This window comes from Hafnia paralvei ATCC 29927 (assembly GCF_001655005.1).
GTDB classification, from domain to species: domain Bacteria; phylum Pseudomonadota; class Gammaproteobacteria; order Enterobacterales; family Enterobacteriaceae; genus Hafnia; species Hafnia paralvei.
This window is the reverse complement of record NZ_LXET01000001.1, coordinates 1-57,671: the sequence shown is the minus strand read 5'-3', so window position 1 is coordinate 57,671 and position 57,671 is coordinate 1. Positions and strand designations below refer to the sequence as shown.

Sequence of the window (57,671 nt, the reverse complement as noted above, 5' to 3'; positions counted from 1 at the left end):
AAAAATGTCACCAAACCGCTAAACCACAACGTGGTGCGAAACGCGCTTAAGTAGTAGGGATCATGCCATAGAGTGATAAAATTCTGCCAACCAACAAACTCGCTGGAAAGACCAAAAGGATCGAGGCTCTGCACCGAATACCACAGTGCTTCGCCTGCGGGCCACAAGAAGAAAATGGCGGTGATCAAAAGCTGCGGAGCAACCAGCGCATAGGGCAACCAGCTGCGTTTAAATGCGGGAGTTCGGGAACTCATAACACCTCAAATTTGCTACAGAGTACAGATACCTCACCAACCGCCCTTTGGGTTGAACGGCTGGAGAGGTAGAACCGATATTACTTAGCTGATTTTTCAAAACGCTCTAGCAGTTGATTGCCACGCGATACCGCTTCATCCAGCGCTTGCTGTGGCGTTTTCTTACCTGTCCATACGCCTTCCAACTCTTCATCCACCACGGTACGAATTTGCGGCATATTGCCTAGGCGAACACCTTTAGTGAAGGCTAATGGCGGCTTATTTAGCATTTGGCGAGTCGCAACGTCAGCGCCCGGATTTTTGTCGTAAAAACCCTGCTGTTTAGTCAACTCATAGGCTGCGGTCGTAATGGGCAGGTAGCCCGTTTTCTGGTGCCACTCGGCGGCAATTTCTGGTTTAGCCAAGAACTGGAAGAACTCAGCTACGCCCTTGTAGGTTTCAGGTTTTTTACCGTTCATCACCCACAGACTAGCCCCACCGATAATTGCATTTTGCGGGGCATTTTTAGCATCAGCGTCATACGGCATGAAAGCCACGCCATAGTTGAATTTTGCATACTGTTTGATATTGGCCAGCGAGCCAGAAGAGCCCGTCATCATGCCGCAGTCACCGTTATAGAATTTAGCGGTTGGCTCATCTTTACGGCCAAAGTAGCTAAAATCGCCTTTTTTGAGCATGTCTGACAGCAGCTGAATATGCTTAACCTGTAATGGCTGGTTAAACTCTAAACGCGCTGACGGGCCACCAAATCCGTTGTTTTCGGTAGCAAAAGGAACACCATTCCACGCACTAAAGTTTTCTAACTGCACCCAGCCTTGCCAACCTGACGCATAGCCACAACTCATACCGCTTGCGCGTAGCTTAGCCGCATCGGTAGCCAGCTCCTGCCAAGTTTTTGGTGGCTCATCAGGATTTAAACCCGCTTTCTTAAAGGCATCTTTGTTGTAATACAGAACGGGTGTAGAACTGTTGAACGGCTGGGAAAGGAGTTGGCCCGTGGCGTTGTCGGCGTAGTAGCCCGCCACAGTGGGAACAAACTGGGATTCATCAAAAGGGATACCGGCCTCTTTAAATACCTGATACACAGGCTTCACGGCCTGTTTAGCTTGCATCATGGTTGCAGTGCCGACCTCATACACCTGCAAAATAGCGGGCGCCTTACCCGCACGGAAAGCAGCAATCCCGGCGGCGAGACTTTGTTCATAATCACCTTTATAGACGGGTACAATCTTGTACTCATCTTGTGATTGGTTAAAACGCTGCGCAAGACTATCAACTTCCGTGCCTAGCTCGGCTTCCATCGAGTGCCAAAATGGAATTTCAGTCACCGCTAATGCAGGTGCACTGAAGCAAAATATCACTGCTAAACTGCACATGCTGCGCTTTATTGTCATATTCATCATGCCAAATCCCCGTCAAATGAGTGTTATCACCGTAAACGTTGAGTGATAAAGAACGTCTTATTTTCGGGATGTACCATGACATGCGCGTATGACAGAAAAATAACCAGTAGATGAAGGAATTATGACGAAAGAATGACGCAGGGCACGCGACGCGTTAGTTAGATAAAGAAACTATAGCGGCCTAAATATCAGCGAGTTAGGAAGGGATACAAAACATTATCTCCCTTTGAATTATCACAAATAGTGGCATCCATGCCGCTATCATCATGACAGGCTTAACCGCCTAAATAAGCACTACGCACTGCGCTATTAGCCAGAAGAGCTGTCCCGCTATCTTCCAGCACAACATGACCGTTCTCCAACACATAGCCTCGATCCGCCAACTTAAGCGCCTGATTGGCATTTTGCTCTACGAGAAAGATCGTCATGCCTTCTTCGCGCAGCTGTTGGATGGTATCGAAAATTTGCAGAATGATGATAGGTGCCAGCCCCAGAGACGGCTCATCCAGCAGTAATAACTTAGGCTGACTCATCAGAGCGCGACCTATCGCTAGCATCTGCTGTTCTCCACCGGACATGGTTCCTGCGCGCTGAACACGGCGCTCATGTAGACGGGGAAATAAATCGTAAACTCGAGCGATACGTTCTTGATACTGATGACGATCGGCGAAAAATCCCCCCATCGCCAAATTTTCTTCCACGGTCATACGCGAAAATACGCGGCGGCCTTCCGGCACAATAGCAATCGCCTCACGCATGATGCGTGCGGTTTGCCAATCGGTAATATCCTGCCCAAGAAAGTTGATACGGCCTGCGGTAGCTCGAGGTTCGCCGCATAGCGTTCCCAGCAGCGTGGTTTTTCCTGCGCCGTTAGCACCAATCAGCGTCACAATTTCACCCTGCTGAATATGGATGCTAACGTTATGCAGCGCCTGAATTTTTCCGTAGTGGGCTGAGACGTTTTCTAATGTCAGCATGAACATGGCCCTCGTTCAACATGACAACGGGAGTAGTTAAATAGCATAGATTTACGCCTCTCCTAGATAAGCACGGATAACATCAGGATTATTGCGTACCTCTTCCGGCGAGCCTTGCGCCAACGGCGTCCCCTGATTAACCACGTAAATCCGATCGGAAATATCCATCACCAGCTTCATATCGTGTTCAATCAACAGCACCGAAACCTGATGATGACGGCGTAAGTCAGCGATGAGTTCGTTGAGTTCATCGGTTTCTTTTGGATTAAGACCGGCCGCTGGCTCGTCTAGCATCAGCAGCTCAGGCCGTGTCACCATGCACCGTGCAATCTCCAATCGCCGCTGCTGACCATAGGCCAAATTACCCGCCTGACGATTGGCAAACTCCAACAATCCAACACGCTCTAACCATACCGCGGCACGTTCCAATGCATCGGCTTCCGCGCGGCGGAATTTAGGCGTTTTCAGTAGACCGGCAAACACACCGCTTTTGAGATGCTGATGCTGCGCCACCAACAGGTTTTCCACTACCGTCATCTCTTTGAAGAGGCGTACATGTTGGAAAGTGCGCACCACCCCCATACGAGCGATTTGCTGCCCTGCAAGCCCAGCTAATTCGCGATCGCGCAGTTTTATCGAGCCACTTGTCGGGCGATAGAAACCGGTCAGACAGTTAAATACCGTCGTTTTTCCCGCCCCGTTAGGGCCGATAAGAGAGACGATTTCCCCCTGATTGAGTATCAGAGCTACATTATTCACGGCGAGGAGGCCGCCAAACCGCATACAGAGATTGTTCACCAGCAACAGAGGTTGTGTGCTCATACCTGCCCTCCTTTGCGTGTGGCAAATTTCAGCTGAGGGCGTTTCATCGGCAGTAATCCTTGCGGACGCCAAATCATCATCAGCACCATTAATGCGCCCAGTAATAACATGCTGTATTCATTCAGATCGCGCATCAGTTCGCGAGAAACTACCAAAATAACCGCAGCAAGAATCACCGCAAACTGTGAACCCATACCACCAAGCACGACAATCGCCAGTACAAAAGCCGATTCGACAAAGGTGAAAGATTCTGGGCTAACAAACCCTTGTCGTGCAGCAAACAACGTTCCAGCAAAACCGGCAAACGCCGCGCTGATGGTGAACGCCGTCAGCTTGATACGCGTTGGGCTTAAGCCTAATGAACGGCAGGCAATTTCGTCTTCTCGTAGCGCTTCCCACGCCCGCCCAAGCGGCATGCGCAGTAACCGGTTAATCACAAACAGCGTGATAACCACCAGCAACAGCGCCACCAAATACAAGAAGATGATGCGATCGCTTGGGTCGTATTTGAGGCCAAAGAATTCGTGGAATGAGCCCCATCCTCCGTCACGTACACTACGGTTGAATTCCAAGCCAAAGAAAGTAGGTTTTGGAATTTGGCTAATACCGTTGGGTCCGCCGGTAATTTCCGTATTATTCAGCAGCAGGATACGTACAATTTCACCAAAACCGAGCGTCACAATGGCCAAATAGTCACCACGCAGACGCAATACCGGAAAACCTAACAGTAACCCAAAGGCGGCGGCAACAATGCCCGCAATTGGCAAGCTCTCCCAAAAACCAATTCCGTAATAATGGTTAAGCAACGCGTAGGTATAAGCACCGATGGCGTAGAAACCACCGTATCCCAGAACTAACAAGCCAGACAGGCCGACAACGACGTTTAGCCCCAGTCCAAGCATCACGTAGATAAGCGTCAGCGTGGCAATATCTACGGTTCCACGCGATACCACAAACGGCCACACCACTGCCGCAATAAGAATAAGCATCAGCACCAGTTTTTGTTTTGGCGTTGAGCCATCTAAGCTTGGCAGCACCAGAGTGGGGCCTGACACTTTTTTCAGCCCCTGCTGAATCAGCGGACGCATCAATTGGAAGAAAAAGACCACCACACAGCCCACAGCAATCCATTCCCAACGTATAGAATCTGCCATATTGACGACCAGATGGGTGCCATCTAGCCCGAGTTGGACGCCCATGATAAACGATGCCAACACGAACATGGTGATGGTCGAAATAATCGCATTAACCAGATTGAGCTGTTTCATACTTTCTCAACCTCCGGCCGCCCCAAGATACCGGTAGGCATCACCAGTAGCACCACAATCAGTAACGCAAATGACACGACATCTTTATATTCAGTGCTGAGGTAAGCGGAAGTCAGCGCTTCTGCTACGCCGAGGATCAATCCGCCGATCATCGCCCCAGGAATACTGCCGATCCCGCCTAATACCGCCGCAGTAAAGGCTTTCATCCCCGCCATAAAACCGATGTATGGATTGATAACGCCGTAGAACTGACCGAGCAGTACACCCGCCACAGCCGCCATTGCTGCACCAATAACAAAAGTAAGGGAGATCACGCGATCGGTGCTAATGCCGAGCAGACTCGCCATTTTCAGATCTTCTGCACAGGCACGGCAGGCGCGCCCCATCCGCGAATAGCGGATAAACAGCGTTAGCGCCAACATCGCAAGAAACGTTACGACCCAGATGATGATCTGCATAGTGGAAATACTGGCGGAGAAACCATTACTTTCACCTAATGTCCATTGCCCAGTCACTAGACGCGGCAATGCCAGATCGCGCGAGCCCTGCGTTAGGCTGACGTAGTTTTGCAAAAAAATGGACATTCCGATGGCAGAAATTAGCGCAATCAGACGCTTTGAAGAACGTACGGGCTTATAAGCAACGCGCTCAATACTCCAGCCGTAGGCGCTCGTGATCACAATAGCGACGATAAAAGCCGCGCCAATCAATAGCCAGCTAGCATCAATGCCCAGCATCATCAGCGCCGCAATAACAATAAAGGAGACATAGCTGCCGATCATATATACCTCGCCGTGGGCGAAGTTGATCATGCCGATAATGCCGTAAACCATGGTGTAACCAATGGCGATCAGCGCGTAGGTGCTCCCCAGCGTAACGCCGTTGAACATCTGCTGAATGAAATAGAGAAACTGTTCTGACATACCCTATCCTCATACCACATAAGGGCTTAGTGATGATGTTACAACGCTGTTCTAATCCCGCACGCCAAAACCTTGGAGTAAGGTTTCGTCCACCTATTTATCGCGCATTCATCGATAACTTAGGCGTATGGGCAAAGACCGCGCGCGAGTGGTCTCCGCACTCGCATGCTTTATTCGAGATGCCATTTTCGCTCTGGGTCAACATGCGCCATGTTTGGCACTTCCGACCCTCACGCCGACACAGCGTCGGCGTGGCGTATTCAACTAAGGCATCAACGAAAATAAGAACCGTCAGAACTATTTAACCGACGTAGATGAGCCGTCGGCATGCCATTCGAAAATACCGAATTCGAAGCCTTTCAGGTCGCCTTTATCATCCCAGCTCAATGGCCCCATAACGGTATCAACCGGCTGAGACTTCAGGTTTTTAATGATATCAGCGGGTTCTTCGCTTTTGCTGCGCTCCATTCCGGTAGTCAGAGATTGCAATGCTGCGTAGGTGGTCCAAACAAATGGCCCTGTCGGATCCAGTTTTTTGGCTTTCAGCGAGTCTACGATAGCTTTGTTAGCGGGAACCTGATCGTAACGCTGTGGCAGCGTCACCAGCATGCCTTCAGATGCATCGCCCGCGATGTTAGATAGTGATGAGTTACCCACACCTTCTGGCCCCATAAATTTAGCTTTCAGACCCGCTTGTTTGGCCTGACGCAAAATCTGTCCCATTTCTGGGTAGTAGCCGCCGAAGTAGACAAAATCCACGTTATCTTTTTTCAGCTTCGCAACCAGCGTAGAGAAGTCTTTGTCGCCAGCGGTAATACCCTCAAACAGCACTGGTTTTACATTGGATTTCTCCAACGCATCTTTAACCGAACGTGCCAGACCTTCGCCATACTGCTGTTTATCGTGCACCACGGCGATACGCTGTGGCTTAATGGTATTCAGGATATATTTCGCCGCGGTTGGCCCCTGATCAGAATCCAGCCCCGTCGTACGCATGATCAGTTTATAGCCACGCGTGGTCAGATCGGCATTGGTCGCCGCAGGCGTAATCATCAAAACGCCTTCATCTTCATAGATATCGGAAGCAGGCTGAGTCGAAGAGGAGCACAGGTGTCCGATAACATAACGGATACCGTCGTTAATCACTTTGTTGGCAATCGCGACTGCTTGTTTTGGATCACAGGCATCGTCATATTCCACACCAACTAGCTTATCGCCGTTCACGCCACCTTTGGCGTTGATATCCGCAATGGCCTGCTTAGCCCCGGTAAACTCCATATCGCCATACTGTGCAACCGGGCCAGACATCGCGCCAACAATCGCCACTTTAATGTCCTTCGCCATAACACTGCTGCTCATGGCTAACGCAATACAGCCAGTCAGAAAAACCTTACCCTTATTGATACTCATCTGCTCATCCCCGCCTGTCGTTGTGTTTATTGTGTTTGCTTTAGCGCGCAATCAAGCAACATATTATTAACAAATAACATTTTTACGCATAAGAAATAATGAATTATGTGATTGCACAGCAATATTTTCTAATAAGACTTTATTTTTCATATCATTAAACAGGAGATTTATTCTGCAAATCAAATCAGATAGCTAGAAACAAGCGGTGTAAACAGCACAAAAATCGGAGTAAAGCGGCAGAGTTTGTCACTAGGCAAGCACGTTCATCTGTTAAACAATTCATTTACTAATTTTTTACTCTGAAAATTGCAGATCGACAAAAATAATCAGCTCAAATTTTGTACACTAAAAGTTACACCGCCAATGAATACAGATCACTTACAATGCTTATCAATTATTCTCGGCAGAAGATAAAACATGAAACTGACTATTGAGCGCTTGATGGCCTTAAATCCAGACGATATTCGTGACTTGGGAAAAGTGTGGCCTGAACAGCAGCCGGAGATATGGCAGGCTTGGTTAGATGACGGTCATGCCCTATTTGCTGCACGTTTTAACGATCGGCTTCTAGGTGCAGTCAAGGTATGTGCCGATCGGCAAAAAGGATTCGCCACGCTACATGACCTGTGCGTGCGAGAAGTCACGCGCCGTCGAGGGGTTGGACTGTACTTAGTGGAAGATACGATGCGCCAACTACCAGAAATTAATGTCTGGCAGCTGGCGGCGAGTGAAGTCCCTGGTGTTGGACTTGAAGAAATGAATGCGTTTATGGCCGCCTGTGGTTTTAATTTTTGTGAACTCAATAGCGGCGAACAAGGCTGGCAGAATTAAAAATCAGCCGCGCCCCATCTTCCAAACCGCCGCGACATTGCGTGCTGTAACATGCACGTTTTCTCGGGCGCCTTCTAGTGCTTCAGGCAACGTTTGGATGCGGTTTAGTACTGAAAATACCGCGTCCAAGCCATGCTGATGTACAACGCTATAATCTGGCGTCATGCCTCCAGCGATAGCGATAACCGGAATATCGTAACGCTTAGCGACTCGCGCCACTCCAACAGGCGTTTTTCCATGGATAGTTTGGCTATCGATGCGCCCCTCACCGGTGATCACCAAGTCGGCCCCTTGTACCGCATCGGCCAGCTTTAATGCTTCGGTGACGATTTCAATGCCCGGCTGTAAGCGTGCGTTAAGCAAGCCAAACAGCGCCGCCCCCATACCACCTGCGGCACCCGCTCCAGCCACATTTAGCACCGATTTTCCGGTTGCCAGCTCGATCTTCTCACCATAATGCTGCAAAGCGGCATCTAGCAGTTTAACCCGCTCTGGCGTTGCGCCTTTTTGTGGGCCAAATACCGCCGACGCACCTTTCGCTCCGCACAGAGGGTTATCAACATCACAGGCCACCAAAATATCGGTCTGTGCTAAACGAGCATCCAATTGGCTAAGGTCAACGCTGGCTAACTGAGCAAGCGCCGCGCCACCAACATGAAGCTCTTTGCCATCGATATCATGAAAATGTGCGCCCAACGCTTGCATCATGCCCGCACCGCCATCATTGGTGGCGCTACCGCCAATACCGAGAATAATTTTGCGCGCCCCGTGATTAAGCGCCGCTAGAATCAGTTCTCCGGTACCAAAACTGGTGGTGACCAGCGGATTACGTTGCTCGGGCGCGACCAAATGCAACCCCGACGCGGCGGCCATTTCAATCACTGCGGTTTCACCATCGCCCATCCAGCCAAAGAAGCCATTAACCGGCAGCCCTAAAGGACCGGTTACATTCACATGCACTCGCTCTCCACCGGTCGCTGCAACCATTGATTCCACAGTGCCTTCCCCCCCATCAGCCATCGGCAGCTTGATGTATTCAGCCTGCGGGAATATTTCGCTAAAACCCTGTTCAATGGCCTCGGCAACCTGCATAGCGCTAAGGCTTTCTTTAAATGAATCAGGAGCAATCACAATTTTCATGCGTACCTCGTTAACCCGCTAAATTAAACACACCAAACATCATGGTAGAAACAAAGGCGATCATCAGACCCACGGCGGTTTCATAAGGCAGCAGCTTCAAACGCTCATGCACCTGCATGTTGACGCTACCGCCGGTTGCGTGGAAGAAGCTGCCGTGTGGCATGTGGTCGAGTACCGTTGCGCCTGCGTGAATCATCGCCGCACCCGCCAGAGCCGAAATCCCCATACCAATCAGCGTGGAGCTAAATACTGCGGAAGCCACTGCGGTACCAGCAGTCGTGGATGCCGTCGCCATCGACATCAAGGCCCCTGAAATGGGTGCCAGCAGATACGAAGGCATACCAGAAGCCGTCAAGCCTGTAATCAGCACATCTTTCAGACCTGAATTAGCAATAATCCCCGCCAGCGTACCGGTGCCGAGCAGCATAATTGCTACCGGAGCCATACGCGATAAACCGGAAACCATGTACTGGTTAGTATGTTTCCATTGCCCCATAACCACCGCACCAATTAAGCCCCCCACAGGTAATGCAACTAATGGGTCAATGGCAATGCCAGCAATTGGACGTAGCGCCAACAGGATAATAGCGACTAAAGGAGCGGCGATCGCCGCGCCAAAGGCTGGCAGCGCAGCGTCATGTTTACCGACAACCAACTCATGAGCTTCAACTTTTGAGCCACGATGCTTCAGACGTTTAGCCAGAAAATAAGCCAGTACCAAACCAAACAGACCAGGGATAATGCCTGCCACCATCAATGAGGTTAAAGGTACGTGGAAACTGTCTGCCGCCGCGATAGTGTTAGGGTTTGGCGACATCACGTTGCCCGCTTTACCGCCGCCAATCATCGCCAGCAGAATCGCCATTTTGGAAATATCAGCACGATGGGCAATCGCTAAAGCGATTGGAGAAACGGTGATAACCGCCACATCAATAAACACACCGACGGCGGTCAGCAGCATAGTCGCGACTGCCAGCGCCAACAGCGCACGCTTCTCGCCCACTTTACGTACAATAGTTTCAGCGATGGTATTCGCTGCGCCAGACTCAATCAGCACGCCCGCGAGAATACCTGCACCCAAAATACGTAATACGGCGTTGGTGATACCCTGAGCACCGGTGATCATAAGACTGATTGTTTGAATGAGGTCAGCTCCGCCAACCAAACCGCCCGCTAAAGCACCAGCAATCATGCCGTAAGCAGGTGGAACCTTGCGTAAAATAAGCACGATGGATACAACCAGTGCCACTATTGCGCCTAGAGCAGAAACCGTTGTCATTATTCACTCCTGCCTTGATTCATTATTATTGTGAGATCGTCTAAGACGAATGTAGGTACAAGGAGGCATTATGAGGAGACAAAGAAAAATAGCTTGAGGCGAATCACCAGAAAATCGACGGTTAGAACCTGCATTTTTTGTAGGATGCTACAAATCAGCGATAAATCTGCATGCCAATATACAACTGAAGAATAGAGTTTAATTCATTGATTTTTAAAGACGTTATGTCTTCAATCTTCTGTAGGCGGTAGCGAAGGGTGTTAACGTGGATATGCAGCTGTTTTGACGTTTGAGACAGATCACAATTCTGTACAAAATAGCAGCGCAGAGTGTGACATAGAACACCCTTAGCATCAGCCTGACGTAATGCCTGCCACGCGAGCCCCAGTTCTTCGGCCTGCCAGCTGTCTGCAAATCCATTTAATAACACCGGTAAAAAATGGTCTCGATAATATAAAACGGCCTGATTCAGCTTTTGACGTTGCGCCATCTCCTGCAAAGCCTGAGCACTCAGGTAAGAACGGCGCACACCATCATCCCCAGCAAATAGGCCACCAACGTAGATATTTACATGAAAGCGCGACTGTAGTTGCACATGCAGTTTACGCAGACCTTTTTTGATTGCCGCATCATTATCGTCACTACGACTTATATTGAGCGGCAGCAAGACAACGATACGATCGAAGCCATGCATCATCACCAACGTCTCATGGTTATGGTTGCTGAGCGTTTCTAATAACTCACGCTGGCGAATATGTTCCTGCTCATGAAGGCTAACAATCAATGCAATCCGCGGTAAGGACAGATCTAATCCAAGATATGCCGCCATTGACGCCATCGATGCAACGCTACCGCGCTCCATAATCAGCTGAGAAGCGAGTTGCTCACGATAGCGTTTTTCCCACTGGTTTTGCTCCAGCATTTCTGCCTGCTCAAGGATAAGCTCCGCAGCCATGCGAACAAGTTCAGCATACGCCTGCACTTTTTCTGGCTCGCCGGAAATCCCGATCACCCCCACCATTCTCTGCCGAAATATAATGGGCAAATTAATTCCCGGCTTCACGCCTTTAAGCCTGCTGGCCACTGCATCATCAATGATCACCATCCGATTCTCGGTGAGCGCCAAAACCGCCCCCTCATGGCGCTGATGCAAGCGGCTCGGGTCACCTGAAGCAATGATGACTCCGTGCTCGTTCATCACGTTCACAGAATAGTCAATGATGCTCATCGCACGAGAAACGATCTGACGCGCGGTATCTTCCTTAAGGTAACTGTTTGGCATGGGGCTTCATTGGTTAAGAGGGAACACAGATCAATGTAGCGGATAGTGTGGTCGCGATGCAAAGACTGAAATGATAAACACCGACTATAAATATTCATTATTTATATATTCTCAAAAGTCATTCGTTACCGAATTAATATCAACAACCAATCTATTATTTATATAAGTTAAATAATATTTTCGAGCAAGGTAATATATAAATAATTTTAAACAAATAAGAGCGTATTACTATCGATATCCTATCAAGATAAAGTAGTATTATTATCAGCAAGACAATACATATCACCGAATCCATATATATGGAAAACCTATCAATACAAAAAATAAATTAACAAAACAGGTTTAACACAGAATTAAAAAATGATTAAGGATATATTTTTATGGAAAAGACAGGGCTGTATTTTTCTTGCAAAATTGGCAACCTTCCTTCAGAAGCATTTGACGTTGCTGAATTCTTACTGGATGAAGGACTCTCCCAGCTATTCACGCTCACGCTAAAAGTCGTAAGCAAACGAGACGATTTTGACCCCGATGCCCAGCTTCTGCAAAAGCCTCATTAACAGTCAAAGTTAACGATGTTGAACAGCGAACAATTACGGGTCTTGTGGCGGGTGTAGAACGGGGAGACTCTGGATTTAGACGCACATTTTACACATTGACGATCCGTCCTGAAGCGTGGGTGATGACGCTCAATCAAGATAGTCGAATCTATCACCAGCTCAATACACCTCAAATTTTGCAGCAATTGCTGCAAGATAATCACGTTGAGGCAAAGTGCACGCTGATAAAAGATAATCACCTACAGCGCGAATACGTGACACAAAAGCGTGAGTCTGCGGCTCATTTTTTTGATCGACTCGCTGCGGAAGAAGGGTTCGTATATTGGTTTGATGATGAGGGAATGTGTTATAGCGATAGCCTTTACGGAATGCTGGTTGACGCAACGGTAGCCTATAACCCTCATCCACAATCAGCAATTCAAGGCGACATTATTAATAAGCTACGCTTCGGCTCATTTGTACGCCCACGTGAAGCGATCCACAAAGACCGAAACTACCAAAACCCCAACGACCGACTCACCCACAGTGCGCTCTCTAAATCTCAAGGACTGCCAGGTTCTCCTCACACCGTTTTTGATAGCTACGGACGTTTTCAACATGATGCGGAAGCGGCGCCGATGGTTCGCTATCGCATAGAGCAATTGAGTTCAGACAGCAAAACGGGGATAGCTTCATCTAACTGCATAAAATTGATGCCGGGTAGGATCTTTCAGCTTACCGAGCATCCAGTGGAGACAATGAACGATCGCTGGCAGGTCGTCACGGTGACCCATCATGGCATGATGCCAGAATCGTTAGAGGAAGAAGACAGCGGTGAAGGTACAACGTTAACCAACGAACTCACTTTTATTTCAGCCCGTGATGAGTGGCGCGCCCCATATCACTACAAGCCACTCGCAGACGGGGATGAAGTCGCTGAAGTCGTTGGCCCCTTCAGCGAGGAAATTTATGTCAATGAGGACGGTGCAGTAAAAGTCCATTTTCACTGGAACCGATATGACAAAGCCGATGAGAAAGCATCGTGCTGGGTACGCGTTGCACAGGGTTGGAACGGTAGTGGTTATGGATTTTTAGCCACGCCACGCATTGGGCAAGAGGTGATCATTTCCTACCTCAATGGAGACATTGACCGCCCAATTATTACGGGTTGTACTTATAATGCATTAAACCGACCTCCACTTAATTTGCCTGCAGAAAAAACGCGCACTACGTTCAAAACTCAAACCCATAAGGGCAAAGGGTTTAATGAACTGCGCTTTGAAGACGATGCTGGGCGCGAAGAAATTTATATTCATGCCCAAAGAGATCAGCTGATAGAGATTAAGCATGATAAAACGCAAAAAATAGAACATGACGAAAGCCATACCGTTATGAACAATCGTAGCCACTACGTTGGCAAGGACGAGTCTCTACATATTGTCAAAGATCGATATATTCAAATTGATGCTAATCAATTTGAAACCGTTGAAAAAAATCTTATTACGAAAATTAATAATAACTGGGAAGAGAAAATTCACGCGACTCACAGCCAAAATGTAGGAAAAGATAAAGAGTGTACGGTCAATGGTAAATACACTACTGAGGTTGTGGAGGGTATTCATAGCCACACTAAAGTGCACACATTGCAAGCCAGTGAACGAGTGATGTTTAAAAGCAAAGGAGGAACGATCACTATCGATGGCAGCGGAATTACGCTGACAGGAAAAGTATCGATCAAAGGTGAATTAGACGTTATACCGGGCATCCCTGGTTCTGTCTCTTCTCTATCTGGAGCCGCAACCGATGGACAACCTACTGCGGAAGACTGTCGTGAAAAAGCCCGTCAAGAGCAGGAAGGTTAGTAATGCGCCCAATCATTTGCCAAAACGATAAAACCAGCACGGGTGGCAAAGTGCTACAGGGTTCCCCAACCATGAAAATCAATGGTAAACCAGTGGCATTGGTTGGTATGCAGGCAACCTGCAACGCATGCAAGAAAGGCATAGGAACCCTAGTTTCAGCAGGGCCATGCTTGGGTAAAGTCGATGGCGTCTACGTTATTTTAGCGGGTGATTATGTCGCCTGCGGCTGCCCACCTTTCAGCAATGTTGTAATACCAGGACAACACATCGGAACCATTGAATAATACACGGAGTTGGCCGACACATGGACGAAACGCTATTCGATAACATTGATGGTACTTTATGGGTCACCGAGTCTATTTTTGACGCGCCTAATGTACCCAATGGCAAAAAACATGTGCAGTTCCGCGCGCCAACCTTAATTTATAACAAGGAACGACGCTATGTGGTGAATACATTATTTCATCATTTCACTCAGTTGGGGTTAATTAATGCCGACTATACCGAAATAGTCCCCTTTGATGTTTATCTAGAAAACAGTACACGTTATGAAAAGGACTTTATTTTAGCTGCGCTGAAATTAAATGATGAGAATCCAGTATTTATGGATCGCAGCTATTGTTTAGAACCGCTCCCTCACCAGAATGGCGATCTTCTCGATCGAAAAATACCTATAACATGTGTTCCATCCGAGAAAGGTTTAGAATCCTGTATCGGTCAGAGATTACAAGAACTGGTATTGGAACAAGGCGAAAATGACCTGCATAGTCACCTACGATGCTACGTCATTATTGATGCGGCAGTTTATCAACAAGATGGACGCTTTCTTATCCCCGATCTCATGGCATCCGGTCTTACTTGGCAGTGCCTATTTAAAGGTGAGTCAGAAACCGTGATGGAAAACATAGCTCCTTATTTAGTTGATATCACATCACATAACCACCAATGGAATTTTTTTCACCGCCGATTAATTTCGCAGTTAGTTGAGCTGCCTCTGGGAATATTAATTCGTAGCTATGCTGACTTTGGTACTGTTTTTCATCATCTGCGCAAATTTACCTATGTGAAAAACCCGGAAACTGAACGCTGGAGCTATTTTCGTTTTTACGATCCAAGAGCCTTCGGGACAATTATCAGTCTCATGGATTATTCTGCTCTGGCCTCATTTATGCGTTATTCACAATGCATTATTTATCTTCAACCCAAGCAACATAGCGCGATCAACATAGTTACGATTTCCGACCCAATACGAGAGATAAAAGGCAGCTATTTTCGCTTAACCCAGCGTATGTGTAACTATTTCGCCCAGCAGGTCTATCAGGCATTTATTCAAAAAGTGGATTTATTCCTCCAAAACTATATAGCTGAAAGATCTCAGATTAGTGAGGGTTTCCGCTCTTATTTTATCACTCAACATATTAACCGAGCCCTATGCTGGGGCTTCTCTTTGGAAAGAGCGGTTCTTCTATATGTTGCTGCACGCAGTATGACCTGCCTACCAGAACATGAGTGGGGCAAACTGGTTCAATCCCACACCTGCCGTTTTCCTCTTAGCCAAGAACTTAGAGCCAAAGATTTGTTTGGCCTTGTCTGGCACCTATCAGAAGCCAAGGTAATATAATGGACAATATGGATCAGGCCATGCAGGCCGCCGACGATAGAACTTCAGGATCAACAGAAGTCGGTACTTATGAATCCCCTTGCGATAGCGATGTGAAACCCATTTATCCGGTTCGCTATGCTTACGCCAATTTTTTTGAATCATCGCTACAGTATGCCCTTCCACCGAACGATATAAAAACAATGCTTTCAGCAACCTCATTAAGAGATGCCCTAGGTTACGTAGTGCGTCTGTTGCGCCCTGGCTGGATATATATTAAAGATGAAGACTTTGACACTTTTCATATTTTTAAATATGAGCAACAAGAAAAAACGACCAACGGCAAAAAGCAGTGCGTTGAGCGCTACCGAAAGTTCATTTTTAAAAATGGTAATAATGCACAGGATGGGTTAACCCCGGAGCTAGGCCCGCGAGGTGAAGGCTATTATTTCGCCTTCGTGCCTAAAAGAGTATCTAACATTAGTATCGTATATAGCGAACATGAGTGGCATGCAGATGTTATTGACGCAATAAATGGCGACAAACAGCTACGAAAAAAATCAATGCAGGAGATTAACTTAGATGCCAATGATGGCCCCTATTCTCTTGAAGCCACTGAGGCTAATTTCACTAGACTGATTGAAGATTATCGGCATAAACAGCAACGGGCTTTAATAGTACAGGATAAAGATCACCCTAATGATTTGAGCAGCATAGACATTGATATTCTAACTACTCGAGATTCTTACTGGATGGAGCCCGACGATATCGCCAAAGAGATCCGTAGCAAACTTTGTTATGGCGAAAAATCGCGTATCGTGGTGCTGTTTGACCCTGTAGGCCGACAAAAAGAAATTGTGCTAGCGCACAATATTCTCATTCAATGGCAGCAACAATTTCTGGCAGAAAACCACTATCCATTGACTATTGGTGGATTTGTTGAGCAATTAAAAAGCAGTGATAACAAAGATATTCAAAAGGCGGTAAAAAACGGAATTGATCAGGATAGCTGGAATAACTATTGGCTGAAAATGAAGCAAGAGCTAGATAGCTATCAAGAACGTCAGCGCATGTTTGCCAAGCTGTATGAACAATTTATGATGAGCCCGTTTGTGACCAACTGCGTGGGCGGCCTTGACTCGTATTTTAAATATTTTTTCGCTACTGCACCAAGCCCAAAAACGCAGCAGGATGAATTCAACAAGCTAGCGGATATTGCCAGCGAATTGTTTGTTGCCGTTGCCGATTCTGAGCCTGGTAAAAACGCGCTAGAAAACATTATGTCCGAAGCAGCGGAGAGTCAACGCTCATTTAGTGATGAACATAACGTCTGGGGCGTGCTGTGGAATACACTAGTCCCCGTATTGACTGAACCGCAGGAACAAATCAGTTGGGCGGATAAAAGTGTAAAAGCCGTAGACAAGATTTTACACGGACTGGCCTCTATTTTAGGTTCGGCCATGTATGGTGATACTTGGCTTGCTCGCACAACCTCAACCTTATCTAAAGCCGCGATGCAGCAAATTAAAACACATATTCCTAGATTGCTACACGTGATGGGGATCGAGATCCTTCAGGAAGAAGAACTATTTACCCGTGAGCAGCTCAATCAGTTGGCAGAAAGAATTAAACAAAACAGGGCAAGCTTTAACAAGGAAGCGACAGGAACTGGAGTCATAGAGCATGGCAAAATCACTCACGGTAACTTGCCAATTTCGAACAAATTATTTGACTGGGAACATGCGTTGCCTGATGCCAATGACCCTCTACGATTTAGGCTTCCTCGCGTGGGTGTTATAGCTCCTCAGGGGAACAAATTCAGCTTTGAACGCAGTATTGGCAATGCCACAGCGGCTCCCAGCACACTATTCATGTTATTTGATACTGGCTTCTCTGGCCTTTCCGCATTTTGTAACTGCATGGTACTGAGCAGCTTAGTTGCTCAAACCTCTGAGTATGAAAAAGCCGATCCGCTGGCTCGTGGCAACGTGATATACAATCTGACTAAAACCGCGGCCGCCATTACCTCTTTGACAGTCGATGTGCTGAACATTTCTAAAAACGTCGCTAAGTTAATATCAACCCACACAGCCCACCCATTAGCACCTAAACTCGGCGATTATGCGCTAGCTTTAGAAGGCGAAGTCATTACAAAACGTGTAACGGGTGCCTTAGCGCTGGTGAACTTTCTCAGTGCCGTAGTTTCAACAATGGATGCCTTTGATGCTTATCAGCAGGGGAATACGGGTGAGATGGTTAGTAATACTATAACTACAGTTGCATATGTATCTTTTATTGGTATTTCTTTCGCTGTAATGCTTGGCATTATAGTAGCCCCAGAAATTGTATTTTTAGCAACCGCATCTGCTTTTGCTATGCTAATTGGCGGAACTGTTGGGGCTATATATACAAAACGCAGTGCTTTAGAAAATACTCTCTATAACTGTTTCTGGGGGGCTGGGAAGCAGTACGGATATTGGGGTGAATTAAGAGGTGATATAAATAAACAATTAAAAATAACAAAAGATAACAATGAAATTGACAAAATAGAATCTCGATTATCATTAGAGTTACAAGAATTTATCAACTTATTTTCCATGCCAAAACTAGATATAATAGGTAAGCCAAAAGACTTTAAATTCTCATATGATGAAATAGTTTTTTATACTTTTGAATTACCAACTTTTGAACCTGGGTTATCAGATATCCAATATTGTTTTTACACTCAGCATCCATTGAAATACATTTATAATTCTGAAAGACGTCCAGACGAAAGGCTCAATAAATTATTTAATATAGCTAAAAAAGATGCAATACGTAAAATGACCACAAAAGATGGCGTACAAACTATAGCCATACCCATGGAGGCTCGCCAGATTTATGCATCACAACTCGAATGGTACTATATACCATCTAAAGAAATCATTGTTCCAATGAGAATATTAAATGATAAAGGAGAGCTTAATTCTGAATATACTATTGGTATGATCAATGAGGACGTTAAGTAAAATGAATAATAAATCAATAGAAACTGATAAAAATAAACCTGAAAGTTACCTTCTTATCAAGAATCAAGATGATTTGTTAACTAGACATATGAAAGTAAAAAATAGCAATGAATTACACGATATTATCTCCTTGCTAAAAATAAATAATCGCAAATGTCACTTTCATTTAGAAATACAAAGTACAATATTAATCATGACCATTCCTTTATTATTATATGTAATATTTAATTTTATCTCTTTCACAATTTCATTTCATAATGACTGGGATAGAGTTGAAAAATATACTGTGGAAAAAATATTATATTTTGAAAAAAAATAAAATCACATACTGAAAATGATGAGTCCATAGATCAGCTATCTATCAGGATAGATGAATTAAAAAAAAATGTAAATAACGATATGGAAATGGATTTTCAGGAGTATATTCAATATCGTTACAATAACTATTCACACTCTACCGAGATTTATGTAACTGATATATTAATCACGACCTTTAGCTTTCTTACAACCATCCTATTTTTTTATATTTCGTTTATTTTAAAACGAAAGGCACCATTGATTTTAACTCGAGAAAAACAACTTTTCATAACATGGATTAAAGGCCGTGCCTATGTTGCACGTTATTCACAAATCGGGGTGTTTGAAACAAAAATCAATGTATCTTTGATTCTTTATAGTCTAGATAGACAACATAAAATAATAAAAACATTATTTCCTCTACATACCAGTCGCACTATTTTATTTAGCTCAGAAAAAAAACGTAAAGATATTCTCGCCTTTATCACTAAGTACATGGTTTGGGGACAATCTGCAGTCGCCTCCATTGACTATGAGCGTGATACCCCCTTCTATTTGCGTAGAGATAAAAAACCTAACGACTTTGAACAACAAGTGATCGATGTGCTTGCCGCACTAGATAAACTCGACTCCCCATGTGAGTTAAATACGCTAACAGATAAAAAGGGAGTATAAGATGTACCACAGCCCAAAATGGTTCCATTTCACTAAAACCCTTGAGTCTTCATTACTGATTGAGGAGCAATCTCAGTTACTATCACCCCCTAACAAGGTTAAGAACATCCATGAATTACACAGCACAATATCCTTGCAGTATATAAATGAACGCATTTGCATGTTCCGAAGTGGCTTGCAAATGATTAGGTGGGTAATATTTATCCCGTGGCTTCTATGGCTATTTATTAGCGCCATGCGCTTCAGTAGTAATTTTAATGAAAACTGGAAAAATTGCAATAATCGCGTTATTGATTTAATTGAAAACATGGATAATGATGAATATGTAAATAGATTTAAAAGCATTATAGGTGATGATGAAAAATTAAATTTTACCGAGTATCTTTATTATAGATACAATGAATTAAGGTATGGAGAACAATATTTAATTGGCGATATAGTTATGGTTCTCTTCCATACCATAACCATTCCCCTTTGTTTCTACGCCGCATTTCTTACTAAACGTAAAGCACCACTAGCTCTCGTACGCGATCGACAACTCTTTATGACATGGATAAACGGCAAAGCCTTCGTTGCACGTTATTCACAGGTGGGTGTAGTGGAAACTCCGCAGGCAGTATCTTTAATCTTATATGGGTTAGATAATAAAAAAAACATTATCAAAACAGCCTTTGTGCTGCCAACCAACCCTACGATCATTCTCAGCTCCGAGCAAGGCCGTAAAAATATATTGGCATTTATCACCAAATACATGCTCTGGGGACAATCTGCGGTTGCCTCTACCGACTATGAACGCAATATACCTTACTATTTTCGCAAAGATAAAACGCCGGATGATTTTGAGCAGCAGGTGAGCAACGTGCTTGCCGCGCTAGATAAGCAAGATCTTCTAAAAATTGAGTAGTCGCTCCTTTTTACCTCATCGCACACTAAAAAGAGCACAAAAAAGGCGATGCTAAGCATCGCCTTTAATCGGAAACTACGTTATGGATGAAGCTTAGGCTTCAATCGCCGCACGCAGTTTTTTCATTGCGTTCTTTTCAAGCTGACGCACACGCTCTGCAGAAACACCGTATTGATCGGCCAGTTCTTGCAGCGTTGCTTTGTTGTCGTCGTCTAACCAGCGAGCACGGATGATGTGCTGACTACGTTCGTCCAGACCTTCCATCGCCAAAGTCAGTTTATCAGCGGCGTGGCTGTCCCAGTTGTCATCTTCGATATCGTTGGCGAAATCAGAAGATTTATCCTGTAAGAACAGCACTGGTGCTGCTGGTGAACTCTCATCATCGTCGTTAGACATGTCAAAAGCCATGTCCTGAGCAGCCATACGAGATTCCATTTCCAGCACGTCTTTTTCAGACACACCCAGCTCACGCGCAACCAGTTCGACTTCGTCCTGATTGAACCAGCCTAAACGCTGCTTGGTTTTACGCAGGTTGAAGAACAGCTTACGCTGTGCTTTGGTTGTTGCGACTTTCACGATACGCCAGTTACGCAGCACGTACTCATGGATCTCGGCTTTAATCCAGTGAACCGCAAAGGACACCAGACGCACGCCCATTTCTGGGTTAAAGCGGCGCACAGCTTTCATCAGGCCGATGTTACCTTCCTGAATCAGGTCTGCCTGTGGCAGCCCGTAGCCGGCATAGTTACGGGCAACATGAACAACAAAGCGCAGGTGCGACAGAATCAGCTGTTTTGCTGCATCCAAGTCACCCTCGTAATGCAGTCGTTCACCCAGTTCTTTCTCTTCCTCTGCCGTCAGCATCGGATAGGTGTTGGCTGCACGTACGTAAGCTTCCAAGCTACCTTGAGGAACTAAGGTTAAAGTTTGCATCTCTTTGGTCATTCAAACCCTCTCAATATTCTATCCAGTCGTACCAGCAACGCCGAAACCATTCTAAAAAACATCGGCGTAAACACTAACACGATTCTGCAAATTTTGACCGTGAATCATCCCACAAGTTCAATGTTGCGTGCATAAAAATAGCACAATTCTACAACGAATATGAACACGGTGGGAAAGTGATGGGGGGAGTATAGGATGGAGAACCGGTATCGGGTTTAACCAGAATGGCTCTTCCCCCGTCAGCAACTCAACGAGGGAAGAGTATAGCACTATTTCACTACTGTGGTGTAAATCGGCGTAAATGTTGTACGGTTGCCAACCATGCGGCAATCCAGCCAATCATGGCGGAAACCAGCACCAGCAGCAGGCATTCGTCCCAGCCTAAGCCATGCAGCACGAAAGTTGTACCAAATACAGAGGCGACTTTGGCTACTGCGGAGCCAAGCTGCCACACCATCGCCTGCGACAGAATCAGAGAAAGAATAGCGCCGCTAAACCCTAGCAACGCACCGCCGTTGAGGAATGGCCTGAGAATGAAACCGTCGGTTGCACCAATCAGTTTCATCACATTAATGGTATCTCGACGACTGAAGATGCTCAGACGCACACTGTTACCAATCACCAAGAACACCGCAACAATCATCAGTATCCCGATCATTGCCGCCACTTGACCAACCAGTCCGGTTAACGCCGCTAAGCGCGCGAACCAGCTATCGTCCATGCGAACTTCATCAACACCTTTCACCGCCGCAACGCGATCGCGCAGCGTATTCAGGGTTTCACTACTTTCAAAGTTCATCTTAGGTGTAATGATAGCAACCGCGGGCAGTGGGTTTTCTTCCAACATATCCAGCGCGCCACCGAAGCCGGACCAATTACGGAACTCGCCCAGCGCTTCTTCACGAGAGAGATAGTTAACCTTATCTACACCCTCTTCGCCTTTCAGCACCGTCATGACCTGCTCAGCAGCATCGTCATCCAGCGCTTTATCCAGATAAACCGTTAATTGCGGCGTTGGATACCACTGGGCAGCAGCCTCACTGACGTTTTTGTATACCAGATAGCATACGCTTGGCAGCGTCAGAGAGATGGCAATAACCATCACCGTGAGCAGAGTTGCTAGCGGTTGGCGCATCATATCCGCCAGCGTGTTAATCCACGCATAGCGCCATTGTTCACGCCAACCACCGCGCAGAGCCTTGGCTTTATCTGGCGTTTTTGCTCGCGTGGCCGAGCGATTTGGAGCCTTAGCCATGCGAAATACCTCCGTCCATACGCCCCTGACTGAGAGTCAGCATGCGATAGCGACGACGTGCAATCAGTCCCATATCATGGGTAGCCATCAGCACCGTCACGCCAACACGGTTGAACTCTTCAAACAGACGCAGAATGCCTTCCGACAGCGCCTCATCCAAGTTCCCCGTTGGCTCGTCAGCGAGTAGAACAGCGGGTTTATTCACCACCGCACGTGCAATGCCTACGCGCTGCTGTTCACCACCAGAGAGCTGAATCGGGAAGTTTTTCGCTTTATCCAACAATCCGACCTTATCCAACGCCGCCGAAACACGGCGACGAATGTCTTCACTGCTAGCACCAGAAATAATCAACGGCATCGACACATTGTCATATACCGTGCGATCCATCAGTAGATGATGATCTTGGAAAATCATGCCAATCTGGCGACGCAAAAACGGCACTTCGCTGTTACGCAAGCGGCTAATGTCATGACCACCAAAAAGAATGTGTCCTGCGCTTGGGCGCTCAATGCCACATATCAACTTCAGCAGGGTACTTTTCCCTGCGCCTGAGTGGCCGGTGAGAAACGCCATCTCGCCCTGACGCAGATGAAAATCTACGCCCTGCAGAGCCTGACGCCCACCCAGATACGCTTTACTGACCTGTTCGAAGCGAATCATCCGTATTAATCCTCACGGGCAAAAAGTGCCTCAATAAAATCGTCGGCCTTGAATGGCCGCAAATCTTCGATACCTTCACCAACCCCAATGTAGCGGATTGGAATGCCAAACTGATCGGCCACAGCAAAGATCACCCCACCTTTCGCCGTTCCATCCAGCTTGGTTAACGTAATACCGGTCAGGCCGACAGCTTCGTTAAACAACTTCGCTTGGCTAACGGCATTTTGTCCGGTGCTCGCATCAATCGTCAGCATAACCTCATGTGGCGCATCTTCGTCCAACTTTTTCATTACGCGTACGATTTTCTTCAACTCTTCCATCAGATGCGCTTTATTCTGCAAGCGCCCTGCGGTATCGGCCAGCAACACATCAACATTACGAGCTTTAGCCGCCTGAATAGCATCAAAAATGACTGAAGCAGAATCCGCACCGGTATGCTGTGCAATCACGGGAATATTATTACGCTCACCCCATACCTGTAGCTGTTCAACCGCTGCCGCACGGAAAGTATCTCCCGCAGCCAACATGACAGATTTACCTTCGGCCTGAAACTGGCGGGCCAGCTTACCAATGGTAGTCGTTTTACCGACGCCGTTCACACCGACCATTAAAATAACGAATGGTGTACGACCACTGACGTCGAGCGGCTTATCGACCGTGCTTAAGATCTCGCCCATCTCTTCTTTCAGCTTACCGTAAAGCGACTCGGCATCTTTCAGCTCTTTACGGCTGGCATGTTCTGTCAGTGATTTAATGATTTTGCTGGTTGTTTCCACACCCACATCGGCGATCAACAGTTGTTCTTCCAACTCTTCAAACAGATCGTCGTCGATTTTCTTGCCACGGAACAAGCCGAAAAATCCGGAACCCAGATTCTGTTTGGTTTTCAGCAGGCTACGCTTTAGGCGAGCGAAGAAGCCCTCTTTGGTCGGGCGTTCTTGTTCATGCTGAACGACAGGCCGTGCATCGGCTTGCGTGTCCTCAACGTTAGGCTCTTCAACGTCATCGGTATCCAGATCGACCACTTCTTCCGAGCGGGCAATCTCGGCAATCACGTCGATTGATTCAGGCTCTGCCTCAACGATTGTTGGTTCTGGCTTAATGACATCGTCTTCTGCAATTTCCTGCTCGACCAGCTCTTCGATATAAGGCTCGTCGATAACGGGTTCCTGATGGACGTGTGGATGCGCCGCTTCAGTCAGCGTAATAACCTGTTCAGCAAAGACTTCGGCATCATGCTCAAGATGCTCACCTCCGTGGTGGGCTTCATGATGACTTTCCAGTGGTTCACTGGCATGAATGATGTTTTCAGCCGTAACCTCCGCAGAAGTTGGAGTACGCTGAAGCTCAGGGACCTCTTCGACTATTTCTGGCTCTTCATGATGTGCACGAGTGAGCTCAACAACCTGCTCTGCAAAAACTTCCGCATCTTGTGCATCAGCGCGATGTTCATGGCTAGTGGCTAAATGCTCGGTGGTTTCCACCAGTTCGTCGGCTAAAACCTTAGAAGAGGTTTCATGAGGAACATGTGGCTCTGCGTGAGGTAGATTTTCAGCAGCATGCTCTGGCGCAACGGAGGCGTCCCACTCACCCGGAGTTTCAACAGAATCAGCATGGTCAGATTCACGCTCAGGCAGTTTGTCATCCAGTTGTTCTGGCGCAGTTTTATGCTCTGATGACGCATCGGCTTGATGTTGCTTGGTTTCTTCTGCTTCTGGTGGTGTTTGCTGTATGTCTTCTTGCGCCTTTTCTGGCTGCTCTTCCTGACGACCAAACCCTAACCAGGAGAAAAAACCACGTTTTTTATCTTTTGCCATAGTGCGACTGCTCTCCCGCCTGAAATTCAAAAATCGTTAATAAAATGCTATTGGTTAAGTTTACCACTTAACCCCTTATCGCAACATGCATGCCGAAGGGTTTCAAGTGGCATTTCCATCAATAAACGGTTACCTTGCAGTGCAATAATGAAGATCAGACTGTTATGACGTCTTCTCATCTCGCAACCTAAACAAAAAACACCGCATTCATGGCAAAGAAACCAGCATCCCAATCCAGCGGACAAATCCGCATTATTGGCGGCTTATGGCGTGGCCGAAAGCTTCCAGTTCCAGATAGCCCGGGCCTGCGCCCGACAACCGATCGCGTACGTGAAACTCTATTTAACTGGCTGGCTCCGGTGATAAACGATGCGCGTTGTCTCGACTGTTTTTCCGGCAGCGGGGCGTTAGGCTTTGAGGCGGTCTCTCGCTACGCCGCACATGCAACGTTGCTGGAGGCCGATCGTATGGTTGCCGCTCAGTTGAAAAAGAATGTAGCGTTAATTAATACCGATAAAGTCACTGTGCAAAACACCGATGCGCTAAAATGGTTATCACAGCCCGGTACGCCATATCAGGTCGTTTTTCTCGATCCGCCTTTTCGTAAAGGGCTATTAGCGGAAACCATTACTCTGTTAGAAAACAACGGCTGGCTGGCTGAAGATGCATCCATCTACGTAGAGGCTGAAGTAGAAAGCGCCGCTGCGGACGTCCCCGCTAACTGGACTCTGCACCGCGAGAAAGTCGCCGGTCAGGTTGCTTATCGCTTATATTTGCGCAGCGCGCCATAATTCGAGGAATCAACAATGGGAATTAATATTGGCCGCTTGCTGATGCTGTGCGTATGGGGATTTATGCTGGTTAACATCGTTCACCCGTATACGCGCCCACTTAACATTTTTATGAATGTCGCGCTGGTGTTCATGGTTCTGATGCACGGCTTGCAGGTCACCATGCTGAAAACGACGCTGACCAAAGATCAGCCTAAAATCAGTAAATGGCAGGAAGTACGAATCTTCTTGTTTGGGGTTTTTGAACTGCTGGCTTGGCAGAAGAAAAATACACCACCGAAAAAATAATCAGTCCGAATTCACCTCCCCAAACTCGGGGAGGTGACGCTATTTTACATCAGCTTCAAAACCAACAAAACGTGTGCCCTGCGTGCTGAGTTTCCCCACAGCACCTTTGTCTATCTGATGATACGTCGTTTCCGGCACAATAAACTTCAGCTTACTACCGCCAATCAATGGCTTAAAGTAGACCTCATAGCGCATATCCTCACCCGCGATCACTTCACGCTGGCGTGAGCGACGATTAGGCGCAGGGAATTCACGCTTGGCGCTGACTTCAACCTTCTGAGTATTGATCGGTGCGGCATCGTTGATGGCGTTCTGACGGCGTTGTTGCATAAAGCGCTGAGCGGCAAACACCACGATAACGGCAACGATCACAACAAATATCAGTGGTGGTTTACTCATGGTTTTTTGCCTGGCAGGTAAGGGAAAGTCGTTACATTATCGCCAAGGTCTGAGATCCGAGCGCTACCGCGTTCTGTAACGGCATCAATACGAATAACCGCTTGAACGGGGATAAAACTGCGTGAAACGCCAGAAAACTCGCTTTTCAGCTTTTCTTCTGAAGGATCGACTAATACGGCGCTTTGAGTATCAAAAACAAAATCAGCGATTTCGATAAATCCGAAAAGATTGCTTTGTACAAGTTCACGCACATAAAGCTGATAGTTTTTACCGTTATTCATAAATTGAATACGGTATAAGGGCTGTTGACCAGACATGACGTTCCTCATCACTGCCAGTGGGCAATTCTCGTTTTAAGACTTCATCAACGTAAAAACCGATGACGTAATACCGTGTATAACGTCATCAGTACAGCGGCTTAAAATAACATGAAGTTGTTTACACTTCATCCGCACAGCCTTCAACTAAAGGGATTGTCGCTGCCAGCCGTGATCCCCTACACTCAGATGATAAGTGACGATTTATTTGATTTTATACTTCATGCAACTAAACACGTAGAGCGTTATATAATTTAACTAGCTAATTAAAAAGGATAAATGATGAGTTGGGCATTTCTCGCAGTCTTCTTTTCTGGTTGGCTTTTTGTCGATGCCAGCTACCGTGGCCCCCGCTGGCAACGCTGGGTATTTAAACCAGTCACTTTACTGCTGCTGCTATTGTTAGCTTGGAGCGCCCCAAATATTCAGGCAAATGGCTATCTGATACTGCTCGGTTTGCTAGCGACTCTGGCGGCTGATGCCTTGCTATTGCTGCCTCGTGAACGCGTGCTCTATGCCATCGGCGCTTTTTTTCTGTCCCACTTGCTGTACACCATCAGCTTTGCCAGCGCATTAACCGTATCGTTTTATCTGCCAATGCTGGCTGTACTCATCATTATCGGACTGGCGCTAACGGCAACTATCTGGACACGCTTAGAAGACATGCGCTGGCCGGTGGTGACTTATATCGCGATGACGCTGTTGATGGTTTGGATGGCGGGAGATCAATACTTTGCTCGCGGTACTGATTTTGGCTTCTCACTGTTGGTGGGAGCTTCATTGCTGTTGCTGTCAAACGTGGTGTGGCTCATTAACCGCTACCGTTTCTCCTTCCGTGCTGCCGACGCCATCATTGCTGCCAGCTATTTTGGCGGGCATTTCCTAATTGTTCGTTCGCTGTATTTGTAAAATCATTAAAAACACAAAAACGGGGCAAAATGCCTAATGCCGGTCACTTAAGCGTGATTTTAGGGGAAGTACACCGATGGGGTCGTAGCAGCTTTAGCTGCCGGAGCGCCCCGCGGTGTGCTAGCCCCGTGTATCTCACTCTCTTAAACGATCAGCATTAGGCAAAATGCCCCGTTGTTTTTATCTCGAATTAAAAACTAGATTTTTGCCGCCGCAAGGTACTTCGCCATTTCTTCGGTAGGCACCATGCCGCCACCGGTAGCCCACACGAGATGGGTGGCATTTTGCATTTTTTGCTTATCCAATGCATGAGCGTTCAGGTACTCAGTACTACCGCAAACCCGCACCGCCCCTGGCATCCCCGCCAACGCTGATGGCTCAAGCTGAATCCCTTGCTGTTGATTCAGAATCCCCAGCAAGTTATACATTTCTTGATCGCTTAAGGTGTAGAAACCGTCGAGCAAGCGCTCCATCGCACGGCCAACAAAACCAGATGCGCGGCCTACGGCTAAACCATCAGCTGCAGTGATATTATCTATACCAATATCCTGTACCGAAATTTCGTCGTGTAAGCCGGTATGGATACCCAGCAACATACACGGTGAATGTGTCGGCTCTGCGAAGAAACAGTGCACATGGTCGCCAAATGCCAGTTTCAAGCCAAATGCAACGCCGCCAGGCCCACCGCCGACACCACAAGGAAGATAAACAAACAATGGATGCTCTGCATCAACCCGAATATCCATCTCGGTAAACTGTTGGCGCAAGCGTCCACCAGCCACGGCATAGCCTAAAAATAACGTGCGGGAATTTTCATCATCGATGAAGAAACAGCGCGGATCTGACTCAGCTTCTTTGCGACCTTGAGCTACCGCGACACCGTAATCCTGCGCATATTCCACGACGTTCACACCGTGATCGCGTAGCTTTTGCTTTTTCCACGCCCGTGCATCCGCAGACATATGAACACTAACGCTAAAGCCCAATTTAGCGCTCATGATGCCAATCGACATACCTAGATTACCCGTCGATCCAACGGCAATGCTGTACTGGCTAAAGAATTGACGGAACTTATCAGAGTACAGCACGCTGTAGTCATCCGTTTCAGAGAGCATTCCAGCCTCAATTGCTAATTTTTCGGCATGAGTAAGCACCTCATAAATTCCACCTCGAGCCTTTATCGAGCCAGAAATCGGTAGGTGGCTGTCCTTTTTCAGCATGAGTTGACCCGCAATCTTCTGCTGGTAACGCTGTTCTAACGCTTGTTGCATCGCAGGAATCGCCACAACATCAGACTCAATAATACCCTGCGTTTTTTGCGTTTCAGGAAACGCTAGGCACAGATAAGGCGCAAATCTTTTAAGACGGGCTTCAGCCTGTGTTACATCGTCTTGCGTTAAGCCAACATAAGGGAGCCCCTCGGCTAGCGTGGTCGTTTTTGGGTTAAACCATGTCACTTCATCTAAATTAATCAGCTGTTTTACCAATGGATATTGTTCAACCAAATTTTCAATTTCAAACGTATTCATAAATATTCTCGATTAAACGATATAAGAGAGCAGGAAAGTCGTTGCTAATGCGATCAGTGACGCGATGAAGGTCGCCACCGTGTAATATTTAAATGTCTCACTGAGCGTAGCCCCACAGTATTGCTTAACCAGCCAAAACAGTGAGTCGGTGACAATCGTGCAACCAATGGCACCGGAGCCAATCGCTAGAGTGATGATCTCAGGACTCACGTCGGGATAAAGCGGCAGTACCGGAGCAACAATTGCAGTGGCTCCCATCATCGCAACCGTAGCCGACCCCACCGCCGCATGCAAAATGATGGCGACCAGCCAAGCTAAAAGGATTGGATGCATATGCATATTGGAGAGCAGCACCGCCAGCGTATCCGCTAACCCACTCGCTTTAAGGATGCCGTTAAAGGCACCACCCGCACCGATAATGAGCAAAATATTGGCGATGGAGGAGAAACCATCTTCGGTCTTACTCAGCAGCTTGCTCATGCTCATATGCTGGCGAATACCCAACACGTAATACGCAACAAATGCGGCAATGAACATCGCGGTGATTGGATTACCGATAAACTCAAAGAAGTTATACAGCGCTGAACCTTTCGCCATATTTAATTCAGCAGCCGTTTTTATCAGCATCAACACAATGGGCAGCAACACAGTAAACAGCGTTGCGCCGAGTGAGGGTAAATCTTCCTCTTTGCGCACTTCCAACTCGGAAAACGCAGCAGGAACTTGTTTAAACGGCAGACGATGGCCGAGAAATTTCAAGAATAGTGGTCCACCAATCAGCGATGCGACCAACCCAACAAAGAGGCCATACACGATGACAGTGCCAATATCTGCGCCTAAAGCATTAGTGACATATAGCGCTGCCGGATGCGGAGGCACAACGCAATGTACTGCCATCAAGGCGGTACACAGCGGAATAGCCAGTTTCAGCAGCGAAGTATTCGTCTTCTTCGCGATAGAAAATGCCAGAGGAATCAGTAACACCACGCCCACTTCGACAAACAGCGTAATACCGCATACCAAACCCACCAAAACCATAATGACATCAGGTGATAGCCAGCGGCATTTCTGGAGCGTAATACCGATACGCTCAGCGGCTCCAGAAACCTCCATCATTTTGCCAAGAATTGTCCCCAGACCGATGACGGCGGCCAGAAATCCTAACGTGCCTCCAATTCCACCTTCAATGGCGTTAACCATTTCCAGCGGATTCATTCCCATTAATACGCCCACGTAAAAGCTGGCCAGTAATAATGCGAGGAAGGGGTGAATCTTAAACTTAACGATGGTTAATATTATTATAATGATGCTTGTTAATAGCGTTCCGACTACCCAAATTTGCGAGTCCATTTCCAACCTCACCCTGTAATAAATCTCCTCTCTATTGGATAAGAAGTGAACACGCCTGACAAACGATGAAAATCATCATTCACATGAACCAGATTGAATCAAAGCAGTGATATAGCTCAAGTTCAGCTATTAATATTTGGTTTGGGTCACATTAGATCATCCACAGACGCTCGTTTGTCCCTCAAGTCAGATATGCTATAACCCTAAAAATAGGGGGGTAGTTATGAATATCGGCCAAAAATACATCACACGTAACAAACTGCTAAACGGCTACCAACTATCAAAGCTCTATACGTTTGAAGTCGCTGCACGGCATGAATCTTTTGCATTAGCGGCCGAAGAACTTTCTATTAGCCCAAGTGCTGTGAGTCACCGGATCAACCAGTTAGAAGAAGAGCTCGGGTTCAAGCTGTTTCAACGGTTTCATCGCCGAATTGCGCTTACGCCCGACGGTGAACGCGTATTCTGGGCATTAAAATCATCACTCAGCTATCTCAATCAAGAAATTTTAGAGATCAAAAGTCAGGAATTATCAGGCACGCTGACAGTCTATTCACGCCCCTCAATTGCACAGTGCTGGTTAGTTCCCAAACTGGCTGATTTTGCACAGAAATATCCGGCGATTAGCTTAAATATATTAACCGGCAACGAAATGGTGAACTTCAGCGGCGCAGGCATCGATCTCGCGATTTATTTCGATGATAAGCCACCCGAAAAACTGGCATGCCAGCATCTCATGAATGAGTCGATGGTTCCGGTTTGTAGCCCTGAATATGCTGAGCGCCACGATCTGGTCGGCAAACCTTTCAATCTGCGTCAGTGCACGTTACTACACGACCGCCAGGCATGGAGTTACGATTCTGATCAAAGTGAATGGCACTCTTGGGCACAGCATTTTAAGGTTGATATCGCCGAAGATCAGCGCAGTATGGGATTCGATCGCTCAGATTTGGCTGTCATCGCCGCAATGAATCATGTGGGGATAGCGATGGGGCGTAAAAAACTGGTCAATAAACGACTGGCGACAAAAGAGCTCATCACTCCCTTCCCTGAGTTTGAAATGCAGTGCGAGCAACGCTACTACATTTCAACGCTTTCAGAACGCCAGTGGCCAAAAATTAATGCTTTCATTCAGTGGCTTAAAATCATGGCCGAAGCCAACGAAGGTTAAGCCCCTAAGAGTCGCCGATTCATATCTTCAATCTTGCCGCTGAGCACTCGCATTTGTAGCGTTTTGCTCCAGCTTGCGGAGATACCCGCAGCACACATGAGGCGGCGGTACTCTTCCTCGTCAAACGGCATATGGAAGCAGATGGAAATAGCTTCTGCCACACTAATACCACTATTACGCGATACCAACTCTAGCGGCTGATCTTCACTTACAACCCCTTCGCCCACAATACGATACAGCCAACCACAACGCCCTGTTTCCTGCATCTGCACGGAAAATTCCTCAATATCCATGTGATAATTGAGTTTGTAGCAAGGAGAACGTGGCTGCGTGACCTGAATAAATGCGTCGCCCCAGCGATAAATATCACCGATAAACACGTTTTCTTCAGTCATGCCCTCAGTGGAGATGTTTTCCCCCAAGGCAGGGGCGCAAAACTGCTCTGCCTGTTGTGGATACTGCTGACGCCAGAAATGATAATGCTCGCGCGGATAGTGGCACAACGCGCGATCGGGCCCGCCATGCACTTTTTTCTCTGCCTGCTCATCGCCATCCAGCCCCAGCCGGTGAAGCATCACGCCGCCCGTGATCTGACGTTTACCTATAGCGCTGGGCTTACTGCCCTCATAAGGAACGATGGTGCCGACATAAATAGTTGGATAGTGCATGTTGAGCTCCCAAAGCAGATTCTATTGAGAAAATGGCTATGGCATTACTATACCGTGCTACTCGAGTTTAAAAACAAAAAAGCGTGGGTTTCCCCACGCTCTGATAGTGACTGTCTTTAACAGACTCTTATTTTTTCGCTTCAGCGAAGCGTTTTGCCGCTTCATCCCAGTTCACTACGCTCCAGAAAGCTTTGATGTAATCTGGACGACGGTTTTGATATTTCAGGTAATAAGCATGTTCCCATACGTCCAGACCCGCAATTGGGTAACCAGAAGCACCAGAAACGGCTTCGCCCATTAGCGGACTGTCCTGATTCGCAGTAGAAACCACGGCCAGTTTACCGTCATCTTTTAACACCAACCACGCCCAGCCGGAGCCAAAACGAGTTGCTGCTGCTTTCTCAAATTCTTCTTTAAATTTGTCAACGCTGCCAAAATCGCGCTCGATAGCCGCTTTCAAATCGCCTTTCAGCTCAGTTCCAAGTTTCAGTCCTTTCCAGAAGAAACTGTGGTTAGCGTGGCCGCCCGCGTTATTGCGTAACGCAGTGCGTTTTTCGGTCGGCACTTTGTCGAGCTGAGCAATCAACTCTTCGGCGGTCAGTTTTGCCAATTCAGGCAACGATTCCAGTGCAGCATTGGCGTTATTAACATAAGCCTGATGGTGTTTGCTGTGATGGATTTCCATCGTTTGCTTATCGAAGTGAGGCTCTAGTGCATCATAGGCGTACGGTAGGGATGGCAGGGTATAGCTCATATTCATCTTCTCCAGATTTCCAAGGAGCAAAACATCCGCTCCGGTTAAGCAGTCTGGTCATTATAGTAGATTAAATGATATTGAAAATGATTATCAATTACCTGCTGGCGATGTGGTTTTTGAGAAATCGATAGCTTAAGCTTGCGCTACTTCAGCGTTAGCGCGGTTTTCAGCCTCATTTTGAGGTCAGGTTTTTATTCATTGTTTTTACCGATTGTTGTGATTGTCGCTAGCACATAGAAACTCTGTGCGCACTCCTACAACTCATAAGCACAAAAGCGAAGATGTGTTCCCACTGAAAATAGTGGTTCTATTTTTCTTTAAAAATTATTTTCAAGAATGAGCTGATTTAATATCTAACATGATAAAAATGCTTCTTACAGAAAGAATAAACACGTCAAAATAAATTCATAACGCTGATGAAAGTCAACATGACAAAACCAATTAAGCACCTGTAAAACATTATTATGCCACAGATTAATTTTATCGAGATAGCATAAGTGGTATATTTTGAGCTATAAGATTTATAGCATATCTATTATCAACAGCTCAAACTTAACGGACTAAAAATGGCCCACATACTATCAAGGAAGTATTCAAAGGCATTGACTAAAATCGCTTTAATCATTGGGCTATTATCGACTTGTGCTCATGCTGAGCTAACCTCTAATCTCAAAAACCTTGAAAGAAAATTACACTATCAGCAAGGTACTATAAATTTACTAAATGGAAATATCATAATTAATACAGGTGATAAATTTCGTTATCTATCACCTCAAGACAGTGAAAAGGTTTTAGTTGATGGTTGGGGAAACCCGCCCAGCGGTGAACTGGGACTTGGCATGCTAGTTCCCGTCGATTTATCTCCACTTGAGGAGAGAGGCTGGGGCGCTGAGATCACATTTGAGGATGATGCCTACATCTCCGATGACGATGCCAAAACTATTGATTATGATAAAGTCCTCAAGGATATGCAGCAGCAAACCTCAGTTGGAAATATAGAAAGACAACATCAGGGTTATGACCCGATATATCTATTAGGTTGGGCAGAAGCGCCTCACTACGATCAAAGCTCACATATTATTTATTGGGCACAACGTTTAAGCCTGAACCCTACTGCTTCGGATGAAGCAGTCAACTATTATATCAGAAACCTTGGTCGTAAAGGTGTATTGAACATTAACATTATTGCCGACAAAAAAGATTTACCCGCAGTGAAAAAATCAGCACCAGATTTATTAAAAGTAGCCTCATTTACTGAGGGAAACCGTTATGAAGACCATCATTTTTGGGATACAACATCCTCTTATTCTCTCGCAGCATTAGTTGCTGGCGGCGCTGCGGTCACAGCTAAAAAAGCGGGTCTAATTGGCTTAATTATAATATTCTTGAAGAAATTCTTCGTTGTAATCCTCGCCGCGGTAGCGGGATTATGGAAAGCTATTTCCGGCAAGAAAAAATAAAACGACGTGGCGGGTAAGATAATGGCTTATCCGCCAACAGTTAAATACATCCCGTCATCGCTTATCCCCTAAAATGGTTGAGTTGCATTGAGGCGGCAAGTGATTAGGTTAAGCGAACGCAGCCAACAAAAAGGCAACTTGAAGCATGACAGGAATATATTTCCCTGCAACAAACCTACCGCAACCTTTGTGGATGCGTGAACACAGTTCCACGACCTGGTTTACTGAATCCCACCAGCGTTAAATTACATTTATCAGCGACATCAATTGCTAGGGTCGTTGCCGCAGAGACGGCAAACAAAATCTCCACACCGCACATCGCTGCTTTTTGCACCATCTCGTAGCTGGCCCGGCTCGAAACCAATACAGCTCCTTGTGTCCACGGCTGCTTAGCACGGATACCCAGCAGTTTATCTAACGCCACATGACGACCAATATCTTCACAACCGCCCTGTAACTCACCGAGCGGATCAATCCAAGCAGCGGCGTGAGTACAACCTGTTAAATCACCAATGTGCTGCACGCTGCGCAACTGGCGTAAAGCGTTATCCAAATTTTCTAGGTCAAAAGTTTGGGTAAATGGCAACGGCTCTAGCGGACGAACAACGTCGGTAATCTGTTCCACGCCGCACACTCCGCAGCCAGTGCGCCCCGCCATCGAACGCCGACGCTCTTTTAGCGACATAAAACAGCGACTAGAGAGTTCGATCTGCACTTCAACGCCGTTACATGCCGGAACGACATCCATACCGTAAATATCCTGTGGCGTACGGATAATCCCTTCAGAAAGTGAAAAGCCTAGAGCGAACGCCTCAAAATCCTTTGGTGATGCCATCATCACTACGTGGGATATACCGTTATAAACCAGCGCTACGGGTACCTCTTCTGCAACCCAATCAGACTGTGAAGTGTGCAGTTGCCCACGTTGTTGCACCATTGTTTGGCGAACACCATTAACCGGATTATTATTTAAGAAACTCATCTTATTCACGTCTTTGATACCTACCTGTAACAACCACAGGATTCATGTGGTAGTATTTAAGCACAAAGTAACTTCGCACGCCCCCAAGAGTGAGCAAGTTAGCAAAGTTTGACCCTAAAAAGTCATACCGAGAAACCTCAGCGCAAACTATGGAACCTCGGGTTTAATGATTTATTTGTAAACAAACCAAGAAAACAAACTTTTTGAAGCAATGTGATACTCGATAGCTTTCAAGCCATACCTATCTTGCAGGTAACTTGAAAGGTAAAGGGTAGATACGTAAGGAGATCTCCATGCAGGTCAGCAGAAGACAGTTCTTTAAGATCTGCGCTGGCGGTATGGCAGGCACCACGGCCGCTGCGTTGGGCTTTGCTCCAGCGGTAGCACTCGCGGAAACTCGGCAGTATAAACTGCTACGCGCACGCGAAACCCGTAATACCTGTACATACTGTTCTGTCGGCTGTGGGTTGTTGATGTACAGCCTCGGTGACGGCGCAAAGAACGCAAAAGAAAGTATTTTCCACATTGAAGGTGACCCTGATCATCCGGTAAACCGTGGAGCCTTGTGCCCTAAAGGTGCCGGTCTGGTGGACTTCATCCACAGTGAATCACGTCTGAAATACCCAGAATATCGCGCTCCTGGCTCAGATAAATGGCAGCGCCTCACTTGGGACGATGCTTTTGATCGCATCGCCAAGCTGATGAAAGAAGACCGCGATGCCAACTTCATTCCAACCAACGAGCAAGGCACGACGGTTAACCGTTGGCTCTCTACCGGCATGTTGTGTGCATCAGCTTCCAGCAACGAAACAGGTTATTTAACCCAAAAATTTAGTCGCGCCCTCGGCATGCTTGCCGTGGATAACCAAGCGCGTGTCTGACACGGACCAACGGTAGCAAGTCTTGCTCCAACATTTGGTCGCGGTGCGATGACAAACCATTGGGTGGATATTAAAAATGCCAACCTGATTGTGGTCATGGGTGGTAACGCCGCTGAAGCGCATCCCGTCGGATTCCGCTGGGCGATGGAAGCCAAGATCCACAACAAAGCCAAGCTGATCGTTATCGATCCACGTTTTACCCGAACCGCTTCGGTGGCTGACTTCTACACGCCGATCCGCTCCGGTACCGACATTGCATTCCTGTCGGGCGTTTTGCTGTATCTGATCAGCAACAACAAGATCAACGCTGAGTACGTTAAAAACTACACCAACGCTAGCCTGCTAGTGCGTGAAGACTATGCCTTCGACGACGGTTTATTCAGCGGCTATAACGAAGAAAAACGTACCTACGATAAAACAACGTGGAACTACCAGCTCGACGAGAATGGTTTCGCTAAACGTGATGACACTCTGCAAGATCCACGCTGCGTGTGGAATATGTTGCGCGAGCACGTCAGCCGTTACACACCGGAAGTCGTCGAGAATATCTGTGGGACGCCTAAAGCCGATTTCCTAACAGTGTGTGAATACATTGCTGAAACTAGCGCCGTGGATAAAACCGCGTCGTTCCTGTATGCCTTGGGCTGGACGCAACACTCTGTTGGCGCACAGAACATCCGTACTATGGCGATGATCCAGCTACTGCTCGGCAACATGGGTATGGCTGGCGGTGGTGTTAACGCGCTACGCGGACACTCTAACATTCAGGGTCTAACCGACTTAGGTCTTCTGTCTACCAGCTTACCGGGATATCTGAATCTGCCGTCTGAAAAACAGACCGATCTGGAAACCTATCTGGCTGCCACCACACCAAAACCAACGCTACCGGGTCAGGTGAACTACTGGGGTAATACGCCTAAGTTCTTCGTCAGCCTGATGAAATCTTTCTATGGTGATAAAGCGCAGAAAGAAAATAACTGGGGCTTTGACTGGTTACCGAAGTGGGATAAAGGCTACGACGTACTCCAGTACTTCGAAATGATGTCGCAAGGTAAAGTAAATGGCTATCTATGTCAGGGCTTTAACCCAGTTGCCTCGTTCCCTAATAAAAACAAAGTGGTGAAATCGCTTTCCAAGCTGAAATTCTTGGTGACGATCGATCCGCTGAATACAGAAACATCAACCTTCTGGCAGAACCACGACGAATTTAACGACGTTGACCCGTCGCAGATTCAAACAGAAGTCTTCCGCCTGCCATCGACCTGCTTTGCTGAAGAAAACGGTTCTATCGTTAACTCCGGCCGTTGGCTGCAATGGCACTGGAAAGGCGCGGACGCCCCAGGGGAAGCCCTGAACGACGGTGAAATTCTGGCGGGTATCTTCCTACGCCTGCGAGAAATGTATGCCAAAGAGGGCGGGGCTTTGCCAGAGCAGGTGCTGAATATGACGTGGGATTACCTCACGCCAGAAAATCCAGCACCAGAAGAAGTAGCGAGAGAAAACAACGGTAAAGCCTTAGCCGATTTGGTTGACCCAACCACCGGTGCCGTTTTGGTGAAAAAAGGCCAGCAACTTAGCTCCTTTGCTCAGTTACGCGACGACGGCACCACGTCAAGTGGTTGCTGGATCTTTGCCGGTAGCTGGACGCCAGAGGGTAACCAGATGGCGCGTCGTGATAATAGCGATCCGTCCGGTTTAGGTAATACTTTAGGCTGGGCGTGGGCATGGCCACTTAACCGCCGTATTCTGTATAACCGTGCGTCGGCAGACCCATCGGGTAAACCGTGGGATCCAAAACGCCAGTTGCTGGAGTGGGACGGTGCGAAGTGGTCTGGTATTGATATTCCTGACTACAGTACCGCAGCCCCCAACAGCGGCGTTGGTCCATTCATCATGCAGCCTGAAGGGATGGGACGCCTATTTGCCATTGATAAAATGGCTGAAGGCCCATTCCCTGAACACTATGAGCCGTTCGAAACACCGTTGGGAACTAACCCACTGCATCCAAACGTGGTGTCTAACCCTGCTGCACGTGTGTTTAAAGACGATCTGGCTGCCATGGGGAAAGCTGATAAATTCCCATACGTGGGCACAACCTATCGTCTGACTGAGCATTTCCACTACTGGACCAAGCACGCTCTGCTGAATGCCATTCTTCAGCCTGAGCAGTTCGTTGAAATTGGTGAAAAACTGGCAGAGAAGAAAGGCATCAAGCATGGCGATACGGTGAAGGTCAGCTCTAACCGCGGCTACATTAAGGCCAAGGCAGTGGTGACGAAGCGTATCCGCACGCTGAAGGTGGATGGCAAAGACATCGATACTATCGGTATTCCAATCCACTGGGGCTATCAAGGCGTGGCGAAGAAGGGCTTTATCGCCAACACGTTGACGCCGTTTGTCGGTGATGCCAATACGCAAACGCCTGAATTCAAGGCGTTCCTGGTTAATGTGGAAAAGGTGTAACGGAGACGCATTATGGCTTATCAATCTCAGGACATAATCCGGCGCTCTGCCACCAATTCTCTGACGCCGCCTCCCGAGGCGCGTAATCATCAGGAAGAAGTGGCGAAGCTGATTGACGTTACCACCTGCATCGGCTGTAAAGCCTGTCAGGTGGGCTGCTCAGAGTGGAACGATATTCGCGATGAAGTGGGTCATAACGTCGGCGTGTATGATAACCCCGCCGATTTAACCGCTAAATCGTGGACGGTGATGCGTTTTTCTGAAGTTGAGGAAAACGGCAAGCTGGAATGGCTCATTCGTAAGGATGGCTGTATGCACTGCGCGGATCCGGGCTGTCTGAAAGCCTGCCCGTCCGAAGGTGCAATTATCCAGTACGCTAACGGCATCGTCGATTTCCAGTCAGAGCACTGTATTGGCTGTGGCTACTGTATCGCTGGTTGCCCCTTTGACGTACCGCGCATGAACAAGGAAGACAATCGGGTATACAAATGTACCCTATGCGTTGACCGCGTTGCCGTTGGTCAAGAACCGGCCTGCGTGAAAACCTGTCCAACGGGCGCGATTCATTTCGGTACCAAAGAAGCAATGAAAGAGCTGGCTGCAGGGCGTATCAACGAACTGCATACCCGTGGCTTCGCCAACGCGGGTCTATACGATCCTGCCGGCGTCGGCGGTACTCACGTCATGTACGTTCTACATCATGCTGACAAACCGGAACTGTATCACGGCTTGCCGAAAGACCCGACCATCAGCCCAACGGTTCAGTTCTGGAAAGGCATCTGGAAACCATTGGCTGCCGTCGGTTTTGCTGCCACTTTCGCGGCGAGTATCTTCCACTACGTCGGCGTGGGTCCAAACCGCGTACACGACGAAGAAGAGGGAGAGATCGACGGCAAGGTGGATGATATCAAACCAGAAGTCGACCAGCATGAGAAGGAGGAGCGCAAATGAGGAAGGAAAAGCCGATTCAGCGTTACTCAGCGCCAGAGCGTATTAACCACTGGATTGTGGCATTCTGCTTTATTGTCGTGTCAATCAGCGGCCTCGGGTTCTTTTTCCCGTCGTTTAACTGGCTGATGTACATTATGGGCACGCCGCAGCTCGCGCGTATCCTACATCCGTTCTTTGGTGTAGTGATGTTTGCTTCGTTCCTGATCATGTTCTTCCGCTATTGGAAACATAATCTCATCAACCGTGAAGACATCACATGGGCGAAAAACATTCATAAGATTGCGATGAATGAAGAAGTCGGTGATACCGGTCGCTATAACTTTGGACAGAAGTGTGTGTTTTGGGCCGCTATCGGCAGCCTGATTCTACTTTTAGCCAGCGGCGTAGTGATTTGGCGTCCTTATTTCGCCGATGCGTTCTCCATTCCAGTGATCCGCGTGGCGCTGATGGTGCATTCATTCGCCGCAGTGCTGCTGATTGTTGTTATTATGGTTCACATCTATGCAGCTCTGTGGGTGAAAGGCACGATCACGGCGATGGTCGAAGGCTGGGTGCCCGCTGCGTGGGCCAAAAAACACCATCCGCGCTGGTATCGAGAGGTGCGAGCTAAAGAACAAGAGCGGAAATGAACCTCTATTTCTGACATCATGACGTTCACGTTTTTTGCTATAGGTTAGGAAAGCCACGCAGGCAGGACGTCTGCGTGGAGTTTGGGGCTCACACGAGAGCCCCTTTTCGAACACCTTCAGCTAAATCGGTATATGAAAGCCGTAACTGACAGGCGAGCGAAGCCTTACTTAAACCTTAATAAACAAACCACTCATCGGTTACTAGAGCGACTAACTCAACACTGGATTTCATCAATGAGCATTAAAATCGTCCCAAAAGAACAGCTAGGCGCAGAGCGTGAAAAGACAGGTGGCTTGGATAATATTCCACCCGTACTTTTCGCTAACCTGAAAAGCCTCTATTCCCGCCGCGCAGAACGTTTACGTCAGCTCGCGGAAAATAATCCTCTGGGCGATTACCTTAATTTTGCGGCGGCGATTGCTGAAGCGCAGCAAAAAGCGCTACACGACAATCCGCTAACGCTCGATCTCACCCAAACGCTGACCAATGCCGCCGCGTTAGGCAAGCCACCGTTGGATACCTCGATTTTCCCGCGTTCACATCACTGGCACACGCTGCTACAGGCACTGATTGCCGAGTTGATGCCTGATGCTCCGGAGCATATTCAGCCCGTACTGGAAAACTTGGCCAAGACGTCTGATTCCGAATTAGAAATCATGGCAAAAGATCTGTTTGCCGGTAATTTCGGCGTTGTCGGAAGCGACAAAGCTCCGTTTATCTGGGCGGCGCTGTCGCTTTATTGGGCACAGATGGCGACACAAATGCCAGGCAAAGCCAAGGCAGAATATGGCGAAAATCGTCAATACTGCCCCGTGTGCGGCAGTATGCCTGTTGCCAGCGTTATCCACATGGGTACAACTAACGGACTGCGCTATCTGCACTGCAACCTGTGCGAAAGCGAATGGCATGTAGTTCGTGTGAAGTGCACCAACTGCGAACAAACCCGCGATTTAAACTACTGGTCGCTGGACAGTGAGAATGCCGCTGTGAAAGCAGAAAGCTGCGGTGATTGTGGTACTTACCTGAAGATGGTCTATCAGGAAAAAGATCCAAAAGTGGAGCCCGTTGCAGACGACTTAGCAACGTTAGTGCTCGACGCTAAAATGGAAGAAGAAGGTTTCGGACGCAGTAGCATCAATCCTTTCCTATTCCCTGGAGAGTAATTACCTCTTGGTTCAAAAGCCTGCCCAATCTGCGGTGGGCTTTTTTATGAGTTTAAAACGCTTTCCAAAGCCAAAGTGCGTAAAAAATAGCGACTACCTCTGCTTTGATAAACGAAGTCTCCTTACATTTTGCAATGACAATCCCACATCGGTCACACTTCTGAATTCCCCCCGAACCAATATGTGACCACTGTCATACATCATCATTTTTCCACTTTTTTATGGAACCGGTTCCAAATATCTTGGCGTTATTGAATTGATGATGAATTAATCGTCATTGGAGTGAATATGAAAAGAGAAATCGTCGTGGTCACTGCCGCTTACGGCTGGGACAAAGTCAATGAGCTGGGCGGGCAGGCTAATCTATTGCCGATTATTGCGGAGTCTGGCGCAGACGGCGTAGAAATCCGCCGTGAACTATTATCGCAGGCAGAGTTGCAAACGTTAGGTGATCTCACGAAGCAGATTGCCCGTCATCAACTCTTTGCCGTGTACTCCGTGCCTGAAGGTCTTTTTACTCCAGACGGTTTGCTGAATCCTGCTCTTGAGCAACGCCTTCATGAAGCCATCGAGCTAAATGCCCGTTTGGTCAAATTCTCCCTTGGGCACTATCAGCCCGGCTATGACTTTACCGCGCTAAACGCCTTACTCAAAAAATACGATGTTCCGCTGGTCGTTGAAAACGACCAAACAGCAGACTGCGGCACTCTTTCACCTCTGAATGCTTTCTTTGCCGCCGTGCAAGATTGCCACTCACCGATACGCATGACCTTTGATATGGCCAACTGGGATTGGGTGAATGAAGATGCCGAGATCGCTGCGCAAAAACTGGCGCATATGGTGCACTACGTGCATGTAAAAGCGGCTGAAAAACGAGTCCAAGGCTGGTGCGCGGTCGAATTGGATAATAGTGATGGTCGCTGGAAACCTCTGCTGTCACAGCTTCCTAATCAAGTCATGCGCGGTATTGAATTCCCTTTAGAAGGCGATGATTTGACTGCAATCACTCGCCACTACGTTAATTTATTGAGAGCGAACTGATATGAAAACTTCACAGCTAGACATGATCACCTATGGCGAAGCAATGACAATGTTCGTCGCCAATGAGACCGGTGAACTGGATCAGGCAATGCAGTTTACTAAGCGTATCGCAGGAGCGGAGCTAAATGTCTCCATTGGTTTATCTCGTCTTGGCATGAATGTTGGATGGGTGAGCCGCGTGGGTGATGACTCCTTTGGTCACTTTACTCTAGCTACTCTGGAGCAAGAGGGGATCGACCACCAATGCGTTATCGTCGATCAGCGCTTCCCAACCGGTTTTCAGCTGAAATCTAAAGCAGAAAATGGAACCGATCCCAAGGTAGAATACTTCCGCAAAGGCTCTGCGGCTAGCCATCTTTCGGTTCATGACTTCGATCGCACTTACTTTTCTCAAGCCCGCCATTTGCACCTTAGCGGCGTAGCGGCAGCCCTTTCAACTGACTCGTTAGAACTGGCGAATCACGCCGCCAAAGAGATGCGCGCAATGGGCAAAACTATCTCCTTTGACCCAAACTTACGTCCAGTGCTATGGCCGAGTCAGCAAGTGATGTGTGAAAAGCTCAATGCGTTAGCATTTCAAGCTGATTGGGTTTTGCCTGGGCTGAAAGAAGGACAAATTCTGACAGGCAAACAGACACCGGAAGACATTGCTGATTTTTACCTTAGCCGCGGTGTAAAAGCCGTCATCATCAAATTAGGGCCAGATGGCGCATGGTTTAAAACCGCCGATGGCCACCAGCAACACGTAGCCGCTGTTCGCGTTGAGAACGTCATTGATACCGTAGGCGCTGGTGACGGTTTTGCTGTTGGTGTGATCAGTGCGCTGTTAGAAGGTAAAGCCCTACCAGAGGCCGTTATGCGCGGCAATAAAATCGGGTCACTGGCCGTACAGGCCATTGGTGATAGCGAAGGTTTACCAACCCGAGCTCAGCTCGGCGAATAACGAATAACACATCCACCTCTGGGCCCTACATCCCAAGGATGTATCTAAATCATACTGAAGGATTATAACCATGAGCAAATCAACGATTGCCCCGAAGCGCTGGTGGTACATCATGCCGGTGATTTTTATCACTTACAGCATGGCTTATCTTGATCGCGCGAACTTCAGCTTTGCCTCTGCCGCAGGAATTAACGAAGACCTTGGTATCACCAAAGGAATGGCCTCCCTGCTGGGTGCACTGTTCTTCCTCGGCTACTTTTTCTTTCAAATACCTGGTGCAATCTATGCCGAACGACGCAGCGTGCGCAAACTGGTATTTTGGTGCTTAATTCTGTGGGGGATGTGCGCCACCTTAACCGGTCTGGTTAGTAATATTCCGGCACTGGCCGCAATTCGTTTTGCCCTCGGCGTCGTCGAGGCGGCAGTCATGCCAGCCATGCTTATCTATATCAGTAACTGGTTTACCAAAGCCGAACGTTCCAGAGCTAATACCTTCCTCATTTTAGGCAATCCGGTCACGGTTTTGTGGATGTCAGTAGTGTCTGGCTATCTAATCCATGCCTATGGCTGGCGCGAAATGTTCATATTTGAAGGATTCCCTGCGGTCATTTGGGCATTCTGCTGGTGGGTATTGGTTAAAGACAAACCAGAGCAAGTGGGCTGGTTGAGCGAATCAGAAAAAGCCGCTCTGCAGGCTAAATTGTTAGAAGAACAGCAAGGCATTAAGGCCGTACGTAACTATGGCGAAGCTTTCCGCTCGAGGAACGTCATTATCCTGTGTGCTCAATATTTTGCCTGGAGCATCGGCGTGTACGGGTTTGTTCTGTGGTTACCGTCAATTCTACGCCACGGTTCTGACATGGGAATGGTTGAAGCGGGATGGCTCTCTGCGGTGCCTTATTTAGCGGCAACGATTGCAATGATCGTGGTGTCTTGGGCATCTGACAAAATGCAAAATCGCAAACTCTTCGTATGGCCTTTACTGCTCATTGGCGCATTGGCATTTATCGGTTCTTACCTAGTAGGCGCTAACCATTTCTGGTGGTCTTATACGCTGCTGGTCATTGCCGGAGCCGCGATGTATGCGCCTTATGGCCCGTTCTTCGCCATCATTCCAGAAATGCTACCACGCAACGTTTCAGGTGGTGCAATGGCATTAATTAACAGCATGGGCGCGCTGGGCTCTTTCTTTGGCTCATGGTTCGTCGGTTATCTGAATGGCTCAACCGGATCGCCAGCCGCATCCTACGTATTCATGGCCGGTGCGTTATTGGTTGCTGTGTGGCTAACGCTCATCGTGAAACCTTCAGACGCTCAAAAAAAAGTCGCTGTTAAATCAGCTCCTGCCGTTTCTCAGGGGAAATAAATGATGAAGCAATCTGTTGTTCTGTATAAAAAAATACCTACTGACCTGCAGCTACGCCTAGAGAAGCATTTTGATGTCCGATTCTTTGATGGAATCAATAATGCCAATCGCGCGGAGGTGATCAGAGCACTAGAAAGCGCCGATGGCATGATCGGCGCCAGTGTGCCGGTACGCACGGATTTGTTAGACCATGCGCCAAAGCTAAAAGCAATTTCTACTATTTCAGTAGGTTACGACCAGTTTGACGTAGACGATCTGACACGGCGTAAAATCGTATTAATGCATACCCCTACTGTTCTGACAGAAACCACGGCAGATACGGTATTTACGCTAATTCTGATGACCGCACGCCGTGCGTTGGAAATGGCCGAAATGGTGAAAGCAGGCAAATGGACACGCAGCATCGGCGTTGATAGCTATGGCGTCGACGTTCACCATAAAACCATAGGTATTCTTGGCATGGGGCGCATCGGATCAGCGTTAGCACGCCGTGCGCACGCCGGTTTTGGCATGAACGTTCTGTACTGGAACGATCGCCCCAATACGCAAGTCGAGCAGGAATTTAACGCACGTCGCTGTGAACTGGATGAACTGCTCGCGAAATCTGATTTCGTCTGTATCACGCTGCCCTACAGCGAACAAACACACAAGCTCATCAATACAGAGCGCTTAGCGAAGATGAAACCAAGTGCCATTCTAATCAACGGTGCACGCGGTAAAATTGTCGATCAAACCGCTTTAATTAAGGCGTTGAAAAACGGCACGATTCGCGCTGCTGGCCTCGATGTATTTGAAGTAGAGCCTTTACCTGTTGATTCAGAGTTGCTGCAGTTACCTAACGTTGTTGCACTGCCTCACATTGGCTCAGCAACGGAAGAAACTCGCTATAATATGGCAGCCTGCGCAGTAGATAACTTGATAACAGCATTAACAGGGAAAGTGACGGAAAATAGCGTTAATGCCCATTTACTGACGTAATCACGCAGCGCTTTATCCGGGTGAGCCACGCCAACAGAACGTTGGCGTGGTGCTTGGGGCGGCCATGAATGGTCAACACCAAATCGTGCACAGACGTCATCTCACGAAAGCGATCTTGATAGTTCGCAGAACTTAAATCACTCGTGAAAACTGCTGCATTCTCGCTTGCTTACGTAGGTAGATATCAAAACACATACAGATATTACGGATCAGCAGGCGACCGCGAGGAGTGACTTCAATACGGGTTGATGTAACGTCCACCAGCCCATCTTCAACCAGGGGCGCTAGCAGTTTTAAATCATCAGCGAAGTAATCAGCAAAGACGATCCCGTATTGTCTCTCTACGTGGGAATAGTCCAAACGGAAATTGCAGATAAGATTTTTAATCACATCACGGCGCAAGCAATCGTCTTCAGTCATGGAGATACCACGCCATAGCGCATGACCATGGTCTTGCACATCAGCGTAATACTCTTTTAGCACTTTGCGGTTCTGCGCATAACTATCCCCGATCATGCTTATCGCGGAAACGCCCAGCCCCAGCAGGTCGCTATCACCCTGCGTAGTGTAGCCTTGGAAATTGCGATGTAACTTACCCTCTCGCTGCGCAATGGCTAGCTCATCGTTGGCATGAGCAAAGTGATCCATACCAATAAACTGATAACCGGAATCGGTGAGCATCGCGATAGTTTCTTGTAGGATGGATAGCTTACTGTCTGCTGACGGTAAGTCTTCATCTTTGATTTTGCGCTGGGCAGCAAACAGTTTCGGCATGTGCGCATAGTTAAATACGCTTAAGCGATCGGGGTTGAGCTCAGCCACTTTTTGTAGCGTGTAGCTAAAGCTTTCTGGCGTCTGTTTTGGTAAGCCATATATGAGGTCAATATTTGTCGATGTGAAGCCAATCGCTTTAGCTCGGTTGATCAGATCGAAAATAAATTGCTCGTCCTGCTCACGGTTAACCAGCTTCTGAACTTCTTTATTGAAGTCCTGCACCCCCATACTCAGACGATTAAAACCCTCTTGGCGTAGGTGGTCGAGGACATCCAGCTCAATTTCTCGCGGATCAACCTCAATGGAAATCTCGGCATCCGGTAGAAAATCGAAAGCATCGCGCAACATGCGCATGAGGCGAGAAATCTGAGTTTTATCTAAATAGGTTGGAGTACCGCCGCCCCAATGCAGTTGAGAAACTTTACGACCAGCAAACATCGGCGCACGCTGGCTGATTTCTAATGCCAGTTTATCGAGATATTCATCTGCTTTGTGTGTTTGGCGGGTAACGATTTTATTACAGCCACAGAAGTAACACAGCTTGTGGCAAAAAGGGATATGAACGTAAAGCGAGAGCGCTCGTTCAGGATAACGAGCTACAGCATGAGTAAACTCAGCCTCAGTAAAGCTTTCGCTGAATTCTAATGCTGTAGGATATGAGGTATAACGCGGCCCAGAATAGTTATATTTTTGAATCAGGGCCAGATCCCAGACTATCGCCTGTTCCGACATGCTTACTCCTTCCGATGATTTCGCCTGCCAGACCGGTGACGAGGAAGTCGTGAAAACTGGCGGGTCATGGCAGCTTGCCGCCAGCGTTGTTTACGCCGCGACAGCCACCATAGTTTACCTAATAACCACAACAGATAACACGTAAGCAGTAAGGCTATTATCAGTATTAGCCACATTGGCGATTAAAATACGTCTTTCGGGTTACCGCGCTTGAGCAGTTTAACGATGTCTTCTTTCGGCTCTTCTTCATCGACTTCATCATCTTCGTCGCCAAGCTCGATACCTAATTCTTCCATCAGCTCATCAATGCGATCCAGCATGTTGTCGACGTAGGTCTGCTCTTCTTTATTCAGCTCTTCGCCATCATCCAAGCGGATCAGAAGCGCGTCCAAACGCGGATCGTTTTCTAACTGGGTCAGCTCTTCTTCTGGTGAAAGCCGTTTTTTCACTTCGGGCTTAGGTGCTTTTGCCTTTGGCTTTTTCACTTCAGTAGCTACCAGCGGCACTGGTACTTTGCTACCAATACGCGGATCGATAGCCTTTGCAGAATCAGTGGTCTTCTTGTTTGCAGTTTCAGGATTTGCACGACCACCAGATTTATTACCGCGGTGCTTCTTCTGGCGCTTGCGCGCGCGGGCTTCCAGATCAAGCTCAACACGGGTTTTTCTTTTTTGTTTTGGCGCTGAAGTTTTAGCTTTCGGCGTTTTATTGGCAGGACTCATTAGCGTGTACTCACAGAGAGATAAATCGAGTAGAGAAATATTAGCGAGCTCAGGTTAACTCCTGAAACGCCGGTCTCCGACACCCGAAAAACAGGCGTTTAAACTGGGGGGCGGACAGTGCGCACACCCTACCAGAAAGCACGCAAAGAAAAAAGGCGACAGCCTAAACTGTCGCCTTAATTCTAGCCTTCAAATGAAGGATATTCACGCATCTCAATCCCTGAATGCACTCAACGTCCCGGTTTTTCCCTTTGCCGTTTTGCTCCTTGCACCCTCTTCCTGAGGCTCTTGTCCTTATTGCGCCAATCCTAGCGCTAAACTCTTCCTGAGTTGGTGTGATCCATTCAGATATATATCCTATATATCTTCGCTAAATCCTTTAGCGTGAATCCTTTCGCTCACTACGCACCCCTGCGCTCCCTGAGATTCGTCTTCCTGACGAAGTTTTCCGTACCGCCATCCTTTGCGTTGATAGATACTTTAAAGAAATGGCTGCTCTAAACAAGGGACTACAGCCCAAGTTACAGCGTGAGCAAGATCACGTAATTTTGTAATCATATGATTCTATTAATTTAATAAATTCAGTCTCATAACTGAAAACGTCATTGCCCGAAAGATAAATAGCCAATGTCTCACAAGGCTGTAAGCCTCGAGCTTACATCAGATAAACAGCGGTTTTATGCGCTCTTTGCGGCTGTTGCAGTTATAATCCCTACCAGATACCGCCATGTTTTAATGGAGACGAACGTTTTGAACCGTAAAACTTATAATTATCATGTGACTCACTTCGTCACCAGTGCCCCTGATATTCGCGCATTACCTGCTGATATTGGCATCGAAGTAGCATTTGCTGGCCGCTCTAACGCAGGCAAATCCAGTGCTCTGAATACGCTAACTAACCAAAAAGGCTTGGCACGTACCAGTAAAACACCTGGTCGTACTCAGTTGATCAACTTGTTTGAAGTCACCGACGGTGTACGCCTCGTTGACTTACCGGGTTATGGTTATGCCGAAGTGCCGGAAGAAATGAAGCGTAAATGGCAGAAAGCGTTGGGTGAATACCTGCAAAAACGTAACTGCCTGAAGGGATTAGTGGTTTTGATGGATATCCGCCATCCGCTGAAAGATCTCGATCAGCAGATGATTCAATGGGCCGTTGACGTTAACCTGCCAGTCATGTTGCTGCTAACCAAGGCCGATAAATTGGCGTCTGGCGCACGTAAAGCCCAATTGAATATGGTGCGTGAAGCCGTACTACCATTTATGGGCGATATTCAGGTTGAAACATTCTCTTCCCTGAAAAAATTTGGGGTAGATAAATTGAGTGAAAAACTGAATACATGGTTTAGCGAGATCGAACCAGAAACGCTGTCTGAAGAAGAGGAAGAAAGCGGAGAATAACGGCTAGATTCCAGATAAATAGGGTCGCTCTGGCGGCCCTTTTTTGTTTAGACAAAAAAAAACGCCCCAGTCATAAAAGACTGGGGCGGCTAATATTCAGCCAAATCCGATTACGTGAAGTAAAAGGTCTGAAAGATAGAACATCTTACCTCTGTACCCTACGTCTGTAACTCTACAACATTTTCAGGCAGGGTAAAACCTTTTTTGTAGCTTACTTACACAAATGCGTTCAATTTAGCGGCATATTCTTGGTTTTAAGCGCTGTTTTATGTAGTTAAATTACATAAATAGCTTAATTAACCATCATCTAGTGAGCTTGATCCCAATTTTCCCCCGTACCGACATCCACTTTCAGCGGAACCGCCAATTCTAGGCTTTGCTCCATCAATTCGCGGACTTTTTCTACGGTTTGCTCAATCACGGATTCATGCACTTCAAACACCAATTCATCGTGCACCTGCATAATCATGCGGACCAATGGCTCTTTTTGCTGCAGCAGCCATGCATCAACAGAAATCATGGCGCGCTTGATGATATCGGCCGCAGTTCCCTGCATAGGAGCATTGATTGCTGCCCGCTCAGCTCCCTTACGGCGCATACCGTTGCGAGAATGGATCTCTGGTAGATAGAGACGGCGACCGTCTAGTGTCTCAACATAGCCCTGCTCAGCGGCCTGCTGACGGGTACGCTCCATATACTCAAGCACACCAGGGTAGCGTTCAAAATAGAGATCCATATAGCGCTGTGCTTCACCACGTGCAATATTCAACTGGCGAGCTAAACCAAATGCGCTCATGCCGTAAATTAGACCAAAGTTGATAGCTTTTGCGCTACGGCGCTGTTCACTCGTCACATCTTCTAATTTCCGCCCAAACACCTCTGCCGCCGTTGCGCGGTGAATATCTTTACCAGCAGCAAACGCAGTCAGTAAACCTTTATCACCAGACAAATGAGCCATGATGCGGAGTTCAATCTGTGAATAGTCGGCGGCGACAATCTTATAGCCTTGCGGTGCAATAAAGGCCTGACGGATCCTTCGACCTTCGTCGTTACGCACAGGGATATTTTGCAGGTTTGGATCGCTAGATGAGAGGCGTCCTGTCGCAGTAACCGCCTGATGATAGGAGGTATGCACACGCCCAGTAGCAGGGTTAATCATCTGCGGAAGTTTATCGGTATAGGTGCTCTTTAGCTTCGCTAAACCACGATGTTCCAAAATGATGGTTGGCAGTTCAAAACCTTGTTCCGACAGCTCAGCTAACACTTCTTCGTTGGTCGAGGGTGCGCCGCCCGGTGTTTTCTTCACAACTGGCAGTTTCTGTTTTTCAAACAGAATAGCTTGTAGCTGTTTTGGAGAAGAGAGATTAAACGGCTCACCCGCGGCTTCATGCGCCTTTTTCTCAAGCTCATCTAAACGAATAGCTAACTCTTGCGAGTGCTTACCCAGAATATTGCTATCGATCAGCACCCCAGTACGTTCCATACGGGAAAGCACAGGAACCAACGGCATATCAATATCGGTGAAGACTTTCTTCAGACCGGCTTCTTTTTCCAACTGTGGCCAAAGTTTGAGATGCAGCTGCAATGTAACATCGGCATCTTCGGCTGCGTAAGGTGCGGCCTGTTCCAAAGCGATTTGATTAAACGTGAGCTGAGATTTCCCCTTACCCGCAATTTCTTCAAATGTGATCGTTTTATGATTCAGATGACGCTCAGCTAAGCTATCCATATCATGGCGGCCAGCGACGCTATCGAGATCGTAAGATTCAAGCATAGTGTCAAAGGCAATCCCCTGAAGCTCAATACCATAGCGAGCCATCACTCCCTGATCGTACTTGAGGTTCTGCCCCACCTTCAGCAAGTTAGCATCTTCCAGCACGGGTTTTAGCTTAGCTAATACATCGTCACGATCCAGTTGATCGGGTGCATCCAGATAATCATGACCAACCGGAATATATGCCGCTACGCCTGGCGCAGTGGCAAATGACAGACCAACCAGATTGGTAGTCAATACATCCAGAGAGTCTGTCTCTGTATCGAAGGCAAAAATCTTGGCCGCTTTCAAACTGGCGATGAGGCTATCAAGCGCTGCATCATCCAGAACAGTGAGGTAGTTTTCTTGCGACAGAATCGCCGTAGTTTCTTCAACGGCGGTAACCGCGGTTTCAGTATCATCTTTTGCCGATTTTCGCGCCGGCGGCGCTTTTTTCTCACCGCTTAACCAAGAGCCGGTTTCAGCATCCTCGAGCCAACGTTTAAATTCATACCGACTAAACAACTCATGCAGCTGAGCTGTATCCATGGGTTTAAGCTTGAGATCATCACAGGTAACGTCTAGCTCAACGTCGGTCTTAATCGTCGCCAACAGGTATGAGAGATCGGCCTGATCTTTATTCAATTCAAGTTTGGCACCCATGGTTTTAGCACCACGGAAACTCAGCGTCGCGACTTTATCCAGATCGCTGTAGATCTGTTTTAGGCTACCAATTCCCTGCAACAATGCCTGAGCCGTTTTTTCACCGACTCCAGGTACACCTGGAATGTTATCCGAGGAGTCGCCCATCAGCGCGAGGAAATCAATGATCAACTCTGGCGGTACGCCATATTTATCACATACTTCCTGAGGCCCCAGAATCGTATTATTCATGGTATTGATCAGCGTAATATTCGGCGTAACCAACTGAGCCATATCTTTATCGCCGGTACTGATCAGTACATGGCGACCTGCTTTTTCAGCAGCCTGCGCCAGCGTTCCGATGACGTCATCGGCTTCAACGCCCGATACAGCCAGCAGCGGCAATCCCACCGCTTGTACCATCTTATGTAGCGGTTCTATTTGCTCGCGTAAATCGTCCGGCATTGGCGGGCGATGAGACTTATATTCAGCAAACAGCTCATCACGGAAAGTCTTTCCTTTGGCGTCAAATACCACGGCTACGTGGCTAGGTTGATATTGCAGCATCAGGCTGCGCAGCATGTTCAACACGCCATACATTGCCCCTGTAGGCTCACCCGCACGATTAGTTAGTGGAGGAAAAGCGTGGTATGCGCGATACAGGTATGAAGATCCATCAACTAGGATCAGAGGGTTTTCAGGTATTTCGGCCATAGTATGTCTTTATCGTGATGGTGGACTTAGAGGTAAGGATGCCATACCTCGAGACAAGAGACGAATTTTAGCGGGAGATTTGATGAGGAATGCGATCAAGTATTCAGATCTTGTTGATCAAATTGTGGATAAGTTTGTGAACAAAAGATCATAAATTTAATAACGCGGGTTCTCACTGAGAACTTAGTAGTAATTTTATTAGTAATTTAAATGAGTTATATACAAAAACACATATGTGTGTATAAAAGCATCAAGCAACTAATGATGTGGATAATATTTCAATCACTTACCAAAAATTTTGTATACCTGCATGCAACCTCATACAGATTAGCCTAAATTATCAACAACGCCACTGCTTTGCAGCTTATCTGTCATATATTTTTAGAATTGCTGTAGTTCAATGACCCTTCTGATAAAATCGTACTTTAACAACTCGATTGCGATTGCGCGAACAAGCTAATGCCTACGTTAATTACCTTGGTCCTATCCCCTATCATATTTGTGTTATCCACGGTGTTAACGGTAATGGTAACGATTTTATGTTCTGTGCCGATTACGCTTGCCGGGGTCCTTAAGCTACTGCTCCCCATCCCTATCGTTTGGCGCTATATCGCAAGCTTCGCCGACTTCATGATGTGGTGCTGGTGTGAGGGGTTATCCATTCTGATGAAGCTTAATTACGGCCTGAATTGGGAAGTTTACGGCCTAGAAAACCTAAGCAAAGAGAACTGGTATTTAGTTATCAGTAACCACAAAAGCTGGACAGATATCGTCGTTCTTTGCGTTTTGTTACGCAATCATATTCCAATGAATAAGTATTTTCTAAAGCAACAACTCGCTTGGATTCCGTTCGTTGGCTTGGCATGTTGGGCATTAGATATGCCATTTATGAAACGCTATTCTCGAAGTCATTTGCTAAAGCACCCTGAACTGCGCGGGAAAGATATTGAAGCCACTCGCCGTTCCTGTGAGAAATTCCGCATACGCCCTACGACCATTGTTAACTTCGTTGAAGGTACTCGGAGCACTAAAGAAAAACGCATAAAATCACACTCTCCTTATCGCAACTTACTTCCTCCCAAAGCCGCTGGAATTGCATTCACTTTGAACGCATTAGGTCAGCAATTTGATCGCGTATTAAATGTCACGCTACTGTACCCAGACAATAACCGTAGTCCTTTTCTCGATTTACTTTGTGGAAGAATGAAACGAATTGTTGTACATGTGGAAACCCTATCAGTGAGCTCCGAAATGCATGGAGACTACTTTAACGATAAGGTTTTCAAAAGAAAGTTCCAGCTATGGCTGAACAATCTGTGGCAGCAAAAAGATCAGCTTATCGATCATTTGAAAAAAGTTTATGCCTCGCCGAGTAAATAAAAAACCGGGCTTTAGCCCGGTTTTTTATGAGACGGAAATGGATTATTTCTGTTTCAGCAAGAAGTTGACTACGTTAGAGAACTGCTGAACGTAGGAGTCCATTGAGCTGGTATCCAAACCATCATTTTTGACCATATATTTGCCGTTAACGAAGATTGCAGGAACACCACGCAATTGAAGATCTTCAGCAGCTTTCTCTTGCTGAACAACCAGAGATTTCACGACAAAGCTGTTCAAGGCACCATCATAGTCTGCTGCACTGACACCCGCTTTAATAAAGACGTTGCGGATATCTTCTGGGCTCTGAACGCTCTGAGTTTTCTGCACGGCCTCAAACATTGGCTGAGTAATTTTATCCTCAACACCTAACGCCATCGCAACAGCCCAAGCCTGAGTCAGTTGTTTACCCAACGGCCCCAAGAACTCAACATGGTATTTGGTCATCTTGACGCCTTCAGGCAGACCTTTACGCACTGCATCAGAAACGTGGTAAACCTCTTCGAACTCATAGCAGTGTGGGCAGTAGAAAGAGAAAAACTCTAATACCTGTGGTTCTCCAGTTATGCTTTTATCAAGCTTAACGTACTGATCGCCTTCAGAGAATTGAGCCGCAGAGGCACCAAATGCCATTGCGATCCCAACTAACGCCAACAAAATCTTTTTCATGCGAACTTCTCCATCGTCTTAAGTTTTTGATTTAATACATCGGCATTAGCTGCAACGGTGGTGCTCGTAACAGCTTAACCTGCTCCATGAAGGCTGATGTTTGCCTCAACCAGAAACTTTCATCAACCATCCACGGAAAACTCTTTGGAAAGGCAGGGTCTTGCCAGCGACGAGCAACCCATGCCAAATAATGCACCATACGCATCGCGCGTAACGGCTCAATAAGCTTTAACTGTTGAGTATCGAAATCAGCAAATTCTCCATATGCCTCAAGCAAAATATCCAACTGGATCAGCTGTTCTTGGCGCTCACCGTGCAACAACATCCAAAGATCCTGAACAACCGGACCGTTGCGCGCATCATCTAGATCGACAAATAATGGGCCATCACGCCATAGGATATTCCCTGGATGACAGTCACCATGCAAGCGTACGGGGGCCCAATCCGTCGTCCAATATTGCTCAACCTCAACAATCAACGAGTTTAACGCAGCCAGAAAGGCTGGCTTGAGTTTCGCTGGCAATAATGGTGTTCTTTCTAAAACGTCTCTTGGCTGATAAAGATATTCATCCAAGCCAATCGTTGGGCGCTCAGAAAAGAGCTGTTGTTTACCCACTTGGTGGATTCGAGCCATATAGCGCCCGACCCATTCAAGTTGATCGTCGTTGTCTATTTCATATTGCCGCCCCCCAACACTGGGAAACAGAGTAAACGCATATCCAGCAAAGTGATGAAGAGTTTGTCCATGCAGAGATAGGGGGGCCACAACAGGAATTTCAGCGTTGGCCAATTCGCGAGCAAAAACATGCTCTTCATCAATTTGGCCATCAGACCATCTCTCCGGACGATAAAATTTCACAACATAACGTTGTCGATCTTCGTCCATTAACTGAAAGACGCGGTTCTCATAGCTGTTAAGCTCTGTTAAACCTGAATCAATGCGAATTCCTGTACTCTCGATAGCATCAAGAATGAGATCGGGAGTAAGTGTTTGAAAACTGAAAGCTGGATTAGTCATAGTCAGGCCAAGACTCACGCAATAAACCGAGATAATAGCACTATCAAATCGACCTATTGCGCTGTTTGTGCACTATCGTGTCTGAAATTAATCCTTAATTACGCCTCTAGCGCGCAGGATGGCGGTTTTGAAGTCTTCTTCATAGTCTTTCTTCAAACCGGGAATAGCCTTTGTACTTGAGCTATTACGCATCTTAAGGTGATAAATAAGGATATCGTCGGTCAGCTCACCTAAATTACCTTTAAATCCGGCCTCATCGGCCAACTTCTGCAAAAACTGCACCAAATTCAAATCAGGCTCTTGCTGCCAAGCTGGATGGATTAATTCAATTAGTTCATTAACGCGATGGCATTTCATTTTATTTCTCCCTGATGCTTAATGGGCTGACAAATTATCAGGCTTAATTTACCAAAGATAGTCCTAGCTCGTATAACATTCACTTTTTACAAACTATTACACGCATGGGAAAGTGCCGCATCCCCGCGTTACAATACAGTATATAAGTAACAAAAGGAGGCCCACATGCATGATATTGAAGGCGTAATACTGGCAGGAGGAAGAGCCTCTCGAATGGGTGGAGATGATAAAGGGCTAGTCATGCTTAACGGGAAGCCCCTTTATCAATATGTCTTAGAAACACTTAAGCCCCAAGTCAAAACACTCTCAATCAGCGCAAACCGTAATTTACCCATCTATCAGCAATCCGGGCTAAAGGTTTTCACTGATACGCTCAGAGACTATCCTGGCCCGTTAGCAGGGATGCTAAGTGGTTTGCAGCAAAGCAAGCATGAATGGGTTATGTTTGCGCCCTGTGATGTCCCCTTTATCCCATCAGATATAGTGCAATATCTTTGGATGCAAAGAGATGGTCATAAGGCCGCATATATACATGATGGCAATAGAGCTCATCCAACTATCGCATTATTAAGTCGCGAACTCATTTCACCATTGATGAAATATCTTGAGCAAGGTGAACGCAAATTAATGATATTTTTAGAACAATGTAATGCACAGCAGGTTACCTACCTTGCTCGAGATTGCTTTATTAATTTTAATACTCATGAAGAATGTCAGCGTTGTGAGCAGAAGCTAAAGGAACAAGAATGAAAACTCAAATACCTTTACTTGGAATCGCTGCCTATAGCGGAACAGGAAAGACCACGCTTTTAAAGAAGTTGATACCACAGCTGAATGCTAGAGGGATCAGGATAGCGCTAATTAAGCATACCCACCATGATATGGATGTGGATACACCAGGAAAAGACAGTTACGAATTGCGTAAGGCCGGAGCAGAACAAACGTTAGTGGCAAGCGATAAGCGTTGGGCGCTAATGACTGAAACGCCTGAGCAAAAGCCTCTAGACCTGCAATTTCTTGCATCAAAGATCGATCCTGAGCGCTGTGATTTAATTTTAGTTGAGGGCTTCAAGCATGAAGCAATCTCTAAGATTGCACTCTACCGTGCATCAGTAGGAAAGCCATTTACAGGCATCATTGATAAGCATGTGCTGGTGTTAGCAAGTGATGGGCATGTTGATTGTGATATTCCGCAATTAGATATTAATAAGACCGAGAAAATTGCAGATTTTATCGAACAGTGGCTAAAACAACTGAAGCCATGAAGAAGAAAAATTCGCCGCGTCAGCGGCGATTCTTTTTAGATTTTCTTGTTTCCAATAA

The 57,671-nt window shown here is 47.0% G+C and carries 54 protein-coding genes (1 of these 54 running past the window's edge); 26 read left to right on the top strand and 28 right to left on the bottom strand.

The features are described 5' to 3' along the window. The 7 genes from ugpA to M988_RS00235 form a co-directional block, all read right to left on the bottom strand. Nucleotides 1-254, bottom strand: the 5' end (the start) of a protein-coding gene (gene ugpA, locus M988_RS00265) for a sn-glycerol-3-phosphate ABC transporter permease UgpA (RefSeq protein WP_008815659.1). Its footprint begins 634 nt before the window's first position; the window shows 254 of its 888 coding nt (coding positions 1-254); the start codon lies at nt 252-254; its stop codon lies off the left edge, out of view. An 80-nt stretch (nt 255-334) separates the two neighbouring features. After that, nucleotides 335-1,657 carry a sn-glycerol-3-phosphate ABC transporter substrate-binding protein UgpB gene (ugpB, locus tag M988_RS00260; RefSeq protein ID WP_008815660.1) on the bottom strand — a complete coding sequence of 441 codons (1,323 nt, stop codon included), beginning with the start codon at nt 1,655-1,657 and terminating at the stop codon, nt 335-337. Nucleotides 1,658-1,932: 275 nt separating this feature from the next. Further along, nucleotides 1,933-2,640, bottom strand: coding sequence for a high-affinity branched-chain amino acid ABC transporter ATP-binding protein LivF (gene livF / locus M988_RS00255; RefSeq protein ID WP_064572446.1), 708 nt, complete (start codon nt 2,638-2,640; stop codon nt 1,933-1,935). A 45-nt stretch (nt 2,641-2,685) separates the two neighbouring features. Next, on the bottom strand, nt 2,686-3,456 hold the full coding sequence (livG, locus tag M988_RS00250) for a high-affinity branched-chain amino acid ABC transporter ATP-binding protein LivG (protein ID WP_004090666.1): 771 nt from the start codon (nt 3,454-3,456) through the stop codon (nt 2,686-2,688). Further along, nucleotides 3,453-4,724: a high-affinity branched-chain amino acid ABC transporter permease LivM gene (locus M988_RS00245; protein ID WP_039186100.1), complete on the bottom strand. Its 1,272-nt coding sequence runs from the start codon at nt 4,722-4,724 to the stop codon at nt 3,453-3,455. Before M988_RS00245 ends, livG begins: the two co-directional genes overlap by 4 nt. Continuing rightward, a complete protein-coding gene (livH, locus tag M988_RS00240) occupies nt 4,721-5,647 on the bottom strand; it encodes a high-affinity branched-chain amino acid ABC transporter permease LivH (protein ID WP_004090669.1) in 927 nt (308 codons plus the stop codon). The genes M988_RS00245 and livH overlap by 4 nt, the downstream gene beginning before the upstream one ends. Before the next feature lie 297 nt (nt 5,648-5,944). After that, the gene (locus M988_RS00235) at nt 5,945-7,057 is read right to left on the bottom strand and encodes a branched-chain amino acid ABC transporter substrate-binding protein (protein ID WP_064572445.1); all 1,113 of its coding nucleotides are present in this window, start codon (nt 7,055-7,057) and stop codon (nt 5,945-5,947) included. Between the two features lie 417 nt (nt 7,058-7,474). Here M988_RS00235 and panM point away from each other — a divergent pair, with 417 nt between their 5' ends. Next, entirely contained in the window at nt 7,475-7,888 is a 414-nt protein-coding gene (gene panM / locus M988_RS00230; RefSeq protein WP_008815664.1) for an aspartate 1-decarboxylase autocleavage activator PanM, read from the top strand. A gap of 3 nt (nt 7,889-7,891) precedes the next feature. Here panM and M988_RS00225 read toward each other — a convergent pair whose 3' ends face one another. From M988_RS00225 to M988_RS00215, 3 genes are all read right to left on the bottom strand, one after another. Then, a complete protein-coding gene (locus M988_RS00225; protein WP_064572444.1) occupies nt 7,892-9,028 on the bottom strand; it encodes a glycerate kinase in 1,137 nt (378 codons plus the stop codon). 10 nt (nt 9,029-9,038) lie between these two features. Then, nucleotides 9,039-10,307, bottom strand: a complete 1,269-nt coding sequence (locus tag M988_RS00220; RefSeq protein ID WP_008815666.1) for a GntP family permease — start codon at nt 10,305-10,307, stop codon at nt 9,039-9,041. 154 nt (nt 10,308-10,461) lie between these two features. Next, nucleotides 10,462-11,589, bottom strand: coding sequence for a sugar diacid recognition domain-containing protein (locus tag M988_RS00215; protein ID WP_008815667.1), 1,128 nt, complete (start codon nt 11,587-11,589; stop codon nt 10,462-10,464). 380 nt (nt 11,590-11,969) lie between these two features. On the opposite strand from M988_RS00215, the gene M988_RS23085 reads away from it, so the two are divergent. The 8 genes from M988_RS23085 (at nt 11,970) to M988_RS00180 (ending at nt 20,474) form a co-directional block, all read left to right on the top strand. Beyond that, entirely contained in the window at nt 11,970-12,149 is a 180-nt protein-coding gene (locus M988_RS23085; protein ID WP_248846488.1) for a hypothetical protein, read from the top strand. A 44-nt stretch (nt 12,150-12,193) separates the two neighbouring features. Continuing rightward, entirely contained in the window at nt 12,194-13,990 is a 1,797-nt protein-coding gene (locus tag M988_RS00210; protein WP_248846487.1) for a type VI secretion system Vgr family protein, read from the top strand. 2 nt (nt 13,991-13,992) lie between these two features. Then, nucleotides 13,993-14,274 (top strand): PAAR domain-containing protein, encoded by a 282-nt coding sequence (locus M988_RS00205; RefSeq protein ID WP_004090690.1) that lies wholly within the window; start codon nt 13,993-13,995, stop codon nt 14,272-14,274. A gap of 20 nt (nt 14,275-14,294) precedes the next feature. After that, nucleotides 14,295-15,611 (top strand): DUF4123 domain-containing protein, encoded by a 1,317-nt coding sequence (locus tag M988_RS00200; RefSeq protein ID WP_064572443.1) that lies wholly within the window; start codon nt 14,295-14,297, stop codon nt 15,609-15,611. Beyond that, nucleotides 15,611-18,598 carry a toxin VasX gene (locus tag M988_RS00195; RefSeq protein WP_064572442.1) on the top strand — a complete coding sequence of 996 codons (2,988 nt, stop codon included), beginning with the start codon at nt 15,611-15,613 and terminating at the stop codon, nt 18,596-18,598. The genes M988_RS00200 and M988_RS00195 overlap by 1 nt, the downstream gene beginning before the upstream one ends. Nucleotide 18,599: 1 nt before the next feature. Further along, nucleotides 18,600-18,917: a hypothetical protein gene (locus tag M988_RS00190; protein ID WP_156518146.1), complete on the top strand. Its 318-nt coding sequence runs from the start codon at nt 18,600-18,602 to the stop codon at nt 18,915-18,917. Nucleotides 18,918-18,997: 80 nt separating this feature from the next. Then, nucleotides 18,998-19,570, top strand: a complete 573-nt coding sequence (locus M988_RS00185; RefSeq protein ID WP_064572440.1) for a hypothetical protein — start codon at nt 18,998-19,000, stop codon at nt 19,568-19,570. A gap of 1 nt (nt 19,571) precedes the next feature. Next, a complete protein-coding gene (locus M988_RS00180) occupies nt 19,572-20,474 on the top strand; it encodes a hypothetical protein (protein ID WP_064572439.1) in 903 nt (300 codons plus the stop codon). 93 nt (nt 20,475-20,567) lie between these two features. On the opposite strand, the gene rpoH is transcribed toward M988_RS00180, so the two are convergent. The 4 genes from rpoH to ftsY form a co-directional block, all read right to left on the bottom strand. Further along, a complete protein-coding gene (gene rpoH / locus M988_RS00175; protein WP_004090699.1) occupies nt 20,568-21,419 on the bottom strand; it encodes an RNA polymerase sigma factor RpoH in 852 nt (283 codons plus the stop codon). Between the two features lie 277 nt (nt 21,420-21,696). Beyond that, a complete protein-coding gene (gene ftsX, locus M988_RS00170; protein ID WP_004090700.1) occupies nt 21,697-22,674 on the bottom strand; it encodes a permease-like cell division protein FtsX in 978 nt (325 codons plus the stop codon). Then, entirely contained in the window at nt 22,667-23,335 is a 669-nt protein-coding gene (gene ftsE / locus M988_RS00165; protein WP_004090701.1) for a cell division ATP-binding protein FtsE, read from the bottom strand. Before ftsE ends, ftsX begins: the two co-directional genes overlap by 8 nt. 5 nt (nt 23,336-23,340) lie before the next feature. After that, complete coding sequence (gene ftsY / locus M988_RS00160; protein WP_064572438.1) at nt 23,341-25,152, bottom strand: signal recognition particle-docking protein FtsY; 1,812 nt, start codon at nt 25,150-25,152, stop codon at nt 23,341-23,343. A gap of 209 nt (nt 25,153-25,361) precedes the next feature. On the opposite strand from ftsY, the gene rsmD reads away from it, so the two are divergent. After that, nucleotides 25,362-25,943 carry a 16S rRNA (guanine(966)-N(2))-methyltransferase gene (rsmD, locus tag M988_RS00155; protein ID WP_008815670.1) on the top strand — a complete coding sequence of 194 codons (582 nt, stop codon included), beginning with the start codon at nt 25,362-25,364 and terminating at the stop codon, nt 25,941-25,943. Between the two features lie 15 nt (nt 25,944-25,958). Next, nucleotides 25,959-26,231, top strand: a complete 273-nt coding sequence (locus M988_RS00150) for a DUF1145 family protein (RefSeq protein WP_004090705.1) — start codon at nt 25,959-25,961, stop codon at nt 26,229-26,231. A 39-nt stretch (nt 26,232-26,270) separates the two neighbouring features. On the opposite strand, the gene M988_RS00145 is transcribed toward M988_RS00150, so the two are convergent. Together M988_RS00145 and M988_RS00140 are read right to left on the bottom strand one after the other, a co-directional pair. Then, nucleotides 26,271-26,630, bottom strand: coding sequence for a DUF2500 domain-containing protein (locus M988_RS00145; RefSeq protein WP_064572437.1), 360 nt, complete (start codon nt 26,628-26,630; stop codon nt 26,271-26,273). Further along, nucleotides 26,627-26,947, bottom strand: coding sequence for a DUF1820 family protein (locus M988_RS00140; RefSeq protein WP_008815672.1), 321 nt, complete (start codon nt 26,945-26,947; stop codon nt 26,627-26,629). The genes M988_RS00145 and M988_RS00140 overlap by 4 nt, the downstream gene beginning before the upstream one ends. Before the next feature lie 282 nt (nt 26,948-27,229). Here M988_RS00140 and M988_RS00135 point away from each other — a divergent pair, with 282 nt between their 5' ends. After that, a complete protein-coding gene (locus M988_RS00135; protein ID WP_035502535.1) occupies nt 27,230-27,856 on the top strand; it encodes a lysoplasmalogenase in 627 nt (208 codons plus the stop codon). Between the two features lie 197 nt (nt 27,857-28,053). On the opposite strand, the gene dsdA is transcribed toward M988_RS00135, so the two are convergent. Continuing rightward, nucleotides 28,054-29,385 (bottom strand): D-serine ammonia-lyase, encoded by a 1,332-nt coding sequence (dsdA, locus tag M988_RS00130; RefSeq protein ID WP_061059391.1) that lies wholly within the window; start codon nt 29,383-29,385, stop codon nt 28,054-28,056. Nucleotides 29,386-29,397: 12 nt separating this feature from the next. Continuing rightward, on the bottom strand, nt 29,398-30,735 hold the full coding sequence (gene dsdX / locus M988_RS00125) for a D-serine transporter DsdX (RefSeq protein WP_039186129.1): 1,338 nt from the start codon (nt 30,733-30,735) through the stop codon (nt 29,398-29,400). A gap of 223 nt (nt 30,736-30,958) precedes the next feature. Here dsdX and dsdC point away from each other — a divergent pair, with 223 nt between their 5' ends. Continuing rightward, nucleotides 30,959-31,906 (top strand): DNA-binding transcriptional regulator DsdC, encoded by a 948-nt coding sequence (gene dsdC, locus M988_RS00120; protein WP_008815676.1) that lies wholly within the window; start codon nt 30,959-30,961, stop codon nt 31,904-31,906. On the opposite strand, the gene yiiM is transcribed toward dsdC, so the two are convergent. Both yiiM and sodA read right to left on the bottom strand, forming a co-directional pair. Further along, nucleotides 31,903-32,574, bottom strand: coding sequence for a 6-hydroxyaminopurine reductase (gene yiiM, locus M988_RS00115; protein ID WP_039186130.1), 672 nt, complete (start codon nt 32,572-32,574; stop codon nt 31,903-31,905). The genes dsdC and yiiM overlap by 4 nt on opposite strands. A 127-nt stretch (nt 32,575-32,701) precedes the next feature. Continuing rightward, nucleotides 32,702-33,328 (bottom strand): superoxide dismutase [Mn], encoded by a 627-nt coding sequence (gene sodA / locus M988_RS00110; RefSeq protein ID WP_020303540.1) that lies wholly within the window; start codon nt 33,326-33,328, stop codon nt 32,702-32,704. A 569-nt stretch (nt 33,329-33,897) separates the two neighbouring features. Between sodA and M988_RS00105 the strand changes: the two genes are divergently transcribed. After that, nucleotides 33,898-34,791 carry a DUF2167 domain-containing protein gene (locus M988_RS00105; protein WP_061059390.1) on the top strand — a complete coding sequence of 298 codons (894 nt, stop codon included), beginning with the start codon at nt 33,898-33,900 and terminating at the stop codon, nt 34,789-34,791. 175 nt (nt 34,792-34,966) lie between these two features. On the opposite strand, the gene fdhD is transcribed toward M988_RS00105, so the two are convergent. Continuing rightward, nucleotides 34,967-35,773 (bottom strand): formate dehydrogenase accessory sulfurtransferase FdhD, encoded by an 807-nt coding sequence (gene fdhD / locus M988_RS00100; RefSeq protein ID WP_040012421.1) that lies wholly within the window; start codon nt 35,771-35,773, stop codon nt 34,967-34,969. Between the two features lie 293 nt (nt 35,774-36,066). Between fdhD and fdnG the strand changes: the two genes are divergently transcribed. The 8 genes from fdnG (at nt 36,067) to ghrB (ending at nt 46,189) form a co-directional block, all read left to right on the top strand. Continuing rightward, nucleotides 36,067-39,117, top strand: a complete 3,051-nt coding sequence (fdnG, locus tag M988_RS00090; protein WP_096080133.1) for a formate dehydrogenase-N subunit alpha — start codon at nt 36,067-36,069, stop codon at nt 39,115-39,117. A gap of 12 nt (nt 39,118-39,129) precedes the next feature. Continuing rightward, nucleotides 39,130-40,068, top strand: coding sequence for a formate dehydrogenase subunit beta (fdxH, locus tag M988_RS00085; RefSeq protein WP_004090733.1), 939 nt, complete (start codon nt 39,130-39,132; stop codon nt 40,066-40,068). Next, nucleotides 40,065-40,697, top strand: coding sequence for a formate dehydrogenase cytochrome b556 subunit (gene fdoI, locus M988_RS00080; RefSeq protein WP_008815682.1), 633 nt, complete (start codon nt 40,065-40,067; stop codon nt 40,695-40,697). Before fdxH ends, fdoI begins: the two co-directional genes overlap by 4 nt. 234 nt (nt 40,698-40,931) lie before the next feature. Continuing rightward, complete coding sequence (gene fdhE / locus M988_RS00075) at nt 40,932-41,861, top strand: formate dehydrogenase accessory protein FdhE (protein ID WP_008815683.1); 930 nt, start codon at nt 40,932-40,934, stop codon at nt 41,859-41,861. A gap of 288 nt (nt 41,862-42,149) precedes the next feature. Beyond that, complete coding sequence (locus tag M988_RS00070; protein ID WP_064572436.1) at nt 42,150-42,902, top strand: sugar phosphate isomerase/epimerase family protein; 753 nt, start codon at nt 42,150-42,152, stop codon at nt 42,900-42,902. 1 nt (nt 42,903) lies between these two features. Next, nucleotides 42,904-43,845 (top strand): sugar kinase, encoded by a 942-nt coding sequence (locus M988_RS00065; RefSeq protein WP_064572435.1) that lies wholly within the window; start codon nt 42,904-42,906, stop codon nt 43,843-43,845. Nucleotides 43,846-43,915: 70 nt separating this feature from the next. Beyond that, a complete protein-coding gene (locus M988_RS00060; protein ID WP_004090740.1) occupies nt 43,916-45,211 on the top strand; it encodes an MFS transporter in 1,296 nt (431 codons plus the stop codon). A 3-nt stretch (nt 45,212-45,214) separates the two neighbouring features. Continuing rightward, entirely contained in the window at nt 45,215-46,189 is a 975-nt protein-coding gene (gene ghrB, locus M988_RS00055; RefSeq protein WP_040012420.1) for a glyoxylate/hydroxypyruvate reductase GhrB, read from the top strand. Between the two features lie 132 nt (nt 46,190-46,321). On the opposite strand, the gene hemN is transcribed toward ghrB, so the two are convergent. Both hemN and yihI read right to left on the bottom strand, forming a co-directional pair. Beyond that, complete coding sequence (gene hemN, locus M988_RS00050; protein WP_064572434.1) at nt 46,322-47,695, bottom strand: oxygen-independent coproporphyrinogen III oxidase; 1,374 nt, start codon at nt 47,693-47,695, stop codon at nt 46,322-46,324. A gap of 182 nt (nt 47,696-47,877) precedes the next feature. Next, nucleotides 47,878-48,417 (bottom strand): Der GTPase-activating protein YihI, encoded by a 540-nt coding sequence (yihI, locus tag M988_RS00045; protein ID WP_008815688.1) that lies wholly within the window; start codon nt 48,415-48,417, stop codon nt 47,878-47,880. A 750-nt stretch (nt 48,418-49,167) separates the two neighbouring features. Between yihI and yihA the strand changes: the two genes are divergently transcribed. After that, nucleotides 49,168-49,818, top strand: a complete 651-nt coding sequence (yihA, locus tag M988_RS00040) for a ribosome biogenesis GTP-binding protein YihA/YsxC (RefSeq protein ID WP_008815689.1) — start codon at nt 49,168-49,170, stop codon at nt 49,816-49,818. Between the two features lie 96 nt (nt 49,819-49,914). On the opposite strand, the gene spfP is transcribed toward yihA, so the two are convergent. Further along, nucleotides 49,915-49,962: a small protein SpfP gene (gene spfP, locus M988_RS23410; RefSeq protein WP_071892919.1), complete on the bottom strand. Its 48-nt coding sequence runs from the start codon at nt 49,960-49,962 to the stop codon at nt 49,915-49,917. A gap of 163 nt (nt 49,963-50,125) precedes the next feature. Further along, on the bottom strand, nt 50,126-52,927 hold the full coding sequence (polA, locus tag M988_RS00035; protein ID WP_064572433.1) for a DNA polymerase I: 2,802 nt from the start codon (nt 52,925-52,927) through the stop codon (nt 50,126-50,128). A 459-nt stretch (nt 52,928-53,386) separates the two neighbouring features. Here polA and M988_RS00030 point away from each other — a divergent pair, with 459 nt between their 5' ends. Then, nucleotides 53,387-54,307, top strand: a complete 921-nt coding sequence (locus tag M988_RS00030; protein ID WP_064572432.1) for a 1-acylglycerol-3-phosphate O-acyltransferase, YihG family — start codon at nt 53,387-53,389, stop codon at nt 54,305-54,307. 42 nt (nt 54,308-54,349) lie between these two features. Here the strand turns inward: M988_RS00030 and dsbA are convergent, their stop codons facing one another. From dsbA to M988_RS00015, 3 genes are all read right to left on the bottom strand, one after another. Beyond that, nucleotides 54,350-54,973, bottom strand: coding sequence for a thiol:disulfide interchange protein DsbA (gene dsbA, locus M988_RS00025; protein WP_004090749.1), 624 nt, complete (start codon nt 54,971-54,973; stop codon nt 54,350-54,352). Nucleotides 54,974-55,004: 31 nt separating this feature from the next. Beyond that, nucleotides 55,005-55,991, bottom strand: a complete 987-nt coding sequence (locus M988_RS00020; protein WP_020303539.1) for a serine/threonine protein kinase — start codon at nt 55,989-55,991, stop codon at nt 55,005-55,007. 87 nt (nt 55,992-56,078) lie between these two features. Then, nucleotides 56,079-56,348 carry a YihD family protein gene (locus M988_RS00015; RefSeq protein ID WP_064572431.1) on the bottom strand — a complete coding sequence of 90 codons (270 nt, stop codon included), beginning with the start codon at nt 56,346-56,348 and terminating at the stop codon, nt 56,079-56,081. Between the two features lie 165 nt (nt 56,349-56,513). Between M988_RS00015 and mobA the strand changes: the two genes are divergently transcribed. Together mobA and mobB are read left to right on the top strand one after the other, a co-directional pair. Next, complete coding sequence (gene mobA, locus M988_RS00010; protein WP_064572430.1) at nt 56,514-57,098, top strand: molybdenum cofactor guanylyltransferase MobA; 585 nt, start codon at nt 56,514-56,516, stop codon at nt 57,096-57,098. Then, nucleotides 57,095-57,613, top strand: coding sequence for a molybdopterin-guanine dinucleotide biosynthesis protein MobB (gene mobB, locus M988_RS00005; protein WP_008815694.1), 519 nt, complete (start codon nt 57,095-57,097; stop codon nt 57,611-57,613). The genes mobA and mobB overlap by 4 nt, the downstream gene beginning before the upstream one ends. The last annotated feature ends 58 nt before the right edge of the window (nt 57,614-57,671 follow it).

Coding starts and splice junctions, on each gene's coding strand:
- ugpB (WP_008815660.1), bottom strand. CDS start 1,657: ATGATGAATATGACAATAAAGCGCAGCATGTGCAGTTTAGCAGTGATA.
- livF (WP_064572446.1), bottom strand. CDS start 2,640: ATGTTCATGCTGACATTAGAAAACGTCTCAGCCCACTACGGAAAAATT.
- livG (WP_004090666.1), bottom strand. CDS start 3,456: ATGAGCACACAACCTCTGTTGCTGGTGAACAATCTCTGTATGCGGTTT.
- M988_RS00245 (WP_039186100.1), bottom strand. CDS start 4,724: ATGAAACAGCTCAATCTGGTTAATGCGATTATTTCGACCATCACCATG.
- livH (WP_004090669.1), bottom strand. CDS start 5,647: ATGTCAGAACAGTTTCTCTATTTCATTCAGCAGATGTTCAACGGCGTT.
- M988_RS00235 (WP_064572445.1), bottom strand. CDS start 7,057: ATGAGTATCAATAAGGGTAAGGTTTTTCTGACTGGCTGTATTGCGTTA.
- panM (WP_008815664.1), top strand. CDS start 7,475: ATGAAACTGACTATTGAGCGCTTGATGGCCTTAAATCCAGACGATATT.
- M988_RS00225 (WP_064572444.1), bottom strand. CDS start 9,028: ATGAAAATTGTGATTGCTCCTGATTCATTTAAAGAAAGCCTTAGCGCT.
- M988_RS00220 (WP_008815666.1), bottom strand. CDS start 10,307: ATGACAACGGTTTCTGCTCTAGGCGCAATAGTGGCACTGGTTGTATCC.
- M988_RS00215 (WP_008815667.1), bottom strand. CDS start 11,589: ATGCCAAACAGTTACCTTAAGGAAGATACCGCGCGTCAGATCGTTTCT.
- M988_RS23085 (WP_248846488.1), top strand. CDS start 11,970: ATGGAAAAGACAGGGCTGTATTTTTCTTGCAAAATTGGCAACCTTCCT.
- M988_RS00205 (WP_004090690.1), top strand. CDS start 13,993: ATGCGCCCAATCATTTGCCAAAACGATAAAACCAGCACGGGTGGCAAA.
- M988_RS00200 (WP_064572443.1), top strand. CDS start 14,295: ATGGACGAAACGCTATTCGATAACATTGATGGTACTTTATGGGTCACC.
- M988_RS00195 (WP_064572442.1), top strand. CDS start 15,611: ATGGACAATATGGATCAGGCCATGCAGGCCGCCGACGATAGAACTTCA.
- M988_RS00190 (WP_156518146.1), top strand. CDS start 18,600: ATGAATAATAAATCAATAGAAACTGATAAAAATAAACCTGAAAGTTAC.
- M988_RS00185 (WP_064572440.1), top strand. CDS start 18,998: ATGGAAATGGATTTTCAGGAGTATATTCAATATCGTTACAATAACTAT.
- M988_RS00180 (WP_064572439.1), top strand. CDS start 19,572: ATGTACCACAGCCCAAAATGGTTCCATTTCACTAAAACCCTTGAGTCT.
- rpoH (WP_004090699.1), bottom strand. CDS start 21,419: ATGACCAAAGAGATGCAAACTTTAACCTTAGTTCCTCAAGGTAGCTTG.
- ftsX (WP_004090700.1), bottom strand. CDS start 22,674: ATGGCTAAGGCTCCAAATCGCTCGGCCACGCGAGCAAAAACGCCAGAT.
- ftsE (WP_004090701.1), bottom strand. CDS start 23,335: ATGATTCGCTTCGAACAGGTCAGTAAAGCGTATCTGGGTGGGCGTCAG.
- ftsY (WP_064572438.1), bottom strand. CDS start 25,152: ATGGCAAAAGATAAAAAACGTGGTTTTTTCTCCTGGTTAGGGTTTGGT.
- rsmD (WP_008815670.1), top strand. CDS start 25,362: ATGGCAAAGAAACCAGCATCCCAATCCAGCGGACAAATCCGCATTATT.
- M988_RS00150 (WP_004090705.1), top strand. CDS start 25,959: ATGGGAATTAATATTGGCCGCTTGCTGATGCTGTGCGTATGGGGATTT.
- M988_RS00145 (WP_064572437.1), bottom strand. CDS start 26,630: ATGAGTAAACCACCACTGATATTTGTTGTGATCGTTGCCGTTATCGTG.
- M988_RS00140 (WP_008815672.1), bottom strand. CDS start 26,947: ATGTCTGGTCAACAGCCCTTATACCGTATTCAATTTATGAATAACGGT.
- M988_RS00135 (WP_035502535.1), top strand. CDS start 27,230: ATGAGTTGGGCATTTCTCGCAGTCTTCTTTTCTGGTTGGCTTTTTGTC.
- dsdA (WP_061059391.1), bottom strand. CDS start 29,385: ATGAATACGTTTGAAATTGAAAATTTGGTTGAACAATATCCATTGGTA.
- dsdX (WP_039186129.1), bottom strand. CDS start 30,735: ATGGACTCGCAAATTTGGGTAGTCGGAACGCTATTAACAAGCATCATT.
- dsdC (WP_008815676.1), top strand. CDS start 30,959: ATGAATATCGGCCAAAAATACATCACACGTAACAAACTGCTAAACGGC.
- yiiM (WP_039186130.1), bottom strand. CDS start 32,574: ATGCACTATCCAACTATTTATGTCGGCACCATCGTTCCTTATGAGGGC.
- sodA (WP_020303540.1), bottom strand. CDS start 33,328: ATGAGCTATACCCTGCCATCCCTACCGTACGCCTATGATGCACTAGAG.
- M988_RS00105 (WP_061059390.1), top strand. CDS start 33,898: ATGGCCCACATACTATCAAGGAAGTATTCAAAGGCATTGACTAAAATC.
- fdhD (WP_040012421.1), bottom strand. CDS start 35,773: ATGAGTTTCTTAAATAATAATCCGGTTAATGGTGTTCGCCAAACAATG.
- fdxH (WP_004090733.1), top strand. CDS start 39,130: ATGGCTTATCAATCTCAGGACATAATCCGGCGCTCTGCCACCAATTCT.
- fdoI (WP_008815682.1), top strand. CDS start 40,065: ATGAGGAAGGAAAAGCCGATTCAGCGTTACTCAGCGCCAGAGCGTATT.
- fdhE (WP_008815683.1), top strand. CDS start 40,932: ATGAGCATTAAAATCGTCCCAAAAGAACAGCTAGGCGCAGAGCGTGAA.
- M988_RS00070 (WP_064572436.1), top strand. CDS start 42,150: ATGAAAAGAGAAATCGTCGTGGTCACTGCCGCTTACGGCTGGGACAAA.
- M988_RS00065 (WP_064572435.1), top strand. CDS start 42,904: ATGAAAACTTCACAGCTAGACATGATCACCTATGGCGAAGCAATGACA.
- M988_RS00060 (WP_004090740.1), top strand. CDS start 43,916: ATGAGCAAATCAACGATTGCCCCGAAGCGCTGGTGGTACATCATGCCG.
- ghrB (WP_040012420.1), top strand. CDS start 45,215: ATGAAGCAATCTGTTGTTCTGTATAAAAAAATACCTACTGACCTGCAG.
- hemN (WP_064572434.1), bottom strand. CDS start 47,695: ATGTCGGAACAGGCGATAGTCTGGGATCTGGCCCTGATTCAAAAATAT.
- yihI (WP_008815688.1), bottom strand. CDS start 48,417: ATGAGTCCTGCCAATAAAACGCCGAAAGCTAAAACTTCAGCGCCAAAA.
- polA (WP_064572433.1), bottom strand. CDS start 52,927: ATGGCCGAAATACCTGAAAACCCTCTGATCCTAGTTGATGGATCTTCA.
- M988_RS00030 (WP_064572432.1), top strand. CDS start 53,387: ATGCCTACGTTAATTACCTTGGTCCTATCCCCTATCATATTTGTGTTA.
- dsbA (WP_004090749.1), bottom strand. CDS start 54,973: ATGAAAAAGATTTTGTTGGCGTTAGTTGGGATCGCAATGGCATTTGGT.
- M988_RS00020 (WP_020303539.1), bottom strand. CDS start 55,991: ATGACTAATCCAGCTTTCAGTTTTCAAACACTTACTCCCGATCTCATT.
- M988_RS00015 (WP_064572431.1), bottom strand. CDS start 56,348: ATGAAATGCCATCGCGTTAATGAACTAATTGAATTAATCCATCCAGCT.
- mobA (WP_064572430.1), top strand. CDS start 56,514: ATGCATGATATTGAAGGCGTAATACTGGCAGGAGGAAGAGCCTCTCGA.
- mobB (WP_008815694.1), top strand. CDS start 57,095: ATGAAAACTCAAATACCTTTACTTGGAATCGCTGCCTATAGCGGAACA.